The sequence below is a fragment of the Rhodoferax sp. TS-BS-61-7 genome (assembly GCF_002943465.1).
GTDB lineage: Bacteria > Pseudomonadota > Gammaproteobacteria > Burkholderiales > Burkholderiaceae_C > Allorhodoferax.
In genome coordinates this window covers 55891-110895 of record NZ_PTQY01000001.1, presented here as the reverse complement: position 1 = coordinate 110895, position 55005 = coordinate 55891, and the positions used below count along the sequence as shown (strand labels likewise).

Genomic DNA, 55005 nt, shown 5'->3' with positions numbered 1-55005 from the left:
TGCTCATGGCATTCTCCCGGCGCGAACGCAAGTCGGGCTGGCACAGGCCAGCCGCTACAATCGCGTGATCATATCGTTCCTGACTCTTCATGCCCAACAACCTGCTGCGCAGCACCCGTTTTCCCTTGGTCGTTTTGGCCCTGGCTGCCTTGGCTGGCTGCAGCACGCTGAGCAGCACAGGAGATACGGTCGCCAAGGCAGCACAAAGCGTGCGGCCCTACAAAATCGACATCGTGCAGGGCAATGTGGTGACACGAGAGCAACTCGCGGTGCTGCGCCCCGGCATGCCGCGTGCCATGGTGCAGGACGTGTTGGGCTCGTCCCTGTTGGCCAGTGTGTTCCATGCCAACCGCTGGGACTATGTGTTCACCCTCAAGCGTCAGGGCGCAGAACCCCAGTCGCGCCGTGTGACGGTGTTTTTTACGAACGACGCGCTGGAGCGTGTCGAGGCGGACGATCTCCCCAGCGAGTCGGAGTTTGTGGCCACGCTCAAGTCCTCTCCTGTCAAGGGCCCGCTGCCTGCCCTGAGCGCGCCGGAAGACAAGTTACAGAAATTCCCCGCACCCGCCAGCACTGCGACGGGCTCCGCGGCCCCTGCCTCCAACGCTCCGGTGGCCTATCCGCCACTGGAGCCTGCGGCGCAATAACGTTTTTCTCTACAGGACAGGGACATGACCCACACCATCGCCATTGCTGGCGCTTCCGGCCGCATGGGCCAGATGTTGATTGAGGCCGTGCGTGCGGCCGACGACTGCCGCCTGGGCGGCGCGTTGGACATGGCCGGTAGCCCCGCCCTGGGCCAGGACGCTGGTGCGTTCTCGGGCCAGGCAGCCGGTGTGCTGATCACCTCGGACCTGCGCCAAGGCCTGAAGGGCTGCGATGTGCTGATCGACTTCACGCGCCCCGAAGGCACGCTGGAGCATCTGCGTGTGTGCCGTGAGCTGGGAGTGTCGGCCGTCATTGGCACCACCGGGTTTAGCGATGCACAAAAGGTCGAGATTGCCGAGGCGTCCCAACACATTGCCATCATGATGGCGCCCAACATGAGCGTGGGCGTCAACGTCACCCTCAAGCTGCTGGAAATGGCTGCCAAGGCCCTGTCTACTGGCTACGACATCGAAATCGTCGAAGCCCACCACCGCCACAAGGTCGATGCCCCCTCGGGCACGGCCCTGAAGATGGGCGAAGTGATTGCCGACGCCTTGGGCCGCGACTTGAAAGAGTGCGCTGTCTACGAACGTTATGGCGTGACCGGCGAGCGCGATCCGTCCAGCATTGGTTTTGCCACCATCCGCGGGGGCGACATCGTGGGTGACCACACCGTGCTGTTTGCCGGTACCGGTGAGCGTATCGAGATCAGCCACAAGTCCTCCAGCCGTGTCACTTACGCCCAGGGCAGCTTGCGTGCCGCGCGTTTTCTGGCCGGGCGCAAGGCGGGCCTGTTCGACATGTTTGATGTGCTTAACCTGAAATGAGCGCTATCCCGCTGTTCCAGGGCGATGCGGTCAGCACCACGGTGTCCGTGGTGCTGCTGGGCATGTCGGTGTGCAGTTGGGTGGTGATTTTGTGGAAAGGCTGGTTGCTGCAGCGCGCGGTGCGCGATGTAGGCCGCAGCACCGCTGCGTTTTGGCAGGCGCCCGACTTGGCACAAGCCCAAGTGGCCGTGCGGGCATTTGACCGCGAACTTTTGGTCAGCCCGTTGGTGGAGGCGACCCAGCAAACGTTGCCCGGCACCCTGGGCGCCAGCGGCGACCGCTCCCAGCAACTGACCCGTGTGTTGCGCGACGCTCTGCATGGGGTGTTGCGCCAGTTGCAGGCCGGTCAGGTGCTGTTGGCCACGGTCGGGTCCACCGCGCCCTTTGTGGGTTTGCTGGGGACGGTCTGGGGCATTTACCACGCCCTCATGGGCATTGCGGGTTCTGGCCAGGTCAGCATCGACAAGATATCCGGCCCCGTGGGCGAGGCCTTGATCATGACCGCAGCAGGCCTGGCGGTCGCCATCCCTGCCGTGTTGGGCTACAACATCCTCGGCCGCCTGATTAGCCGTATCGAGGCGGACCTGGAAGGCTTTGCCCGCGACCTGCGCGAGCTTCTGTTGACGCAGCAAATATGAGTTTCGGCCGTCTGGAGCGCACGCCCAGTGCACAGCCGATGAGCGACATCAACATGACGCCGCTCATCGACGTCATGCTGGTGCTGCTGGTGATCTTCATCATTACCGCACCACTCATGGTCAGTGCCGTGAAGGTGGATCTGCCCCAAACCGAAGGCGCCCAAGCTGCCGATGCCCCCCAGTCTGTAGCGCTCGCGCTGGACAAGTCTGGCCAGGTCTACCTGGCGGACCAGCCGATTGCTTTGCCGGCCCTGGCGCAAGAACTCAAGCAGGCGGCCACCCGCAACCCGCTCACCGAGGTGCAGTTGCGCGCCGATGCCACCGTGCCCTATGGCCGGGTGGTCGAGGTCATGGGTCTGGCGCATACCGCGGGCCTGAGCCGCATTGGTTTTGTGGCCAACCCCGAGCCACCTGCTGCTGCCCCGTAGCCCCCGAATCGCCTGCGCTGGCGCAGCGCCTAAAATCCTTTCACGCCTTTTCCATTGGCAGCCCGGCGCTGCCCCATCCCCATGCAAGACAAGTACCAGCACCTCGACGTAGAAAAATCGGCCCAGGACCATTGGTCCCAGCCCTTATGGAACGGCCAGAACGCCTACCGCGTGACCGAGGACGAGGGCAAAAAGAAGTTCTACGCCTGCTCCATGCTGCCCTACCCCAGCGGCAAGCTGCACATGGGCCATGTGCGCAACTACACCATCAACGACATGCTCACGCGCTACCTGCGCATGAACGGCTACAACGTGCTCATGCCCATGGGCTGGGACGCGTTTGGACTGCCGGCCGAGAACGCCGCGCTGAAGAACAAGGTGCCACCGGCCCAGTGGACTTTTGAGAACATCGCCTACATGAAGGGCCAGATGCAGGCCATGGGCTTGGCCATCGACTGGAGCCGTGAGGTCGCCACCTGCGACCCGGACTATTACAAGTGGAACCAGTGGCTGTTCCTCAAGATGCTGGAAAAAGGCATTGCTTATCGCAAGACCCAGGTGGTGAACTGGGACCCGGTGGACCAGACCGTGCTGGCCAACGAGCAGGTGATTGACGGCAAGGGCTGGCGCACCGGCGCCGTGGTGGAGAAGCGCGAGATCCCCGGCTACTACCTCAAGATCACTGACTACGCACAAGAGCTGCTGGACCATGTGCAGATGGGCAACGAGAAAGCCACGCTGAACGGCTGGCCCGACCGCGTGCGCTTGATGCAGGAAAACTGGATTGGCAAGAGCGAAGGTGTGCGCTTTGCGTTTCCGCACGACATTAAGGACACGACTGGCGCGCTGATTGGCGACGGCCGCATGTATGTGTTCACCACGCGCGCCGACACCATCATGGGCGTGACCTTCTGCGCCGTGGCGCCCGAGCACCCGTTGGCCGCGCACGCGGCGGTGGGCAACGCCGAGCTGGCCGCTTTCATTGAAGAGTGCAAGCACGGTGGCACCACCGAGGCCGAGCTGGCCACGCAGGAGAAAAAAGGCCAGCCTACGGGCCTGTTTGTCACGCATCCACTGACCGGCGCGCAAGTGCCGGTGTGGGTGGGCAACTACGTGCTCATCGGCTATGGCGATGGCGCCGTGATGGGCGTGCCCGCGCACGACGAGCGCGACTTCGCGTTTGCCAATAAATATGACTTGCCCATGAAGCAAGTCGTTGAGGCTCGCGTAGTCAACACGTCGGGTCAAGGCGTTGTTGGCGATGGCTTCACTACGGAGCGTTGGCAAGAGTGGTACGGCATTAAAGGGCACGGTATTGCCGTTAACTCCGGTAAGTACGACGGCCTGGCCTACAAGGCCGCCGTGGACGCGGTGGCAGCCGACCTGGCCGCCAAAGGCCTGGGCGAGAAGAAAACCACCTGGCGCCTGCGTGACTGGGGCGTGAGCCGCCAGCGCTATTGGGGCACACCCATCCCCATCATCCATTGCGAGGAACACGGCGCGGTGCCCGTGCCAGAAAAAGACTTGCCCGTGGTGCTGCCGCAGGACTGCGTGCCCGATGGCTCGGGCAACCCGCTGCACAAGCACGAAGGCTTCCACGCCGGCGTGGTCTGCCCGGTGTGCGGCAAGGCCGCGCGGCGCGAGACAGACACCATGGATACCTTTGTGGATTCGTCCTGGTACTTCATGCGCTACTGCGATCCCAAGAACGCAGAGGCCATGGTGGCCGGCGGCACCGACTACTGGATGCGGGACCAACAGCTGGCTACCGGTGGCAGCGGCATGGACCAGTACATCGGTGGCATCGAGCACGCCATCCTGCACTTGCTGTACGCCCGCTTCTGGACCAAGGTGATGCGCGACCTGGGGCTGGTGAAGGTGGACGAACCCTTCACCAAGCTGCTGACACAGGGCATGGTGCTGAACCACATCTACAGCCGCCGCACCGCCAAGGGTGGCAAGGACTACTTCTGGCCGCATGACGTGGAGCATGTACTGGACGAAGCCGGCAAGGTGGTGGGCGCCAAGCTCAAGAACGAAGCCGACAGCGGCGATGGCCGGTTGCCCGTGGGCACTGCCATCGATTACGAGGGCGTGGGCACCATGTCCAAGTCCAAGAACAACGGTGTGGACCCGCAGGCGCTGATCGCCAAATACGGCGCCGACACGGCCCGCATCTACACCATGTTCACCGCACCGCCCGAGGCCACGCTGGAGTGGAACGACGCCGCAGTGGAAGGCAGCTACCGCTTCTTGCGCCGCGTCTGGAACTTTGGCTACAAGTTATCTGCTATGGATTCCGTAGCTGCTCGCGCAAGTGTGGCGGGGGCTAGCAGCTTAAAAGACGTTGAATTTGGCAAAGAGGCCAAAGCCCTGCGCCTGGAGATGCACACCGTGCTCAAGCAGGTGGACTTTGACTACCAGCGCATGCAGTACAACACCGTGGTCTCCGGCACCATGAAGATGATCAATGCGCTGGAGGGCTTCAAGGCCCTGGACAGCGCGGGCGCCCAGGTGGCGCTGATCGAAGGCTTCAGCATTTTGCTGCGCGTGCTGTACCCGGCCACACCGCACCTGGCGCACGCGCTCTGGTCTGAGCTGGGCTATGCCGGCACGCTGGGCGACCTGCTGGATGCGCCCTGGCCCTTGGTCGATGCCTCTGCCCTGGTGCAGGACGAGATCGAGCTGGTGCTGCAGGTCAACGGCAAGCTGCGCGGCGCGGTGCGTGTGCCTGCTGGCGCCAGCAAGGAGGCCATCGAAGCCGCCGCCCTGGCCAGCGAGGCCTTCCTGAGCCACGCGGCTGGTGCCACGGCCAAGAAGGTCATCGTGGTGCCCGGCCGCTTGGTCAATGTGGTGGTGTAAGGCTGTGATGCAACGCCGCCACCTGTTTGCCCTGCCCGCAGCGGCCCTGCTGGCCAGTTGCGGCTTCAAGCTGCGTGGCCAGCAGACCTTTGCGTTCGAAACCGTTGCTGTCACGCCCGAGCGTGGTGGTGCGGTCGCGTCCGAGTTGGCCCGCTATCTGGGCAGCGCCGTGCGTCCGCTGGTGCCGCCTGCGGGCGGCCAGCCGCCCCAGGTGATCGTGGACATTCTGCAGGAGCTGCGCGAGAAAACCGTGGTGGGCGTCAATACCTCGGGCCAGGTGCGCGAGTTCCAGCTGCGTATCCGCGTCAAGTTCCGCATGCGTACATCGCAGGGGCGCGACCTGATTGACGAGACCGAAATCATCCAGCAGCGCGACATCAGCTTCAACGAATCCGCCGTGCTGGCCAAGGAGGCCGAAGAGGCGCTGCTGTACCGCGACATGCAGTCCGACATCGTGCAGCAGCTGCTGCGCCGCATTGCTGCGGTCAAAACCCTGGACTGAGCATGGCACTGGACCGCGTGGACCAAACCCTGCTGGAGCTGCTGCAGCGCGACGGGCGCATGAGCGCGCAGGCCCTGTCCGAAGAAGTAAACCTCTCGGCCCGGGCCACGCTGAACCGCATCCGCAGGCTCGAAGACGACGGCCTGATCGCCGGCTACCGCGCGCTGCTGGCGCGTAAGGCGCTGGGCGAGCATGTGTCGGTGTTTGCCGAGATCGCGCTCAAGGACCAGCGCCAGGCCACAGTGCAGCGCTTCGAGGCGGCCATGGTGGCCTGCCCCGAGGTGATTGCCTGCCACCTGGTCAGCGGCCGTTACGACTACCTGGTGCGCCTGGCCTGCCGCGACCTGGCGCACTACCGCGACCTCACCAACACCTGGATCGACGACGTGGGCCTGGGCATCGACAAGGTGGTGACCAGCACCGAGCTGCAGACGGTCAAGGAATTTGCGGGCTTTCCGCTCATGGTGCGCGACGACAGCTAGGTCGTCTTTGGCGATTCCGAAACGGAAGTAACTTGCTGTCAATTCAGCACTTTTGCGTGCTTTACCTCTAACGCTTCGGCGCTTACAGCGCCCACCTCCAGCCTAAACTTCTTGGTATGCCGGGCGGTCCTTCAGGGCCTGCGGATTCCGCACCTCTCCCGGCCACCTGAGGAGAGACCCCATGACCCGCTATATCGACGTCCACGACATGCAAGAGCTGGTGCGCCAGCACGGCCTGGCCCCCATGATGTCCGAGATGGCCCAGACCATCCGTGAAGACTTTCTGCGCTGGGAAGACTTTGACAAATCCCCCCGCACCGCCAACCACAGCACCAACGGCGTGATCGAGTTGATGCCCGTGTCCGACAACGCGCTCTATGCCTTCAAGTACGTCAACGGCCACCCCAAAAACCCGCTGCAAGGCCTGTCCACCGTCATGGCCTTTGGTGTGCTGGCCGATGTGGCCACCGGCTACCCCGAGCTGCTGAGTGAGCTGACCATCACCACCGCATTGCGCACTGCGGCCACCTCCGCCATGGCGGCCAAGGTGCTGGCCCGGCCTGAGAGCAAGACTATGGCCTTGATCGGCAATGGTTCGCAAAGCGAATTCCAGGCGATTGCCTTTATGACCCAGCTGGGCATTACCACGCTGCGTGTGTTTGACGTGGACACCAAGGCCACCGACAAGCTGGTCGCCAACCTGCGCCCCTACACCGAGGCGGGCAACCTCACCATCGTCCGCTGCTCCTCCACGCGCGAAGCCGTGCGCGGCGCTGACATCGTGACCACGGTGACGGCCGACAAAACCAACGCCACCATCCTGACCGCCGATATGGTCGAGCCCGGCATGCACCTGAACGCCGTGGGGGGAGACTGCCCCGGCAAGACCGAGCTGCAGGCCGAAATCCTGAACCACGCCAAAGTGTTTGTGGAGTTCGAGCCGCAAACCCGCATCGAGGGCGAGCTGCAGCAAATGCCGGCCGATTTTGTGACGCACCCGCTCTGGCAGGTGCTGGCTAGCACGGATGTGGGCCGCGACAACGCCGCCCAGGTCACGCTGTTTGACTCAGTCGGTTTTGCGCTGGAAGACCTGTCGGCCCTGCGTTATGTGCATGCCTTGTCACAAAAGCTGGGCGTGGGTAGCACGGTGCAACTGGTGCCCGATCTGCCAGACCCCAAAGACCTGTTTGCCTGCGCCACCGCAGCTCGCCCTGTGTTGCGCAAAGCCGCATGAACACCTCTGTTCTGCACCTGATCGGCGCCGCCGTGGGCGAGGGCGCTAGCGATGGCGGTTGCAAGTGGGGCGCCGCGGCGCTGCGCGAGCATGGCATCGCCAATGCGCTGGCCGCTACGGGCCGCACTGCCATCTGGGGCGACACCGTGACTGCCCAGCCCATGCTGGCCACGAGTCGGCTGAACGCCATCGAAGGTTTTTCCGAACGTTTGGCCGGCACGGTGGCCCAAGTGCTGCGCCAGAACCAGCAGCCGCTGGTGCTGGGTGGTGACCATTCCTGCGCCGTGGGTACCTGGAGCGCGGTGGCTGACCACCTGCGCCCGCAAGGCGCGCTGGGGTTGGTGTGGATCGACGCGCATCTGGATGCCCACACCCCCGAGACATCGGACAGCCAGGCCCCGCACGGCATGCCCGTGGCGGCCCTGCTGGGCCATGGTTCGGAGGGCATGACAGATCTCTTCGGCTGGCGCCACAAGCTGCGGCCCGAGCATCTGGTCATCATTGGCGCACGCAGCTACGAGCCAGCTGAGAGGGCCTTGCTCGACAGCCTGGGTGTGCGTGTGATGTACATGCCCGAAGTACTGGAGCGCGGTTTTGCGGCTTGCTTTGATGAGGCCCGCGCCCGTGTGCAGGCCGGCACTGTAGGCTGGGGCATTAGTTTTGACTTGGACGGCCTGGACCCGCGCGATGCGCCGGGCACGGGCACGCCGGTAGAGCAGGGTATTCGCTTGGCCGACGCCCTGCAGGTGCTGACTGGTTGCAGCCAGGACTCGCGGTTTATGGCGCTGGAACTAACCGAATACAACCCGCTGCGTGACTTTGGTGGCCAAACCGCCCAGGCGGCGACGGACTTGGTGTGTGCGGTGTTGGCGCCTGAAGCCACAGCACTGGGGCTGGCGGCCTGAGCGCAGCCTGGGGCTTTAGTTTCAGCGCCGGGCCGTCCCAAGCTGAAACGCACCCCCTTGGGGGGGCAGCGACCCGCGTAGCGGCGGAGCGTGGGGGCCTTAAACTTGCCCCCTATGCAACTCGCGGCGAATCAACTCAGCAACCACCTGCAGCGCGGGCTCAAGAGCCTGTACACCTTGCACGGGGATGAGCCGCTGCTGCAGCAAGAGGCGCTGGACGCGATCCGCGCCCATGCCCGCGCCAAAGGCTATACCGAGCGCACCTCGCACACCGTGGCAGGTGCCCACTTTGACTGGAGCGAGGTGTTGGCGGCTGGCGGCTCGCTGAGCCTGTTTGCTGACAAGCAGATCGTCGAAATCCGCATCCCCAGCGGCAAGCCCGGCAAGGACGGCAGCGTGGCGCTGCAACAGCTTGCCGAAGGCGCACAGGGCAACGATTCCACGCTCACCATCGTTTTGCTGCCGCGTCTGGACAAGATGACCAAGTCCACCGCCTGGTTTGCGGCTTTGGATGCCAACGGCATCACGCTGGAAGTCAGCCCGGTGGAACGCGGTGCCTTGCCACAGTGGATCGCCCAGCGTTTGGGCGCGCAGGGCCAGCGCGTGGAAGCTGGCGAAGAAGGCCAGCGCACGCTGCAGTTTTTTGCCGACCGCGTGGAGGGCAACCTGCTGGCCGCGCACCAGGAAATTCAAAAACTCGGACTGCTGTTCCCCGTCGATGCAGCATCAGGAGACACGGGCGGCGTGCTGACGTTGGAGCAGGTCGAAAGCGCCGTGCTGAATGTGGCCCGCTACGACGTGTTCAAACTCAGTGAAGCGGTCTTGGCCGGTCAGGCAGTGCGCGTGCAGCGCATGCTGGACGGCCTGCAGGCCGAGGGCGAGGCCGAGGTGCTGGTGCATTACACGCTGGCCGAAGACATCCGCGCCCTCAAGCGCGTGAAAGACGCCATGGCCCAAGGCCGCCCCCTGCCCATGGCCCTGCGCGAGAACCGTATCTGGGGTGTGAAAGAGCGCTTGTTCGAGCGCGTGTTACCCAAACTCTCCGAATCCAAACTGGCCGAGCTGCTGCAATCCGCCCACGTGGTGGACGGCATCGTCAAAGGCCTCAAACAACCCGATTGGCCCACCACCGGCTGGCAGGCGCTGCACCGGCTGGCGTTGCAGTTGTGTGGCTTGTGCGGGGCTGCCCCCAAAGCCGCCGCCCCGGCCTACGCCAGGCGCTAAGGCGGCCCTGGGATGTGGGTACCGGCCCTGCACGTTGGTCGCCCCCTGCGCAATCTGCGAAAATCCCCCCATGAACGCGACCAACACCACCGAATACACCCTGGCCCTCGGTTCTCAGGCCAAAGTGGCATCCGCCCTTATGGCGCGTGCACCAGCAGCTACTAAAAACGTAGCGCTTCGGGCCTTGGCAAGGCTGCTGCGCGAAAACACGGCGGCCTTGCAGGTGGACAATGCCAAGGACATTGAGCGTGCCATCGCCAACGGCCTGGCCGCGCCCATGGTGGACCGGCTGAAATTGACGCCAAAGGTGCTGGAAACCTGTGCCGAAGGCTGCGAGCAGCTGGCGGCCATGGCGGACGTGATTGGCGAGATCATCGGCATGAAGCAGCAGCCCAGCGGCATCCGCGTGGGCCAGATGCGGGTGCCGATTGGCGTGTTTGGCATGATTTTCGAGAGCCGGCCGAATGTAACGATCGAGGCGGCCAGCCTGTCTATCAAGAGCGGCAATGCCTGCATCTTGCGTGGTGGCTCGGAGGCAATTGACTCCAACAAGGCGCTGGCTCGGTTGGTACAGCAAGCTTTAACCGAGAGTGGCCTGCCTGCCGACGCGGTGCAGCTGGTGCAGACCACCGACCGCGAAGTGGTGGGGCAGCTCATTGCCATGCCGCAGTTTGTGGATGTGATCATTCCGCGCGGCGGCAAGGGGCTGATCGAGCGCATCAGCCGCGATGCCAAGGTGCCCGTCATCAAACACCTGGACGGCAACTGCCACACCTATGTGGACGACCCCTGTGACATCGCCATGGCCGTCAAGGTGGCGGACAACGCCAAGACCAACAAGTACAGCCCCTGTAACGCGACCGAAGGCCTGCTGGTGGCGCGGGGCGTGGCGGCCGCGTTTTTGCCGCGCATCGGCGCGGTCTATGCGGCCAAGGGCGTGGAGATGCGCTGCGACCCCGAAGCATTGGCCATTTTGACGTCAAATCTGCCTCTAGCCCCCGTGGATATTGCGCAAATAGCTCCTAATTCAGGAGCAAAGCTGGTGCCTGCTACCGAGCAGGACTGGTACGAGGAGTACCTCGCACCCATCGTCAGCGTGAAAGTGGTGGCCGGTGTGGACGAGGCCATTGCCCACATCAACCAGTACAGCAGCCACCACACCGACGCCATCCTGACCACCAACCATGTGCACGCCCAGCGCTTTTTGCGCGAGGTGGATTCGGCCAGTGTGATGGTGAATGCCAGCACGCGCTTCGCCGATGGGTTTGAGTACGGGCTGGGCGCCGAAATCGGCATCAGCACCGACAAGTTCCACGCCCGCGGGCCGGTGGGCATTGAGGGGCTGACGTCCTTGAAGTACGTGGTGCTGGGCGAGGGCGAAGTGCGCGGCTGAGCTGAATACTTGGGCTGCTGTTTTTCTGGCGGTTTGCGGCAAAGGACTTGAAATTTCGGGGAACTTCTCCACCTGAAGGAGCCCCCTAGAATGGGCAGTCCTCTTTGAAAGCGTCGCATGGTTCCGCATCTTGTTACCGCCCTGACGGGCCCCATCAATGAACTCGAACAACGGGTTCTGGACTCCATGCCCGCCATCGAGCGCTGGTTCCGCCTGGAGTGGATGGAGCACACACCGCCCTTCTACACCGCGGTCGATGTGCGCAATGCGGGTTTCAAGCTGGCGCCGGTGGACACCAACTTTTACCCCGGCGGCTGGAACAACCTGACGCCCGCCATGCTGCCGCTGGCGGTGCAGGCTGCGCAGGCCGCGATTGAGAAGATCTGCCCCGAGGCGCGCAACCTGCTCATCGTGCCCGAGAACAACGCGCGCAGCACCTTCCACCTGAGCAACCTGGCCCAGCTGCGCCGCATCTTCCACATGGCCGGCCTCAATGTGCGCATTGGCTCCATCAGTCCCGAGATCAAAAAAAGCACCACCCTGGAGCTGCCCGGTGGTGAGTCCATCACCATTGAGCCCATCATCCGTACCAAGGGTCGCCTGGGCTTGAAGGACTTTGACCCCTGCACCATCCTGCTCAATAACGACCTGCGCGCCGGTGTGCCCGGCATTCTGGAAGAGGTGCACGAGCAGTACCTGCTGCCCCCGTTGCACGCCAGCTGGACCACGCGGCGCAAGAGCACCCACTTCAAGGCCTACGAAGAAGTGGCCAAGCGGTTTGGCAAGCTCATCGGCGTGGACCCCTGGCTGATTAACCCGATGTTTGACAAATATGGCGTGGTGGACCTGGTCACACCGGCCGGTATTGACGCCCTGGTGCAGCGTGTGGACGCTATGCTCACCAAGGTGAAGAAGAAGTACAAGGAATACGGCATCAAGGAACGACCCTTTGTCGTCGTCAAGGCCGACAACCGCACCAGCGGCAACGCCATCCTCTCCGTGCGCGACACCAAGGACCTGGAAGCCAAGCTGCGCAAAATGGGCGCCGGCCTGGAGGCCGCACCCGCGCCGCTGGAGCTGATTCTGCAAGAGGGTGTGTTGACCAACGAACGCGTCAACGACGCCGTGGCCGAGCCCGTGGTGTACCTGATGGACCGGTATGTGGTGGGCGGTTTTTATCGCATGCACGCCGAGCGCGGCCAGGACGAAAACCTCAGCGCCCCTGGTTCTGCCTATGTGCCACTGGCGTTTGCCGAGAGTACGCACTTACCTCAGCCCGGCGTGCGCCCCGGGGCTAGCGCGCCCAACCGCTTCTACATGTATGGCGTCATCGGCCGCTTGGCCATGCTGGCCGGTAGTTATGAGCTGGAGGCCACTGACCCCGACGCTGAGCGCTACGACTGAGGTACGTCAACCCAGTATTGCCGCCAAGTTGCTGCGCTGCAACACGGTTTCAAATTCCACGCAAATTGCTGATTTGTGGCTTGCGGCCTGAGGCGTCAGGAGCAAAATAGCGGTCCCTTCAGGAATGGAACCCGGCGGCTTCTGCGCGCCGGGTGATCTCGTGTCAGCATCAAAATCGTCTCTTGCGGCGCTCACCCTGGGCGCCATCGGCGTTGTATACGGCGACATTGGCACCAGCGTGCTGTACGCCATGAAAGAAGTGTTTGGCTCCGGCCACGTGCCTTTCACCCCGGACAACGTCTACGGCATCCTTTCCATCTTCTTCTGGACCCTGACGGTCATTGTCTCCATCAAATACGTGGTGCTGGTGCTGCGGGCCGACAACCACGGCGAAGGCGGCCTGGTGGCCATGCTGGCGCTGGCGTCGCAGTCGGTCAAACACCGGCCCGAGCTGCGCCGCGTCTTGCTCATCATCGGCATCTTCGGCACCTGCCTGTTTTATGGCGACGGCGTCATCACCCCGGCCATTTCGGTACTCTCGGCAGTCGAAGGCCTGGAGGTCATCTCCCCGGCTTTCAAGCGGTATGTGATCCCCATCACCCTGGTCATCCTGTTCGGTTTGTTTGCAGTGCAGAAACGTGGCACCACCGGTATCGGCAAGTTTTTTGGGCCCATCACCGTGGTCTGGTTTGCTGTCTTGGCGGTGCTGGGCGTGAGCCACATCGTGGACCACCCCGAGATTTTGTGGGCCATCAGCCCGCACTATGCGCTGGGCTTTATGTGGAACAACCCGGGCACCACCTTCATCATCCTGGGGGCGGTGGTGCTGTGTGTCACCGGTGCAGAGGCCTTGTACGCCGACCTGGGGCACTTCGGCAAAAAGCCGGTGCGCCTGGCCTGGTTTTCGGTGGTCATGCCCGCGCTGGTGATCAACTACTTTGGCCAAGGCGCCCTGTTGCTCGCCAACCCTGCCGCCGTCAAAAACCCCTTCTTCATGATGGCGCCCGATTGGGCCCTGCTGCCCCTGGTGGGCCTGGCCACCATGGCCACGGTGATTGCTTCGCAAGCCCTGATCTCGGGCGCTTTTTCGGTCACCAAACAGGTGATTCAGCTGGGGTATTTGCCGCGCCTGCAGATTGAGCACACCAGTGTCAAAGACACCGGCCAGATCTACATGCCGTTTGTGAACTGGGGCCTGTTTGTGGCGATCGTGTTGGCGGTGGTGATGTTCAAGTCGTCCAGCAATCTGGCGGCTGCTTACGGCATTGCGGTGTGTACCGACATGTTGATTACCACCATCCTGACCTTCTACGTCATCCGCCATGGCTGGAAGTACCCACTGTGGCTGTGTATTGCCGCCACCGGCTTTTTCTTCATCGTCGACTTTGCGTTCTGGGCCTCCAACCTGCTCAAGCTATTTGACGGCGGCTGGTTCCCACTGGCCATTGGTGGCGCGGTGTTCACGCTCATGATGACCTGGAAGGACGGCCGACGCCTGCTCAATGACAAGCTGCGTGCCGACGCGCTGGACCTGCCCAGTTTTCTGGAAGCCGTGTTTGTGAGCCCACCCGCACGCGTGGAGGGCACGGCGGTGTTCCTCACCTCCGAGATGGGCACCGTGCCCAATGCGCTGTTGCACAACCTCAAACACAACAAAGTACTGCACACCAGCAACCTGTTTGTCACCGTGAAGAACCACGAGGTGCCCTGGATCGGGCTGGACAAACGTCTGCAGATCGACTCCCTGGGTCACGACTGCTGGCAGGTGGTGATCCACTACGGTTTCAAAAACGACCCCGATGTGCCCAAGGCGCTGGAACAGATCAAGGGCCGCGGCTGTGACCTGGAGCCTATGAGTACCAGCTACTTCCTCTCGCGTGACACCGTGGTGCCTACGCTGGGCGAAGGCATGGCACCCTGGCGCGAAAAGCTGTTTGCCCAGATGCACCACAATGCCAGTGCTGCGGCAGATTTTTTGAATCTACCGAACAACTCGGTGGTGGAGCTGGGCTCCAAAATCGAAATCTAATCAAGCCCCCACGCTCCGCCGCTGCGCGGGTCGGGGGCTAATTTGGCTATCGCCGCTGGCCGCCAAGCGGTCCAGAGGCCTTGGGGCGGCCCGGCGGCAAATTGCCCTCGTTCCCTTGTAGTGCCACAGTCGTCGCTGACAATGTTGCCATGCATTTTTTCAAAGACCTGAGTCTCTCGGCCTTCACGGCCGGTTTTGTAGCCGTGCTGGTGGGCTTCACCAGTTCGGTGGCCATCGTCTTCCAGGCTGCGCTCGCGCTGGGCGCCACGCCGGCCATGGTGGCCTCGTGGATGTGGGCGCTGGGCATTGGCATGGGCTTGTGTTCGCTCATTCCCTCGCTGTGGCTTAAAAAACCGGTCATGGTGGCCTGGAGCACGCCCGGCGCTGCGGTGCTGGCCACGGCCGCCACGGCCGGCGGTTTTGGCATGGCCGAAGGCGTGGGCGCGTTCATTCTGTGTGCGGTACTCATTACCGTGGCAGGTGCCACCGGCTGGTTCGAGCGCGTCATGAACCGCATTCCGCTGGCGCTGGCCTCGGCCCTGCTGGCGGGAGTGTTGGCACGGTTTGGCCTGTCGGGTTTTGCCGCGGCGCAGACGGCGCTGCCGCTGGTGGTGCTGATGCTGCTGACCTACCTGCTGGGCAAGCGCCTGGTGCCCCGTTACGCGGTGCCGCTGACGTTGTTGGTTGCTATTGTTTTTGTAGCTGCTCGCGCAGAATTCACGGGCGCTAACATCCAATTGGGCTTGACGATGCCGGTCTGGGTCACGCCTACCTTTTCACTGGCCGCGTTCATCAGCATGTCGCTGCCACTGTTCGTCGTCACCATGGCCTCGCAAAACCTGCCCGGTGTGGCTGCCATCCAGGCCGCGGGTTATGCCGACCGCCGCGCAGAGGGCGGTGACGCCGGTATTCCCATCTCCAAGGTCATCACCCTCACGGGCCTGGTCACGCTGCTGCTGGCGCCGTTTGGCGCGTTTGCGCTCAACCTCAGCGCCATCACCGCCGCCATTTGTATGGGGCCCGAGGCACACAGCAACCCCGCGCGGCGCTACACCGCGGCGGCGGCCTGCGGCGCTATTTATGTGGTGATTGGCCTGTTTGGCGCCGCCATCACCGGTGTGCTCACCGCCTTCCCCAAGGAGCTGGTGGCCGCTATCGCAGGGCTGGCCTTGTTGGGCACCATTGGCGGCGCCCTGTCGGCGGCGCTCAAAGACGACACCCACCGTGAAGCCGCGCTCATCACTTTCTTGGTCACGCTCAGTGGCGTCGTAATAGCCGGAGTCGGTTCGGCGTTTTGGGGCGTGGTGGCAGGCGGGATTGCGCTTTTGGTGCAACACTACGGCCGCACCCAGCCTGCAGGCACTTGAACTGCGGCCCCTGACCGAGAAAGAACCCCATGGACATTTTGTTTGTTGCCGACCCACTGGAATCCTTCAAGATTTACAAGGACACCACCTTTGCCATGATGCGCGAGGCCCAGAAACGCGGCCACCGCATCATTGCCTGCGAGCCCCGCCACCTGGTGTGGCAACGTGGCGGCGTGGTACAGGCGGCGGTGCGTCGCATCACGCTCACCGGTCAATCCGATGCTTGGTTCACCGAAGCCGAGCCGACCACTGTGGCGCTGAAGGACTTTGACGCCATCGTCATGCGCAAGGACCCGCCGTTTGACAGTGAGTTTTTCTACGCCACCCACCTGCTGGAGCAGGCCGAGCGCGAGGGCGCCCAGGTCTTCAACAAACCCCGCGCCCTGCGCGACCACCCCGAGAAGCTGGCGATTCTGGAGTTTCCCCAGTTCATCGGCCCCACGCTGGTCACGCGGGATGCCGATGCCGTGCGCGCCTTCCACGCCGAACACCGCGACATCATCCTGAAACCGCTGGACGGCATGGGCGGCATGGGCATCTTCCGTGTGAAGGACGACGGCCTGAACCTGGGCGGCATCATCGAGACGCTGAACAAGGACGGCGCCCAGACCCTGATGGTGCAGAAGTTTTTGCCGGCCATCAGCGAAGGCGACAAACGTGTGCTGGTGATTGGTGGCAAACCCGTGCCCTACTGCCTGGCGCGCATTCCGCAGGGTGGCGAGGTGCGGGGCAACCTGGCGGCCGGTGGCAAGGGCGTGGCCCGGCCGCTGAGCGACAGCGACCGCGCGATTGCCGAGGCACTGGGCCCCGTCTTGGCCGCGCGTGGCCTGCTGCTGGTGGGGCTGGACGTGATTGGTGACTCGCTCACCGAGATCAACGTTACCAGCCCGACTTGCTTTCAGGAAATCACCGACCAGACCGGGTTTGATGTGGCCGCCATGTTTGTGGACGCGCTCGAAACCGCCCAGTCCGCAGGGCGCTAATAGGCCGCTTGCGGTTGGCATGGGGGTGCGCGGCATAGTTCACACATTGCCGCTTTATTGCGGCAGATCAGCCTGAATAGTGTGTTGTGCCGCCGCCAGCGGCGCACAATCGCGCTGCGTGGTCCGCTGCCACGGTTGGTGCAGCGGCACGAAACAACGGAGAGACCATCCCATGACAACACGCATGCAATGTGCAGCCCTGCTGGCCGCCAGCCTTTTTGCCGGTGCGGCCCACGCCCAGGTGCTCGGCACCATCACCGCATCCAACACCACCGTCAAGGTCGGCGAGTCCGTCACCATCACGGCCAACATCGATGTGCTCAATGCCAACTACTGCGGCTTTGTGGTCGGCTTTGGTGACGGCACCTTCAAAGACGCCGTGAGTGATGTGAGCACCCCCGTACCTCTGGTGGTGACCCGCAGCTACGACAAACCCGGCACCTACCACGTGACCCTGGGCGGCAAAAATGTGCAGAACCACCCCAACTGCGGTGGCCCCGAGCGCGCCGTGGACATCACCGTGACCGGTGCGGCCGTGGCGGCCAAGCCCGCGGCGCTGAAGGCGTCCGAGGTGTGTGCCAAAGGCTGGAAGCTGTCCGGCAAGCTCAACCCCAAAACCGGTACCTTCACCTGCGCGGCCAAAGCTGGCACCGCCCTGCCTGCCGACAAGCCGGTCTGCAGCGGCGACCTGAGCTACTTTGAGAACGTGAAAAAAGGCCAGTACGGCTGCAAGCCGTAAAGGCTGGCGGGCCGAGTGCCCGCTGCAACGCTAAACCGCAGCTGGGGCTGCCAGGGCTGCGGCTTTGGCAGCCTCTTCTGTTTCGCGCAGGGCAGCGGCCGCAGCGGCTGCGGCGATCAGTGTGGCCTTGCACACGGTGCGGGTTAGCGGCTGGCCGTCCACAAAGGCGTGCAACTCGCCGGATTCCATGGCCACCCAGGCCTCGTTGGTGGTGAGCGGTTCGGTCACCACAATCACCAGCCGGTCTTCCGGGCCGTTGAGTTCTGACAGGTCCACCGTCACGTCTTCGTCCTTGAGCTGCACATGGCTGAAGGGGTGCTGGCGCACCACGTAGCAAAGTTTGGTGCTGGCGTGGGCCCACAGGGCCTGGCCGTTGCTCAGTAAAAAGTTGAAGGTGCCGTGGCGGGCAATTTTGGGTACCAGCTCGGCCAGGGTGTGGGTGAGTTCTTCGACCGACGGTACCGAAGCGTGGGATTTGTTGAGCTCTTGCAGCAGCCAGCAAAAGGCGAGCTCGCTGTCGGTCGTGCCCACGGGTTTGAAGCTGCCATGCAGCGGCGGGTTGAATTCTTTCAGGTCGCCGTTGTGGGCAAACACCCAGTAGCGGCCCCAGAGTTCGCGCGTGAAGGGATGGCAGTTTTCCAGCGTGACCGCGCCCACCGTGGCTTTGCGCACATGGGCCACCACGTTGTGGCTCTTGATGGGGTAGGACTTGAGCATCTTCGCAATCGGCGAGGTGGATGCACTTTCCTTGTCCACAAAGTGCCGTGCCGCCTTGCCGGGCAGGTCGCCTTCGCTCTCGAAGAAGGCGATGCCCCAGCCGTCCGCATGGTGGTCGGTGCAGCCGCCGCGCTGCGAAAAACCGGTGAAACTCAGCGTCAAGCTGGCCGGCAAATGGCTGTTCATTCCAAGCAATTGGCACATGGAAACAGTTTACTCCGGGGTGGTGGCAAGGGGAGCTGGGCGTTATGCGAAATCGGCCAACGCTTATGCGCGCGGCTCACTCCAGAACTTGCCGCCCGTGGCCCAGTTGTCGCGTTTCACGTCGGTGATGATGATGTCCACTGCTTCGGGCGAGCAGCCCAAGGTTTCGACGGTCACGCGGGTCACTTCGTCCACGAGCTTTTTCTTCTGCTCCTGGGTGCGGCCTTCCAGCAATTCAACATGGTAGGTGGGCATGGGGTTCCTTGGGGTGGGGAGGATATAGAAGGCGCAGATTAGACTGCGGGGGTTTCCATTTTCCTCTGACTTCCCCTTGCAATTTTTGTTCCCGTCTTCTTTGCATGGCCGTGCCCGCGGGGTGTTGGCGCTGGTGTTTGGCCTGCACGCCCTGCTGGGCGCGGCGCTGGGCCTGTCGGTGGACGAGGCGCACTACCTGTTGTACGCCGCGCACCCGGCACTGAGCTATTTTGACCACCCGCCGCTGGTGGGCTGGGTGCAGTGGCCACTGGTGGCACTGAGTGCGCCCACCGGCGTGTTGCGCCTCATCCCCGGCTTGCTGTGGCTGGCCACGGTGTGGGGTGCATACCGCCTGAGCCTGCGCCTGCTGGCTAGCCATGCGCTGGCCCAGCCGGCTGCGCTGGGCGCCGTGCTGGCATTGGCGCTGGCGCCGCTGCTGCACATCCTGGGCATTGGTCTGTTACCCGATACCTTGCTGATGGCGCTGACCGTGGCGCTGCTGTGGCAAACCACCACGCTGATGGACCCCGAGGCGCTGGACCGCCCGGCGGCCTGGCTGCTCATGGGCGCTTTGCTGGGGCTGGCCGGGCTGGCCAAATACACGGCCGTGTTCACCGCGCTGGCGCTGGGCCTGGTCTTGCTGTGGGTGCATGGCCTGCGCCTGCTGCGCAAGCCCTGGCTGTGGGCCGCGCTGGCGCTGGCCGTAGTGCTGGTGTTGCCGGTGCTGGTGTGGAATGCACAGCACCAGTGGGCCTCGTTTGTCTATCAACTGGCCCATGGCAAAGGCAGCCAGTGGCAGGTGCTGCATGTGCTGCGGTTTGGGCTGCTGCAGCTGTTGGCTTTTGGCCCGCTGTTGCTGGCCGCGGCCTGGGCGCGCGGCGCGCGGCGCGCGGCCTGGTTGTGGGGCGTGTTTGCCCTGCCCTTTGCCATCTTTGCCTACATGGCGGGCGGTGGCTCCAGCCTGCCGCACTGGACGGCCCCGGCCTGGGTGGCACTGGCACCGCTGGCCGGTTTGGGCCTGGCGCGCGCCTGGCAATCCAGCCATCGGGCCGCGCGCTGGCTGGTGCTGGGCCTGGGGGGGTTGCAGGCGCTGGCCTGTGCTGGCCTGTTGGGCCTGATGCTCAGCGCCGGCTGGCCGGTGTTGCCTGGCAGTGATGCCGCGGTGGCCAAGCAGCCCAACCCCTTTGCCGACCTGCATGGCTGGGAGGCCGCAGGCGCCCGTGCCCAGACCCTGGCCGCGCAACACGGCCTGGGCAGTGTGGCCGTACAAAACTGGACCCTGGCCAGCCGCCTGGGCTGGTACGCGCGGCCGCTGCCCGTGTATGTGCTGGAAGACCGCGAAACCCAGTTCCGCTTCTGGGCTGGCGACCTGCCGGTGGGTGGCAACACCTTGCTGGTGGACTGGTCCCACCTGGCCTATGAGGTGCCGCTGGGCGCCCAAGGTTTTGCCAGCTGCACGCTGCTGGACACCCAGCAGGCCACGCACTGGGGCCGGCCACTGGCCCGCTTCCGCTTTTACGACTGCCGAGGCTGGTCCGGCCAGCCGCAGCCCCGGCTTACACTCGCGCCCACCTCTTGATACGCCCCATGTTGACCCCACCCACCACGCCCCATGCCCTAGCCAGCCCGGTCGCCGCCCGCACCTGGTGGTGGCCGCTGGTGATCTTTGTGCTGGGCACTCCCTTGTGGCTGCAACTGTGGGAGCCGAGCCTCTTCATCACCATCAACCAGTGGTGCGCGCCGCTGGCTGCGGAGTTTTGGACCGGCCTGTCGCTGCTGGGCAATGGCTGGGGCCTGTTGGCGGTGACCGCGCCCTTGCTGGTGCTGGCGCCCCGCCTGATGGTGGCGTGGCTGTGCGCGGCGCCCTTTGCGGTGTTGTTTGCCCGCACCGGCAAGTTTTTCATTGAAAGCCCGCGCCCCGCTGCGGTGGTGGACAACACGCAGATGCGGGTGGTGGGCGAGCTGCTGCACAACGTGTCCATGCCATCGGGCCACACGCTGACGGCGTTTGCGGTGGCGTCTGGCATTTACTTTGCACTCACTGTGGCCCAGCGCCGCCGCCATTGGTGGCTGCTGGTGCTGGCGGCTGGTGCCGGCGTGTCGCGCATTGCCGTGGGCGCGCATTGGCCGGGCGATGTGGCGGTGGGTGCCAGCCTGGGCCTGCTCTCGGGTTTGCTGGGGCACCAGCTGTGGATGCGTTTGCCCGAAAGACAGTTTGCGCCCTCGGCCTGGTGGCTGCGCATGGCCGCGGCGCTGGTGGCCTTGTCGGTTTACCACCTGCTCACCGAGGAGCTGGATTTTGCGGAAAACCACGTCGCGCAGCAGGTGCTGGCGGTGGTGGCCATGGGGAGCCTGCTGGCGTACGCCTGGCGTGTGCTGCGCGGCAAATTTAATGCGAAATAGGGCTGTAGCCTTCGTGGAATATGCGCAAGCAGCTATTAAATTGATAGCTAATTGACGCGCCACAAGTCAATCTGGTTTGCGGGGGCATTGTGATTTCTGCCATGATCCGCGCACCTTTAGGGGAGTAGCAAACCCGGCGCGCAGGTGCCGGGATTGCATGTTTCGTCAGTACGTCGCGGGTGGTGCGTTGCCATTGCCCCGGCCGGAACATGCAGAGGCGCCACCAGTGCGCTCTCCCGCAAGACCTACAGGAAATGTTTCAACCATTTCGAGGTCTTGTTTATGCAAACTATTGCACCCCTGTGGCTATGGGCCACCTTCGTCGGCATCGTTCTGGTGTCACTCTTCGTGGACTTTGTCGTCCTCAAAAAACAGGGCGCCCACGACATCGGCGTCAAAGAAGCGCTCAATTGGTCACTCATTTGGGTCGCCTTGAGCTTCTTGTTCAACGGCCTGTTTTGGTGGGCCGTCAAAGACAGCACGGGCTCCACCGAGCTGGCCAACACCAAGTCACTCGAATTTTTGACGGGTTACCTCATCGAGAAGTCGCTGGCGGTGGACAACATCTTTGTGTTCCTGATGATCTTCACCTACTTTGCGGTGCCCACGCACTACCAGAAGCGGGTGCTGATGATCGGCATCATCGGTGCCATCGTGCTGCGCACCCTCATGATTCTGGTGGGCGGCTGGTTGCTGGCCGAGTTCCACTGGATCCTGTACGTGTTCGGTGCCTTCCTGATCCTCACCGGCGTGAAGATGTGGTGGGCGGCCGGCCAGGAGCCCAGCCTGGACGACAACCCCGCGCTCAAACTTTTGCGCAAGCTCTTGCCCGTGAGCAAGCACTACGACGGTGAAAACTTCTGGACTGTGGAAAACGGCAAGAAGATCGCCACGCCTTTGTTCATGGTGATCTGCCTGGTGGCGCTGACCGACGTGATTTTTGCGGTGGACTCCATCCCCGCGATCTTTGCCATCACCAGCGACCCCTTCATCGTGCTGACCAGCAACGTGTTTGCCATCCTGGGTCTGCGTGCCATGTACTTCCTGCTGGCGGCAGTGGCCAACAAGTTCCACCTGCTGAACTACGGCCTGGCGGTGATTCTGGTGTTCATTGGGTCCAAGATGTGCCTGATCGATATCTACAAAATCCCGGTGGGCGTGTCTCTGGGTGTAGTGGTGGGCATTCTGGCCATCACCATGTGGCTGAGTGTGCGCTCCAGCAGCACACGCAGCAGCGTTTGACCGTGGGCCAGCAGCAAGCCCGGCGCCTGCGGGCTGCGGCCGAGGCGCTGGAGGACCAGCCCATGCGCCTGCAGCAGCTGTTCCGGCTGCACGGCCGGGCGGGGCCGGGGGCCCTGTTGGTGGTGCTGGCGGTGCCGTGTCTGCTGCCCCTGCCGGGCGCAGGCACCCTGATGTCCCTGGGCCTGGCCGCGCTGGCCTGGATGATCTGGTGCTACTTTCCGCGGCTGGTCATGCCCCGCAGGGTGGGGCGGCTGCAGTTGTCGGCGCCCATGGCACGCCGGGCCCTGCACACCCTGGCCTGGCTTTACGAGCAGGCCGCGCGGGTGATGCGTGCCCGCTTGCGCTGGTGGGTGCAGCCCGGCCACCGCGTGTGGCTGGCGCCTTTGGTGGCGGCCATGGCCTGGGCCATTTTTCTCCCCATTCCGTTTGGCAACGTGGTGCCTGCGGTGGCCTTGCTCCTCATCGGTTTGGGGCTGGTGTTTGAAGATGGCTTGGCCGTGCTGGCAGGTGCCACACTGGGTGTCGCGTGGGCCCTGGCCCTGGCGGCCCTGGTGGTGAGTGGCGCCCAGTGGTTGCCGGGCGTGTGGAGCGGCTGGCTGGCTTAGCCGTGGTGGTGTGAGTCGCAGCGCCAGGGTGCGCTCCCGTTCCGGATACACCACAGGCAGAGGCCATGCGCTTGCGGCGATGGATCTAATTAGTAATAATTCGCATTTAGATTATTCCACTGCCTCCTGCCTGCCTGCTGTCCGAGCCCGGATGGTTGTGCCTGGCCCACGCCTCCATGTCCGTCGCCCCTCCCATGCAGACCGTCAGCACCCTCTACCTGGAGCACCACCCCTGGTTGCTGGGTTGGCTGCGCCGCAAGTTGGGCTGCCCGCACAACGCGGCCGACCTCAGCCACGACACCTTTGTGCGCGTGCTGGGGCAGCCACAAGCGCTGGCCCAGGTGCGCGAGCCGCGCGCCTGGCTCACCACCATTGCACGCGGCCTGGCGGTAGACCAGGCACGCCGCCAGACCCTGGAACGCGCCTACCTCGAAGCCTTGGCGGGCCTGCCCGAGAGCCACACTCCCAGCACCGAGGACCAGGCCATGCTGATCAACTGCTTGGCTCGCATTGACGCCATGCTGGACGGCCTGCACCCCAAGGCGCGCACCGTGCTGCTGCTGTCGCGGCTTGATGGACTGGGCTACGTGGCCATTGCCCAGCAGATGGGCGTGAGCCTGAGCACGGTAGAGAAACACATGGCCACCGCGCTGCGCCACTGCATGGCCATGCGGGCCGAGCTGCCATGGGCCTGAGCGCTCTGGACCAGGCGGTGCAATGGGCCGTGTGCCTGCAGTCTGGCACTGCGGGGGAGGCCGAACGCCAGGCCTGTGCCGCCTGGCGCCACGCCAGCCCGCAGCACGAACAAGCCTGGACGCAGGTGCAAGGGGTCGAACAGGCGTTTGGCGCCATCCCCACGGGCAGCGCCCGCATGGCCCGCCAGACGCTGGATGCCGCGCAGGCCAGCGGCAAAATCGCGTCGCGCCGGCGTGCCCTCAGCTTGCTGGGTGTGGGGGCACTGAGTGCGGCATCGGCCGCATTGGTGGCGCGGCTGGCCCCATGGCGCGAGGAGGCCAGTTATGCCAGCCGCCCCGGTGAACGGCGCAAGGTGCTGCTGGCCGACGGAACCCACCTGCAGCTCAACGCAGGCACGGCGGTGGATGTGGTGTTTACGCCGCTGCAGCGCCTCTTGGTGCTGCGCGAAGGCGAGATTTTTATCGACACCGGTGCCGACGCCGATGCCCTAGGCGGCAAGCGCCCGTTCTGGGTGCAGGCACAGCAAGTGCGCATGCAGGCCATTGGCACCGCGTTTGCCGTGCGGCACACGTTGCCCACCCGTGGTGCGCCGCTCGCCAGCACCCAGTTGCATGTGCGCGAGGGCACCGTGGCCATCTACCTGGACGGCAAGGCGCCGCTGCGGGTGCAGGCTGGCGAAACCTACCGCCTGGACGGGCAGGGCACGACCCCCATTACCCGTGTGCTGCAGCCCGACGCCGACCCCACCGCCTGGATGGACGGCGTGCTGGTGGCCAAACAAATGCGGCTGGACGCGCTTGCCGCGGCACTGTCGCGTTACCACGGGGCCCCAGTGCACTGCGCAGCCGATGTGGCGGGCCTGCGCGTGTCAGGCGTGTTCCAGCTCGACGGCCCCCAGGCCGTGCCCCGTGCGCTGGACGCGCTGGCGAGCACGCTGCCGGTGCGCATTGGCAGTAGCCCCCAAGGGCCGCTGACGATCCTGCGCCGTTAAAAAAATTGCGCTCAGGGTTACGGGTTTTGCGGGGCCTGTTCGGCATAGAGGGGACAGCAACCTTTTTAACCGAACGTCTTGTGAACCCCACTGCCATGCCTACCCGTCATCCCCTTGCCTCACTCATCCACGCCTTGCTCATCCACGGCGCGTTGGTTGGCGCTGCAGCCGCCGCCACACCTGGCGTGCCCGAGGCACCCGCCCCCGGTGATGCCAGCCGGGCTGCCCAGCCTGTGCGCAAGCCCTACAACCTGCCCGCCGCCAGCCTGGAGGACGCGCTCAACGCCTTCTCGCGCCAGGCCGGTGTCACGCTCTCCTTCAACCCTGCGTTGGTCAGTGGCAAACGTGCACCGGCGCTGGCCGGCCAGTACAGCGTGGCCGAGGGTTTTGCGGCGCTGCTGCTTGGCAGCGGCATCAGCGCCGTGGCGCAGGCGCCAGGAACCTATGGCTTGCGGGGCGCGAACAGCGAGCCCGCTGCCGGTGGGGTGAAAAGCCTGGCCGAAGTCACGGTGGCCGGCACGCGGGACCCCAATTCGCTGTACAAACCTTTCGCCGGCGGGCAGGTTGCCAAAGGTGCACGCCTGGGTGCACTGGGCAATACCGAGCTGCTGGACGCCCCCTTTGCCATCAGCGGCTACACCGAGCAGGCGGTGCGCGACGTGCAGGCCCGGCGCCTGATTGACGTGCTGGCGGTCGACCCGGCCGTGCGGTCCACCAACTCGGAAAGTAACGCGGTCGATGTGCTGTTTTTGCGCGGCCAGTACCTGCTGAGTGCCGACGTGTCTTTCAACGAAACCTTTGCGGTGGTCGATACACGGCGCATTGCGATGGAGCAGTTCGAGCGCGTGGAAGTGCTGAAGGGCCCCAGTGCGCTGCTCAATGGCATCAGTCCGAATAGCACCACCAATGGCGGCGCCATCAACCTGGTGCCCAAGCGCGGGACCGATGTTCCCCTGACCCGGCTGACCCTCGCCGGCTCTTCCCACGGCCAGGCCGGCGGGCATGTGGATGTGGGCCGCCGGTTTGGCGAGGAGCACGAGTGGGGGCTGCGCATCAACGCGGCCAAGCGAGAAGGCGCGACCGGCGTGGTGGCAGAAAAAGTGGGCACCGAGCATCTGTCGGTGGCACTGGACTACGCCGGCGACAAGCTGCGTGCCAGTGTGGACGTGGCCCAAAACCGCCGCCAGTTCGATGGGTTTCCGCAGTTTCACCGGTTCAACGCCGGCTTCGAACTCCCCGCGCCGCCGCCCACCACACAGGCCATCAGCCAGGCATGGGACAGCAGCGACACCGAAAGCGTGTCCCTCGTGACCCGGCTGGAGTACGACCTCACGCCCGACTCCACGGTGTTTGGTGTGCTGGGGGGCGTGAACTACAAAGAATCCAACCTCAATGCGGGCAGCACCCGCCTGATCGCGGCCAATGGCAACTTCACCGCCCAGCCCAGCGTCTTCGCCACGGGTTCCAACATGCGTTCCGGGGAGCTGGGCTGGCGGGTGCGGTTCAACACCGGCCAGGTCAAACACCAGATGGTGCTGGGGTATTCACGCTTCACCGGCGATGGGCAAAGCCTGACCCGCACGATTGGCAGTGCCTTCACCAGCAACCTGTACAACCCGGTGTTTGTGGCAGCGCCCACACCGCCCACCGGGTTGCCGTTTCTGCGTTTTCAGGACACGACCTCGGACAGCGTGAGTGTGGTGGACTCCATGCACCTGCTGGACGACCGCCTGCACCTGGTGGCCGGGCTGCGCTACCAGAAGCTGGACATTGGCGAGTACGCCTCGGGGGTGGAAGTGCGCCGGTTCATGCAGTCGGCCATGGCCCCCTCGGTGGGCGCCAGTTACAAGCTGATGCCCACCACGTCGGTGTACGCCAACTATGCCGAAGGCCTCTCGCAAGGGCCGGTGGCGGGCGGCACTACGGCCAACAAGGGCGAGGTCTTCCCGCCGTTCAAGGGCAAACAAGTCGAGGCCGGCCTGAAATACGACGCGGGTGCGTTTGGTGCCAGTGCAGCGCTGTTCCAGATTCTGCAGCCGGTGTCCTTTGTCAACAGTGCCAACTACCTGGTGATGGATGGCGAGCAGGTCAACCGTGGCGTGGAGTTGTCGGTGTTTGGCGAGGTGGCCAAAGGCATGCGCCTGAATGCGGGGCTGGCCCTGTTTGACGCGCTGCAATCCAAAACCCTGAACGCTGCCAACGATGGCAAAAAAGCCATCGGCATTCCGGACTACAGCCTGGTGCTGGGCGGTGAGTGGGATGTGCGCGCCTGGCCGGGCCTGACCCTGACGGGGCGTTACACCAAGGTGGACAAGCAGTACGCCAGTGCGGACAACACGCAGAGCATCCCCGCTTTTGACACCTATGACCTGGGCTTGCGCTACAGCACCCGCGTGGCGGGCAAGTCGACGGTGTTCCGCGTTTCCATCGAGAACGTGACCGATTCGTCCCACTGGCTTGCGGTGCGCACGGGCTTCCTGACCCGCAGCACGCCCCGCACGGCCTTGTTCTCGGTCAGCACGGAGTTCTAAGGGCTTGTCGATGCGCCCCTTCTGGACCTTTTTGCACCGCTGGGTAGGGCTGGGCACCGCCGTGTTCTTGTTCCTCACGGGGGTGACCGGTGCGGTCATCTCGTGGGACCACGAGCTGGACGCCTGGCTCAACCCGCACTTGACCGCTGCCCAGCCTAACCCCGAGGGGCTGCCAGGTACCTCCACGCTGGAGCTGGCGCGCCAGATCGAGCAGCGCCACCCCACGGTGACCGTGCGTTTTATACCGCTGCACGTGGAGCCGGGCCGCAGCGTGGCCTTCGGCGTGGCGCCCAGGGTCAACCCCGCCACCCAAAAATTGCACGAACCCGGCTTTAACCAGGTCTTTGTCGATCCGGTGAGTGGCCAAGAACTGGGCCAGCGCCAGTGGGGGGCCGTCTGGCCCATCAGCAGAGAAACCTTTGTCTCCTTTCTCTACAAGTTCCACCACACGCTGCACCTGCCCGAGATGTGGGGCATAGACCGCTGGGGCACCTGGCTGCTTGGGGGGGTGGCGATTCTGTGGACGCTGGACTGTTTTGTAGGCGCCTACCTGACGCTGCCGGTGCGCAGAAAGGCCAAGCCCCAGCCGGGCGATGGTCTGGCCGGTGACGCAGTGGGCGCTTTGAAAACGGGCAAAGGCTGGTGGCAACTATGGGCGCCCGCATGGAAGATTCGCAGCCGCGCCGGTGCCTACAAACTCAACTTTGATATGCACCGGGCCGTGAGTTTGTGGACCTGGGGGCTGCTGTTCATTGTGGCCTTCACGGCGTTCTCGCTCAACCTGAATCGCGAGATCTTCCGCCCGCTCCTCACCACCTTTTCGCAGGTGTCTCCCAACCCCTTCACGCAGCGCAAACCTGCGCCCAAACACCAGCCCATCCTTCCCGTGCTGGACTATGCGCAGGCCCTGGCGCAGGCCACGGCCGATGCCCAGGCCAAAGGCTGGCCCGAGCCCCCGGGCAGTGTGTTTTACAGCCAGAGCCTGGGCATCTATGGCATTGACTTTTTTCAGCCTGACACCACGCCGGGCTCCATCAACAAGCGCCTGTACTACGACGGCAAAGACGGCCGTTTTGTCGGGGAGCGCCTGTTGTGGACGGGCTCGGTCGCCGACATCTTTCTGCAGGCGCAGTTTCCGCTGCACAGCGGGCGCATTCTGGGCTTGCCGGGGCGCATCCTGATTTCGCTGTTGGGCGTGGTGGTGGCCATGCTCAGCGTCACCGGGGTCTACATTTGGTGGAAAAAACGCCGGGCCCGACAGGTAGTGGCCACCCGCGTAGCCGTCCCGCCAGCCAATTTATGCATCAAATAGGCCCCTAGGCCACGTAGATACTGCGCAAGTAGCTCTTGATTTGATAGCGCGCTAAGGTGCCGAATGCCCCGCCAGCCGCAGCGCCAGCGCGCTCAGGGCCTGGTAGGCCTCGCCGGCCAGCGGGTCCCAGTCGTGCACCACCTGCGCCTGCCGGGCGATGGCCGGCCGGTCACCGCGCTGGGCGGGGCCGGTTTGTGCGCCGGCCGGGCCCAGGCGGGTGATGTTGTCCACCGCGTTGCGCAGCAGGCTGGCGCGCAGCTGGGGCAGCAGGTGTGCGGGCACGCCCGTGGCCTGCCAGGCGTCTTCGGCCACGGCTTGTAGCACCGGCAAAAAGTTGGTGGCAAACACGGCCGCTGCGTGGTACAGCACCTTGTCTTTGCTGGCCACGGCAAAACACTGGGCGCCAATGGCGGCAAAGGCGGGCTCCAGCACGGCGCGGGCCGCGGCATCGCCCTCCAGCGCGCAGGCAGTGCCGGCAAATTGCGCGATGGCGGCCTGCGGCGTGGCAAAACTCAGGATGCAATGCGCACTGGCCGTGCGCCAGCCCAGCGCCGCCAGGGGCGCCAGCGAGGCTGCACTTTGCGCGCCGCTGCAATGAAAGACGATGGGACTGGGCTGCTGTGCCTCGCGCGGCCAGGTTGCTACGGCATCGGCCAGCGCCTGAGCGGCGGTGGCAATCTGCGCGTCGGGCACGGCCAGCATCCAGACCTCGGCCGGGCGCATGGCCGCCAGCGCATCCACCGGGGTGCCCGCACCAATGCTGGCGCAGGCCTGCTGCGCGCTGGCCAGTGTGCGGGTGCGCACGTCCTGGATCTGGAAGGTGGCCTGGCGCTGCCACAGCGTAGCCAGGGTCTGGCCGACGCGGCCGCTGCCAAGAAGGTTGAGGGTGGTCACGGGAAGAAGAGGCGGGTGGAGGGATCGCAAAAAGGACTTGGCGCCGCTACCATGGCGCCATGAAAAAAATACTGGTTACAGGCGGCACGGGTGCCGTTGGCAAATACATTGTGGACGATCTGGTGCAGCACGGCTACCAGGTGGGTGTGCTGGACCTGGCGGCGCCTGCGCGCAGCGACGTGGTGCACCACGCGGTGGATGTGCTGCAGCTGGACGCGGTGCTGCAGGCCATGGCCGGCTACGACGCCGTCATGCACGTGGCCGGCATCCCGCACCCGCTCAACGACCCGGCCAAGCGCGTGTTCGATGTCAACGTGAACGGCACATTCAATGTGCTGGAAGCGGCGGCGCAGCATGGCATAAGCAAGGTGGTGTTCACCTCCAGCGAATCGACCATGGGCTTTGCGTTTGCTACGCATCGGCTGGCGCCGTTGTACATCCCCGTGGACGAAGCCCATGCCGCCCGCCCGCAAGACCCGTACGGCCTGAGCAAGGTGGTGAGCGAGCAGATCTGCAAGACCTACACCGAGCGTTACGGCATGCGCACCGTGTGCCTGCGCATGCCCTGGGTCTGGCTGCCTGACGATGCGCAGCGCCCCTTCTACCGAACGCTGGTGGCCGAGTACGCCAACTGGCACAAAAACCTCTGGACCTTTGTGGACGCGCGTGATGTGGCCACGGCGCACCGCCTAGCGCTGGAGGTGGAGTTGGAGCACAAACACGAGGCCTTCTTCATCACCGGCCCGCACAACTGGACGGGGCAGGACGGTCGCAAGTTGTTGGCCGAGTTTTGGCCCGAGGTGACAGAGTTTGCGCCCGGTTTTGCGGGCACCGACCCGCTCATCTCACACGCCAAAGCCGCGCGCCTCTTGGGCTACGCGCCGCAGTTTGGCGTCAAGGACGTGTTGGCGTAGGCGGCGCCGCAGGGGGCTGGTGCAACTGGTGCCGTGTGAACGGCTGGACCTGCCCCGACAGCCACAAGGCGATGCGCACCTCCAGGGCGTGCGTGGGCAAGTAGGTGGCGGTAGAGGTGTTGAGTGCCAGCACCAGCAGCAGCGGCGCCCAGCGGGTGCTCCAATGCACCACCGTTGCCGTGCGCAGGCGCTGCACCACGGGCCAGCTTACCGCCAGGCCCAGCAGCCAGGCGGCCAGCACTTCGCTCACGCTGTGGGCGCCCACCATCACGCGCGACACGCCCACCAGCAAGGCCAAGCCTGCGCCCAGTGCAGGCCCCCAGCGGTGCGCGCTGCCACCGGGCAGGCCGCGCAAGAGCAGCGGCAAAATGGCGCTGGCCAACAGGCCGTGGCCACTGACACCCGTAAAGTCCAGCGCGGCTATACCGATGCCCCAGCCGTAAAACAGGCACTTGCTCACCACCGTCACCAGCACCGCCCCGGCCATGGCCAGCACATAGTGGCGCGCCGCTGTTTGCGCACCGCTGCGCCACAGGCCCCACACCAGCAGCCCAAAGGCGGGCAGCAGCAGGCTGGACGATCCCAGGTGCGTGATCAGCCACCACACCGGCGCCACCGCAGGCGCGTTGTTCACATCCCCGCTCATACGACCAGCGGGTCTTCCTGCATGGCTTCGCACTGGTCTTGCAGCATCTGCACCTGGCCCTTCCAGTAGTCGCTGCTGCCAAACCATGGAAAGTTAGCGGGGAAGGTCGGGTCACTCCAGCGCCGGGCCAGCCAGGCGCTGTAGTGGATCAGGCGCAGCGTGCGCAGCGGCTCGATCAGGGCCAGCTCGGCACGGTCAAATTCGCGGAACTGCTCGTAGCCGTCCACCAGCATGCCGAGCTGGCGGGTTTGTTGCTGGCGGTCGCCGCTCAGCAGCATCCACAGGTCTTGCACGGCGGGGCCGGTGCGCGCGTCGTCCAGGTCCACAAAGTGCGGGCCGGGGCCGGCAGCGGCGGCCACATCGGTGGGCGTCCACAGAATGTTGCCGGGGTGGCAGTCGCCATGCAGGCGCAACTGGAGTATACCGCTGGAATTGGACTTATTTTGGCCTGTAGCGCCCGCCATATCTGCGCGAGCAGCTATTAAATCTATAGCGCTTTGGCAGGCGGTGGTCCAGGCACTTTGCACGTCCAGCGGCACCATGTTGTTGGCCAGCAGCCACTGCATGGGCTCAATCGCAAAGGTCTGCACATCCAGCGCCGGGCGGTGCACAAACGGGCGCTTGGCGCCCACGGCGTGGATGCGGGCCAGAAAGCGGCCTATCCACTCCAGCACCTCGCCGTCGTCCAGCTCGGGCGGGCGGCCGCCACGGCGTGGGCTTACCGAAAACGCAAAGCCGCCAAAGTGGTGAAGCGTGGCACCCTCCAACACCAGTGGCCCCACGGCCGGAATTTCATCAGCCATCAGCTCGGCGGCAAAGTCGTGTTCTTCCTGGATCTGCGCATCCGTCCAGCGTGCGGGCCGGTAGAACTTGGCCACCACCGGCGCGCCGTCTTCGAGCTGCACCTGGTAGACGCGGTTTTCGTACGACGACAGGGCGGTCAGGCGGCCATCGCCGCGCAGGCCCACGCTGTCCAGTGCGTCCAGCACCAGGTCGGGGGTCAGGGATTCAAAGGGGTGAAGGGCTGTGCCCGCAGTGCTGTGCATGGCCCGATTGTCCTCTGCGGGCTTGCCCCTGCTGGGCGGGTGGCTTCCCCGGTTTAGCCCAGCGGCCCCAAGTCGTCTCCGTAGAGCGGCGCAGTGGGGGCCGCCGCGCTGTCGGCATCCGAGTCCGAATAGCCCGCTGGGGGGAGGTGGGCATAGGGCGAGCCGCTGCCCAGCTGTGCAAACGGCAGGCTTTGCTTGACCAGAATGATGGTGCAGGGCGCGTCCATGGCCACCTTGATCGGCACGGTGGCGACAAAACGCTGGGTCATCAGGCCATGCGTGGCGGCACCCATCACGATGACACTGACGTGGTTGCCGCGTGCGTAGTCCAGCAGGGCCTGGGCCACGTCACCGCTCTCCAGCACATGGCAAGAGGTTTGGTGGCCCGGGTGGTCCAGCGGCTGGGCCCACTGGCGTAGCGTGGTGAGGTAGCGGCGGTGCACATTGGTCTCGCTTTTGTCTTCGTCCGAGGCACTGGTCTGGCTGCTGCTGATCACGGTGACGCAGGCCAGGCGGGCACCGGGGCGGGTGCCCAGTGCGCGGGCCACGGCCTCGCGCAGCGAGTACAGCGTGGCGTCCGTCACGTCTTTGTGCGGCACGGCCACCATGACGATGGGCACCTCTTGCAGCTGCCGCGCGGGCAGGGGGCTGGGCTGGTAGTGCATGCCCGCGGCCTTGAACCAGCGCTTGAAATGGGTGCGAAACGGCGTGCCCACGGTGTTGGTGCCACGTGCCGTGACATGCACCTGGGTGGGGTGGCTCAGGTCAAAGGCCAGGTGGGCGGCAGAGGGGTAACGCTTGGCGGCTTCGGGTTCCAGGCAGCGCAGCACCACCTCTTGCAGCCAGGCCGGAATGTCCGCACGTAGCTTGCGTGGCGGGGTTGGGTCCACCCACAGGCGCTGGCGCAGGCCGGCTGCGGTTTGTGGGGTGCCAAACGGCAGCGCACCGGTGCACAGCTGGTAGAGCATCACACCAATCGCAAACACGTCGCTGCGCGGGTCGCCGCGCACGCCCACCACCTGCTCGGGGGCAATCCATGCGGGCGAGCCCACCGCCTTGCGCAACTGCTCGGCCAGCAGGTCGGGGTAGTGCGCGTGGCACGACAGGCCAAAGTCCAGCAGCACCGCGCTGCCATCATCACGCAGCAGCACGTTGGCGGGTTTCAGGTCCAGGTGCACGGTGTTTTGCTGGTGCAGCGCGTGCGCCGCGCGGGCCATGGCAACGCCCAGACTGACAATGGTGTCCACCGCCACGGGCTGCGGGCCGTCCAGCCAGTGCTGCAGTGTGTGGCCGTTCACGTACTCCATCACCAGGTAGGGCGTGTGTTGCAGGTCGCCCGCGGCCACAAAACGCGGCGTGGTGCTGCCGTGCAGGGCCTGCATGATTTGGCATTCCACCTCAAAACTGACGATGTTTTCGGCCCCGTCGCCCGCCGTCATGCGCGGGATTTTCATGGCCATGGCAAAGCCCGGGCCAGGCCGACCATCGGCATACACCACACGGTAGATGTGGGCCATGCCGCCGGAGTGGATGCACTCCTCGATGGTGAATCCATCCAGCGTGGCGCCGGGCTCTAGCAGTTTCATCGTCCTTGCTCCAGCCGGTGGGCAAAGAACTCGGGCAGGCCGGCGCGGCGGATGGCAGCGGCGGCGCTGTAGTGGTCGTAGGGCACGCGGTGGAAGGTGAGCTGCGCGCGCTCGGTGTCCAGCACCGCGTACATGGCCTGGGGGTTGCCGTCGCGCGGCTGGCCCACCGAGCCCACGGTGGCCAGCCACTGCCGGTGTTTGGGCACCGGCACGGCCACGCCGGGCTGCGGGGTGAACAGCATCAACCCGTCGGTGGCGCCGCGGTAGTACAGAGTTTGCAGGTGCACATGGCCGCCAAACACGTAGCGCACACCAGGCCATTCGCTGGCGGCATTCAGGCTGGCCGCGGCGGCGCGCTGGTCGTAGACATAACGCCAGAGTTCGGGGCCATCGGCGCTGGCATGCACCAGCAGCACCGTGTCCAGGTGGTGGGTGAAGGGCAGGGTGTCAATCCACAGGCGCTGCGCGGGGCTGAGCTGCTGGTGTGTCCAGGTGGCAGTGCTGTCGCCCACGGTTTTGACGGTGGCCGGCGGGCGCACGGCCATGTCGTCGTGGTTGCCCTTGAGGACGATGGCGCCTTCTTCGGTGAGCAACGTGACCCGCTCTATCACCTCGGCCGGGTTGGCCCCATAACCCACCAGATCGCCCAGAAAAGCAAAGCGTTGCACCTGCTGTGCGCGTGCGTGGGCCAAGCAGGCGTCCAGCGCCTGGATATTGCCGTGAATGTCCGACAGCAAGGCCAGTCTCATCAAGTCTCCGTGTTCAGGGGGGCAAACCCGCCATCATGCGTGCGGTGCCTGACGGCAAGTTTGCAGGAGTTGCTGCGCCGGGTCTTGATATGCGTCAAATACGGCCCTGCCGCTGTGGCCTTAGAGCGACAGGGTATGGCCACCGCGCGGATCGCCCTCGCCCGCCAAAATGGCCGCGTAGGCCGCCTGCATCGCCTCTGGCCCCGTGTGGTGCTGCACCTGCAGCCAGGGTGCGGGCAGCTGCACCCGCGCCACAAAGCCCTGCCAGGACTGCACCAGGCGCCGGTTCAGCTCGGCGCCACCCCATTCGCTGCTGCGCTTCTTGATCTGCGCGGGTGCAAAAAACAGCGTGGGGCGCGGGCCCGGCAGATCCTTGCCACCGCCCAGCTCGGAGACATGTGTGCCGCCAATGGAACTGCTGTAGACCAGCGCCGTGCAATGCGTGTGCAGCGCCTTGCGAAACGCCGCGTTGCCCGCAAAGTCCACATAGATGGAGGGGGTGCCCGGCGCAATCTGGTCCAGCTGCGCGTAGGTCAGCACCCGGTGGTACACGCCCAGGCTTTGGCAGAACGCCACATTGCGCTCCGAGGTGATCCCCACCACCTCGATGCCCGCACGCTGCGCGAGCTGGAAGGCGGTGCCGTAAGCGGTTTTGCTGGAGGCACTGGAGAGCAGGATGCAGGGTGTGCCAATGTCGCCCGCGCCAAACCAGGCGTTGTCATCCAGAAAGTCGTCGATCAGCCAGGAGGTGATGAACAGCGGCCGCAGCAGGGCCTGCAGGTCTTCGGTGTCGGCGGTATAGAACGGGTCGGTGGCGCAGCGGGTGTACTGGTTGTAGACCGCGTGCAGGGTGGCGCGGTGGGGTGCCACATCGGCCCAGCCATGGGCGTGCACCTTGCCGGGCATCAGGTCTACCGCGCTGGCCATGGGAAAGTAGCCATACACACGCTCCCCCACCGGCACCTCGGGGTGACGGCTTTGCAGCACCGTGGCAAAACCCCAGACTGGAATGCGGCCCCACTGGTCGCTGTCCTCTACCCCCTGCACCGGAAAAAACTGCCAGTACTGCATGGCATCGCCAAAGGCGGCGTAGGTGATGTTGTTGGAGGTGAGGGCAAAGCGGTCGATGTGCACGCGCACTTGGCCGTCGGCCAGCGCAGGCAGGGAGTGGGTGTGCAGCAGGGTCTGGCCGAGCTGAGTTTTGCGGATGAGGAGGTTGGTGGTGTCCATGCGCGGCACCATAAGACAAAAGGCCGGCCCCGCCAAGCGGGACCGGCCTCCGAGGTGACAGGGCGCAGGGCCCTGCCAGCGCTGCCGATTTAGACCACGGTGATGGTCACGTCGATGTTGCCGCGGGTGGCGTTGGAGTAGGGGCACACCTGGTGGGCTTTGTCGACCAGCGCTTGCGCTGCGGCTTTGTCCATGCCGGGGATGGACACTTCCAACTGCACTTCAATGCCAAAACCAGCGGGGATCTGGCCAATGCCCACGGTGGCGTTGATGCTGGTGTCCGCAGGCAGGGCAATCTTTTGCGTGCCGGCCACAAACTTCATCGCACCGATGAAACAAGCGCTGTAGCCAGAGGCAAACAGCTGCTCAGGGTTTACGCCGTTGCCGGGGCCGCCCATTTCTTTGGGCACGGCCAGCTTGAGGTCCAGCAGACCATCGGAAGTGCGGGTGGTGCCGTCGCGGCCACCGGTGGAAGTGGCATGGGCTTGGTAAATCACTTTTTCGATCTTGGTGGTCATGGTGCTTCTTTCAAAAAGTGCTGCGGTGTGTTGCAGCGGGGTGGGTAATTCAGTGGTGTTGCTCAGGCTGTGGTCAGGCGCTGGCGCAGGGCTTGCACCTGCTGGGTCAGGTGCATCAGTTCGTCCAGCGGGCAGTCGGCGGCGGCCAGCACACAGGCCGGAATGCGCGCAGCCTGCAGCTTGAGGGCACGGCCTTTAGCAGTCAAAAACACTTCTACACGGCGCTCATCGGCGGCGCTGCGTTGGCGGCTCAGCAGCTCGGCCTGCTCCATGCGTTTGAGCAGCGGGGTGAGGGTGCCGGAATCGAGGTAAAGGCGCTCGCCCAGGGCTGAGACGCTCAGGCCGTCTTGCTCCCACAGCACCATCATCACCAGGTACTGCGGGTAGGTCAGCTGCAGCTCTTCCAGCAGGGGCTTGTAGAGCTTGGTCATGGCCAGCGAGGTGGAATACAGCGCAAAACACAACTGGTTGTCCAGGCGCAGGGCAGCGTCGTTGGCAGAGGTGGTGCGCGGGTTCGTCATGGGCTGAATTGTAGCTAGCAATTAAATTGTGTGCAATATAAATTCGCAAAATCTTTTTTGAGGGCGACACGAGGGTAAACCTCGGCTTGGCAGCCCTGTGGCCTATGGGGTAACGTTAACGTCACCCTGAATGAGGAGACCGCACGTGTTCGACTACATCATCATTGGCGCTGGCTCGGCTGGCTGTGTGCTGGCCGCCCGCCTGAGCGAGGACCCCGCCGTAACCGTGGCCCTGCTGGAAGCCGGCCCGGCCGACACCAGTGTGCTGATCCACTGTCCTGCGGGGCTGGCCGTGCTGGCCAAAAATGGCGATGCCAACTGGAAGTTCGACACCACCGCCCAGCCCGGCCTGAACGGGCGGCGCGGCTACCAGCCACGCGGCAAGGTGCTGGGCGGCTCCAGCTCGGTCAACGCCATGATCTACATCCGTGGCCAGCGTGAGGACTACGACAGCTGGGCCGCAGAGGGCAACCCCGGTTGGAGCTACGACGAGGTTTTGCCTTACTTCAAAAAGGCCGAAGACAACGCACGTGGCGCCGATGCCTTCCACGGCCAGGGCGGCCCCCTGCATGTGCAGGACCTGACCACGCCCAACCGCCTGGGCCCGGTGTTTGTGCAGGCCGGCCAGCAGGCGGGTTACCCACTCAACCCCGACTTCAACGGCGCCAGCCAAGAGGGTGTGGGCGTCTACCAGGTGACGCACAAAAACGGCGAGCGTTTCAGCGCCGCCAAGGGTTACCTCACGCCAAACCGCGGGCGGCCCAATCTGCAGGTGTTTACCGGCGCGCACACCACGCGCATCCTGCTGGAGCACAAGCGCGCCGTGGGCGTGCAGTTTCTGCACGAGGGCGAGATGAAAGAGCTGCGCTGCAGCCGCGAGGTGCTGCTAAGTGCGGGCGCGCTGCAGTCGCCGCAGATCCTCATGCTGTCGGGCATTGGCCCGCACCAGCATCTGGTGGAAAAAGGCATTGCCACGCTGCACGATCTGCCGGGTGTGGGCCAAAACCTGCACGACCATGTGGATGTGGTGCAGGTGGTGAACGCGCCGTACCTGACCGAAACCTTTGGTATTTCGTTCAAGGGCTTGGCCAATGCCGTGCGCGGCATCTTCGAGTGGCGCAAGCAGCGCACCGGCATATTGACCACCAACTTTGCCGAGGCCGGTGGCTTCATCAAAAGCCAGCCCGGTGAGCGCACCCCCGATTTGCAGTTCCACTTCGCCATTGCCAAGCTGGTGAACCACGGCCGCAGCACGGTGCTGGGCCATGGTTATTCGTGCCACGTGTGTTTGCTGCGCCCCTACAGCCGCGGCAGCGTGCGCCTGGCCAGCAAAGACCCGATGGAGGCGCCGCTGATAGACCCAAACTTTCTGGGCGAGCGGGATGACGTGGAACGCCTGGTGCGCGGCTTCAAACTCATGCGCACTGTGCTGCAGCAGCCGGCGCTGGCAGCGCTGGCTGGCAAAGAAGGCCCGCGCTCAGCGGCTGCGCGCAACGACTTCGAGATCGAACAGTTCATCCGCGACAACGCCGACACCGTCTACCACCCGGTAGGCACCTGCCGCATGGGCAAGGGGCCAATGGATGTGGTGGACCACGAGTTGCGCGTGCGCGGTATCCAAGGCCTGCGCGTGGTGGATGCCTCCATCATGCCCCGCGTGGTCAGCGGCAATACCAACGCACCGACCATCATGATTGCGGAGAAGGCGGCGGATTTGATTAAGGGGGCGCAGAAAGCGATGGACTGAGTGCTATTTACTTAGTAGCTGCTTGCGCAATATCCGCGTGTGCTAGGTGCCAATATGGCTTAGATTCTCTTGTGAATGGCAAATGCGGGTGCCGCGTGAGAGCGCTGCGGGGTAAGTAGCTGTTTTGTACATACTTCGAACAGACTTTTGGCACAGAGGCCAACGCGGCTGACCGGGAAGGGGCACCAGACTTTGTGGGCTAAGAGCTACGCTGCGCAAACCTCGCCAGAAGGTTTTTGCCCTCCTTAGTAAGAAGTTTGAGGCATTCCACTAGCTCATCCTCCAAATGGAAGAGGTCCATCGCGTTCTTCGATAGAAGCCCCACATCTGGATTGCCACTGATCGTCACAAGCAACGCCTCGTGCGCTACGAAGTTTCTCTTTGATTTCAACTTATTCAGGCGAGTCTTCAGGCTTTCGTTGTCATTGAGTTTTCCGAAGAGATTTAGCTGTCGCTCAAGCGGGTAACTCTCAACGTCTGAAACGGAAAAATCAAAGTGGATACGACTTCCGACAAGATGTTGGATTAGTTCGTAAGATTTTCCGATGTAGATCTTTAACGCTAGCTCCAGCAGTTGAAAATTTGAGAGGATGCTTACAACGCGCTCTTTGTAGAACTTTGTTTCTTGGTGCATCAGCGCTCCCTAAATGTCGAATCAAAGATTGAGTCTACGAGCACCCTGCAAATCGGACGTCGCCTCACTTCGCAAACCGCTTGCGCGTCAACGCCAGTGCAATCCAGAACGACCCCACCGCGTACACCGCCAGCACCGCCAAATGCCGCAAGGCATCAGCCGGCCATTGGTCCATGAACAGCGGCCGCACCAGCGCCACTGCGTTGGACAGCGGTAGCCAGTCCGCCACCACGCGCACTACCGTGGGCAGCTGCTCCAGCGGAAAGAACACGCCGCTCAGGAACATCATGGGCGTAAGGAAGAGTGTGAAGTAGTAGGTGAAGAAGTCGTAACCCTTGGCCAGCGCGTTGAAGATCAGCGCGATGCAGCTGAAGGTGATGCCCACGCCAAACAAGATGGGCCAGGCGACGAACAGTTTGGGGCTGTGGCTGATGCCCAGCGCCAACATCACGCCCAGGATGGCGGTGACAGTGAACAGGGCCTTGAACGCGGCCCAGAGCATTTCGGCCAGCACCACGTTGTCCAGGCTGATTGGGGCGTTCATGATGCCGTCCCAGGTCTTTTGCACGTGCATGCGGCTGAACGCGGAGTACAGCGCTTCAAACGACGCGGCCTGCATGGCGCTCATGCAGATGGAGCCGCTGGCCAAAAACAGGATGTAGGGCACGGCCACGGTACCGGTGGGGCCAGCCACATTGACTTCGCCCACCAAGGCGCCCATGCCGTAGCCAAAGGCGACCAGCCACATCAGCGGTTCGGCAATATTGCCCACCAGGCTGGGGATGGCCAGCTTGCGCCAGACCAGCAGGTTGCGCAAAAACACGGGCCAGAAGCGCAAGGACACCTCTGGCGCGCGCCAGATGCTTTGGGGTTTGGGCGGGGTGTAGGGGGATGCGGTAGTCATATCAGGCGTCCTCGCGGATCTGACGTCCGGTCAGTTTCAAAAACAAATCTTCCAGGTTGGCCGGGCGGTGCAGGGTGCGCAGCTGCGGGTGGGCGGCCAGGCCCTGCAACAGGGCGCCGGCATCTTGTGTGTAGAAGAACACGGTCTCGCCGCTCACTTCCACGCGGGCCGCTAGGCTGCGCAATGGGCCGTCCACCAGCGCCAGCGCGCCCACGCCAAACACCTCCACCACATCGGGCTCCAGGTGCTGGGCGATCAGGGCGCGCGGTGTGCCTTCGGCAATCTTTTTGCCGTGGTCCAGCACCAGCAGGCGGTTGCACAAGCGTTCGGCCTCGTCCATGAAGTGGGTGGTCAGCAAAATGGACTTGCCTTGCTGCAGCAGCACCTGCAGGCGCTCCCACATCAGGTGGCGGGCTTGCGGGTCCAGGCCGGTGGTGGGTTCGTCCAGCAGCAGAAGCTTGGGGTCGTTCACCAGCGCGCGCGCCAGGCTCAGGCGCCGGCGCATGCCGCCGGACAGTTCGCCGGGTTTGGCATTGGCCTTGTGGGTCAGCGCCGCAAACTCCAGCAGCTGCGGAATACGCGCGCGGATGGCCGCGTCCTTCATGCCAAAGTAGCGGCCATAGACCAGCAGGTTCTCGGCGCAGCTGAAGTCCGGGTCCAGCGTGTCGAACTGGGTGACCACGCCCAGCGCGGCCTTGATGGCCAGTGCGTCGCGCGGCATTTCCAGGCCCAGCGCGTGGATGCTGCCGCCATCGGGCACGGTGTGACCCAGGCACATGCGGATGGTGGTGGTTTTGCCTGCACCATTGGGCCCAATCACGCCCAGGCACTCGCCCGGAGCAATCTCAAAGGACAGGTCTTTGACCACTTCGGCGTCGCCATAACGCTTGTGCAAGTGCTGCACTTCAAACAGTTTTGCATTCATGCGGCCATTGTGCCGCAGGGCCTCTTAGTCGGCTTGCAGCAGGCGGCCGCGACCTTGCGCCTTGGCCTGGTACAGCGCGGCGTCAGCACGCACCATGAAGTCGGTGAGCTTGCGGTCGCCCGCTTGTAGCAGGGCCAGGCCTGCGCTGTAGCCCACGCGCAAGGTGGGCTGCTGGATGCCTTCCTCCAGCAAGGCCAGGCGCAGGCGTTGCTCTACGTGCAGGGCGGCGCGTTTGTCGGTTTGCGGCAGCAGCAGGGCAAATTCTTCGCCACCAATGCGGGCGGCCAGGTCGCTGCTGCGCCGGTTGGACTGCAGCACCTTGCCCACCAGGCGCAGCACCTGGTCGCCTACTTCGTGGCCCTGCGTGTCGTTCACGCGTTTGAAGTGGTCCAGGTCCAGCAGGATCAGGGCCAGCGGCGTGTTGTGGCGCCGGGCCTGGTCAAACAGGGCGGGCGCCCGGTCGTCCCAGCCATGGCGGTTGAGCAGGCCGGTGATGTTGTCGGTAAAGGCCTGTTCGCGCAGCTGGCCTTCGGCCTCTTCGCGCCAGGCCACCAACACCGCCACGGTGGTGAGCACCAGGGCCATGTTGGCGGTGAGCTGGGCCAGCACATTGACGATGTGTGGCGCGTCGAAGGTGGGGTACAGCTCGGGGTAAAACGCGCCCAGCACGCCACGCGCCAGCGACGCGCAGGCGACTGCGGCGTAACACAGGCAGACCAGGGCGCGCCAGCGCAGCCCGCCCGGCTGGCGCGGCCCAAGTGCGGCTTGTGCCACGATGGTCAGCTGTAGCGCAAACATCAGGTTGGCATAACCCACCCGCAGGCTGTAGTGCTCAAAACTCAGGGCGTAGCCCAGCGGCATCAGCACCATCAGGGCGATGAGCGCCCGTTGGTTGGGGCGCGGCCCCAGCCAGGCCTGCAGGGCCAGAAACATCAGGTAGTTGGCCACCGAGGCCAGCACCATCGCGGCGGTGGACAAGACCGGGTCCAGCCAGTGGCCAAACACAAAGCCAGAGCTGATGATGGCCACCCAGCCCAGGGTTTGGCTTAGCAGGCTGAACTGCGCCAGGCGCGCCGCACGGCTGATGCCTTTGCCCATGATCAGGAGCAGGGCGACGGAGACGGTGCTCAGGTTAAGCGCCGTGAGGACCAGGATGGTCAGGACGTTGAGTTTCTCCATTCGGTTACTGGAAAGCCACCTCGGCAAAGCTGCGTAGCTTGCGGCTGTGCAGCTTGTTCAGGCTTTGGGCGCGCAGCAGCTCCAGCGCGCGAATGCCGATGCGCAGGTGTTGGTCGACCCGCTCGCGGTAGAAGTGGTTGGCCATGCCGGGCAGCTTGATTTCGCCGTGCAAGGGCTTGTCACTCACACACAGCAAGGTGCCGTAGGGCACGCGAAAGCGAAAGCCATTGGCCGCAATGGTGGCGCTTTCCATGTCCAGCGCCACGGCGCGGCTCTGGCTGAAACGGCGCTGGGGCTGGTTGTCGGGCAGCAGCTCCCAGTTGCGGTTGTCGGTGCTGGCCACGGTGCCGGTGCGCATGATGCTTTTGAGTGCGATGCCCTGCACCTGGGTGACCTCGGCCACGGCCTGCTCCAGCGCCATTTGCACTTCGGCCAGGGCAGGGATTGGCACCCATAGCGGCAGCTCTTCGTCCAACACGTGGTCCTCGCGCACATAGCCGTGGGCCAGTACGTAGTCGCCCAGTTGCTGGCTGTTGCGCAGGCCAGCGCAGTGGCCCACCATGATCCATGCGTGGGGGCGCAGCACGGCAATGTGGTCGGTGATGTTTTTGGCGTTGGCCGGGCCCACGCCGATGTTGACCATGGTGATGCCCGCGTTGTCGGCGCGCACCAGGTGGTAGCCCGGCATTTGTGGCAGGCGCGGTGGGGCGGTGCCCAGTGCGTCGATGGACTCGGCCGCCAGGCCTACGCGGCGGGTGATCACGTTGCCGGGTTCTACAAACGCGCAGTACTCACTGTTGGGGTCGGCCATGGCCGCATGGCCCATGCGCACGAATTCGTCGATGTAGAACTGGTAGTTGGTGAACAGCACAAAGTTCTGAAAATGCTCGGGCCCGGTGCCTGTGTAGTGGCGCAGGCGGTGCAAGGAGTAGTCCACGCGTGGCGCGGTGAACAGGGCCAGCGGCAGGGCTTCACCGGCCTTGGGCACATAGGTGCCATTGGCAATGCCGTCGTCCATGGCGGCCAGGTCGGGCAGGTCGAACAGGTCGCGCATCAGGGTGCGGCGCTGGGCGCTCATATTGCCTTCCACATGGTCGTGTTCGGCAAACGAAAAATGCACCGGGATGGGCTGGCTGCTGGTGCCAATCTCCAGTTCCACACCGTGGTTTTGCAACAGCAGGCGGAACTGCTCCAGGTAGTAGCCGCTGTAGAGGTCGGGGCGGGTGAGGGTGGTCTCAAACCGGCCAGGGCCGGCCACAAAACCGTAGCTCAGCAGGGACACGTCGGCTGTGGGGGCGCGGGACACGGTGTCGGTGTGGATACGCACCAGCGGGTAGCAGGCCCGGACATGGCCAGCGCTGTCGTCACCCGCCACAAAACGCTGCATGCCCTGGCGCAGATGCTGGATGCTGCTGTCGTAAATGCGTTGTACCTGGGCCAGTGCGGCGGCCGGGTCGGTAAAGCGGGCGGGGGCGATGAAGGGGGGCAGGCTGGACATGGGGGTATTGTGCCGCGTGATTGTTGCGCCGGTATGCGGTAGAGTGCAGGCAAGACCACCACGAGGCCCATGGTGCCAGACCCGAAAGACTCCCGTTTTCACGAAACCGGTTTCCCCTCCCTGCAGTGGGAAGAGGAGGACTTGCCCACGCGCCCTATGCCTTTCCATGAGCGGCCGCTGCAGGCCCGCATTGACCATGAGATGGCCATCATTGCCGAGCACCACATTCGCATCGCCCTGGCCATCGAAAAATTTTGGGGCCACCGCGACTGCGTGGAGTACCTGCAGACCCTGGTGCTCAGTGGTGGCTACAGCGACACCACACGCAACCGTGTGGGCTTCAAGCCCGAAGTGTTGTCTGCCCTGATTAACCTTGCGTCATTGCACCGGGTGGAGTGAGCGGGCGGCGCAGGCAGCGCAGATGCAGGTCTTTCCCTGGTCGGCCGCGGGCACGCTGGCCAACAGTTCTGCGCTGAAGCTGGCTTGGGTGCACCAGCAAGGCGGTTGCTTTTGGCCGGTGCTGCGCTCCATTTCCATGGCGCATTGGTTGCCTTGGCCGCACAGCGGGCACACTTCAGGGGTGGTGGAGCGTGGCATGGACATGGTGTCCACAGTGTAGCCAGCGCCTGCTGTTTGGCAAAGGAAAGCAAAACCCATGGGCGTGGAAATCGAACGTAAATTTTTGGTCAAGGGCCAGCCTTGGCGCGAGACACCCGGCGTGCCCTATCGCCAGGGCTACTTGAACCGGGACAAGGCCCGCACAGTGCGCGTGCGTATTGCGGGCGAGGCCGCATTTCTCACCATCAAAGGGGTGAGTGTGGGCGCGACACGTGCCGAGTTTGAGTACCCCATTCCCCTGGCTGACGCAGAAGCCCTGTTGGCGCAGTGTGATGGCCCTTTGGTCGAAAAAACCCGCTATCTGTTGGACCACGCGGGCACGCGCTGGGAGCTGGATGTGTTTGCCGGCGATAACGCCGGGCTGGTCGTGGCCGAGGTGGAGCTGGAGTCCGAAGACCAAGCCTTTGTGCGGCCCGACTGGCTGGGTGACGAGGTGACGCAGGATGCGCGTTACTTCAACTCCAACCTGGCCGCGCACCCCTACTGTCGCTGGGCCACGCCGTAGCGCGCTTGCAGCGATGCGGCCAGCGCCGCCATGGGGGCTTGCCACCCAGCGTCTGGGGCACTGGCGGTTTGCCGGTGTACCGCAAAACCGGGAAACCAGGGCGAGGGGGAGCCTTCCTCTTGCCAGCGAAATTCTGTGGGCGCAGGCACCAGCACGTCCCCGCCGATACCTAGCCCTGCGCACAGATGCACATTGGTGTTGCTCACGCCTACCAGCCCGTCCAGACAAGAGAGCAGGCCCAGCAGCTCGTTCAGGTCCTGGTCGCAGGTGCTCGCGTTCAGTACGCGGTCGGCACCTAAACGTGCTTGCACTTGCGCCCACTCATTGGGCTGCAGCCCCCGCTGCAAGACCACCACCTCCACGTCCAGTGCTGCCAGTACATCCAGCAGGCTGTCCAGCGGGGCGGACTTTTGCAGCCAGCGCTGGGTGGCAAAACCCTGGGGCTGGGCTTGCGTCGTGCCTGCGCGCCAGGCCAGGCCCAGCTTGCGGCGCGGGCTGGCCAACAGCGGGTACTGCTGTTGCAGGCGTGCGCGCACGGCGGCGCTGGCTTGTAGTGGCACGGCCACGGGGCAGGTTGGGGCGTGTGGTCCGCCCAGGGCCAAGGGCAGGTCACCGACCAGTAGCCGGATGGAGGCTGGTGTGTCGGGGGTCTGCACGAGCGATGCAAGCGCGGGCTGGCTGAGCAGGGGCGCCAGCTTGGTGTTGCACAGCTGGTAGTGCACCTGCGCGCCACGCGCCTGCAAGGCGGGCAGGTAGCGCATAAAAAACAGTTCATCGCCAATGCCTTGCTCCCCCTGTACCCGCACGGTGTGGCCGTGCAAGTCGGCGGGCAGCTCTGGGGTGTTTGGCACCCAGTGCGCGGGTGCGCCTTCGTGGGCATGGCGGTTGAAGCGCCAAGCGTAGTGTTGCCAGCCCTGTGCGAGCTTGCCTTGGCGCAGGCAAAGCAAGGCCAGGTTGTGGTGCGCGTCTATATGGTTGGGTTGCAGCGCCAGGGTGGCAAGCAATGCGGATTCGGCCGCAGCCGTCTGCCCGCACTGGGCCAGGCTGCTGCCCAGGTTGTAGTGCAGGCGCACCGACTGGGGGTGGCGCTGGGCGGCGGCTTGCAAAAAGGTCACGGCCTGTTCGGGCAGGCCCGCCTGTTCGTAGAACACGCCCAGGTTGTAGGCCGCTTCCTCATGGCCGGGGTCCAGCATGAAGGCCTTGATGAGCTGCATCTCCGCGGCGGTGGTTTGCCCGGTGAGCTGCAGGGCGCGGCCCAGGGTCAGCGCATGTTCAATGGCCAGGGTCTGGTCGTTGCCCGGGTCCAGGTCCTGCAGCAGGGCCACACAGTCGGCATAACGGCCCAGGTGGAACAGCGATTCGCCAGCCAAAAAACGCCAGTACACCTGCTGGGGCTGCGCTTCCAGCGCCTGGGCATAAGCGTCCAGCGCCTGTGCAAATTCCCCGTGGGCCAGAAACTGGTCACCGGCCAGTGCGTGGTCCAGGCCCGGCGTGGCCTCAGCCATGGCGTTGTTGTGAGTAGTCGGCCAGCAGGCGTTCGCGGTGCCATTCGGCAGCCATGGGGTCATCGGCGTATTCGTGGAAGCAGGGGGTGCCCAGCGTCCAGTGCAGCAGTTTGGCGTCGGGGTTGGGGCCTAGCTCCTGTGGCAGCCAGTTCCATTCGCGCGGTAGCGCGCCTATGAGTTCGTCAGCCAGCCAGGTAAAGCGGTGCAGCTGGGCGCCGCTGCCGTTCTCTACAAACGCGGGCGTCACCACGCGGTTGGCCGGGTGGCCGCAGTTCCATAGCACCACGCTGGACCAGTTTTTGCGCGGGTAGTCCTGGTTTTTGGAGCCCAGGTACTTGCCCTGGGCCTTGGTTTTGTAGTCGTGTTGCACACACATCACGGCTTTGCTCTCGTCGGGCAGGGTGTGCAGCGCCAGCGGGGTGATGGCCACGGGCTGCCGTGCGTGCCGCACGATGCTGTTGGCACATACGTGGTAAGCCACGGCTTCGCGCGGGTCATAACCAATGAAGATCCGGATCATGCGCCATGCTAGGGCGGGGCTGTGGCACTGAAGCGCCGAAAAGCAGGGATTTACCGGACAAAAAAGGGTTGAAGGCCTAATTGGCCTCCAACCCTTATGGATATTGCGCAAACAGCTCCTAATTTAGGAGCGTAGTGCGGGGTGTCGGGGCTTACGCTGCCTTCACCTTCAACCGCCAAGCGTGCAACAGTGGCTCGGTGTAGCCGCTAGGCTGCGCCAAGCCCTTAAATACCAGCTCAGTCGCTGCCTGGTAGGCCGCGCCCTGGAAGTTGCCCACCATGGGGGTGTAGAGCTTGTCACCGGCGTTTTGTTTGTCCACCTTGGCGGCCATACGGGCAAAGGTTTCTTCCACCTGCTCCTTGGTCACCACACCGTGGTGCAGCCAGTTGGCCATGTGCTGGCTGCTGATGCGCAGCGTGGCGCGGTCTTCCATGAGGCCGATGTCGTTGATGTCGGGCACCTTGGAGCAGCCCACGCCCTGGTCCACCCAGCGCACCACGTAGCCCAGAATGCCTTGGGCGTTGTTGTCCAGCTCGGCTTGTTTCTCGGCGTCCGTCCAGTTGGGCGTGGTGGTCACGGGGATGTGCAGCAGGCCGGCCAGCAGGGCGTCGTGCTCCTGCTTGGCATCGCGCTTGGCGTGGGTGGCTTCGATGTCTTTTTGCACATCGCTCACCAGCAGCTGGTGGTAGTGCAGGGCGTGCAGCGTGGCACCGGTGGGGCTGGGTACCCAGGCGGTGTTGGCGCCGGCCTTGGGGTGGGCAATTTTCTGCTCCATCATGGCGCGCATTAAATCGGGCATGGCCCACATGCCCTTGCCGATTTGCGCCTTGCCGCGCAGGCCGCAGCTCAAGCCCACCAGCACGTTGTTTTTCTCATAGGCGTGGATCCAGGCGCTGGCCTTCATGTCGCCCTTGCGGACCATGGGGCCGGCGTGCATGCTGGTGTGCATCTCGTCGCCCGTGCGGTCCAGGAAACCGGTGTTGATGAAGGCCACACGGCTTTGCGCGGCGGCAATGCAGGCCTTCAGGTTCACGCTGGTGCGGCGCTCTTCGTCCATGATGCCCAGCTTGACCGTGCTGTCCGCCAAGCCCAGCATTTTCTCCACGCGGGTGAACAGCTCGGCGGCAAACGCCACTTCGGCGGGGCCATGCATCTTGGGTTTGACGATGTAGACCGAGCCCTTGCGCGAGTTGCGGATGGCGTCCTTCTTGGTCTTCTTCAGGTCGTGCAGGGCGATGGTGGTGGTGACCACGGCGTCCATGATGCCTTCGGGGATTTCTTTGGTGGTGCCATCGGCCGCGGTGTAGGTGATGGCCGGGTTGGTCATCAGGTGGCCCACGTTGCGCACGAACATCAGGCTGCGGCCGTGCAGCTTCACGTCCTTCTTGCCATCGGGCGCGGTGTACACGCGGTCGGCGTTCAAGCCACGGGTCAGCGTCTTGCCGCCCTTCTCAAACTGCTCCACCAGCGTGCCTTGCAGAATGCCCAGCCAGTTGCCATAGGCCAGCACCTTGTCTTCGGCGTCCACCACGGCCACGGAGTCTTCCAGATCCAGGATGGTGGAGAGGGCCGCTTCCAGCACCAGGTCGCTCACGCCAGCCGCGTCGCTCTTGCCGATGGGCGTAGCGCGGTTGATGATGATGTCCAAGTGCAGGCCGTTGTGCTGCAGCAGCACGGACGAAGGCGCCTTGGCGTCGCCCTGGAAGCCGATGAACTGCGCCTTGTCGGCCAGTTTGCTGGTGCTGCCGTCCTTCAAGGTCACCACCAGATCCCCGCCCTTGATGCGGTAGCCCGTGGAGCCCACGTGCGAGCCCTTCTTCAGCGGTGCGGTGCGGTCCAGCACATGGCGTGCGTATTCAATGACCTTCTTGCCGCGCTTGGGGTTGTAGCCCTTGGGGCCGACTTTTTCACAGCCCTTGTCTTCGCTGATCACGTCCGTGCCATACAGCGCGTCGTATAGGCTGCCCCAGCGTGCGTTCGCAGCGTTGAGGGCGTAGCGCGCGTTGAGCACCGGCACTACCAACTGTGGGCCGGCTTGGGTGGCCAGCTCGGCGTCCACGTTTTTGGTGCTGATCTTCACCTTCTTGGGTGTGGGCACTAGGTAGCCAATTTTTTCCAGAAACGCTTTGTACGCAGGCATGTCGGTGATGGGGCCGGGGTGGGCCTTGTGCCAGCTGTCCAACTCGGTTTGCAGGCGGTCGCGCTCGGCCAGCAGGGCGATGTTTTTGGGCGCCAGGTCGGCCACGATGGCGTCAAAACCTTTCCAGAACACCTCGGGCGCAATGCCGGTGCCGGGCAACACCTTGGACTCGATGAACTGGTGCAGACTGGTGGCCACTTGCAGGCGGTGCGCGGTGGTGCGGGGGGTAGACGAAGCGTTGGACATGGACGATGCCTTTCGAGAAAAAGAGAAATGGGTTGCCAGCGCCATAGGCCTGAGACTAGTGGGCTACTGTATTCCATCCTTTGTGGGCCACTATATGGAAGAATATCAATCTATTTGTGACAAAAACAAAGGTAGTTCATGCCCATACGCCACCTGGTGCTGCTGAAATTCAAAGCCACTGTGACCGCACCCGAGATCCAGGCGATTGAAGCCGAATTTGCCGGTTTGCGCAGCAAGATCAGTGCCGTGCAAAGCCTGGAATGGGGCACCAACAACAGCCCCGAAGGCCTGGCCAAGGGCTTTACCCATTGCTTCAACCTGACCTTTGCCGACGACGCGGGCCGCGCGGCCTATTTGCCACACCCGGATCACCTGGCGTTTGTGGAGATTCTGAAACCCACGCTGGACGATGTGCTGGTGCTGGACTACGCGGTGTAAGCCAGACGCGCAAACACTAGTCCATTCGGGCCAACGCCAACACCGGTTCCGACACCGCTCTGTCACAGAGCGTTCATAGCATGGGGCGCCCCCCATCGGCAGCGCGTTTGCGTGGGGGATAGCGTTTTTGACCTCCACCGGGTATTCACATGCAATTCAAATCTACCGTCTCGGCCATCCTCTTGGCACTGGCCTCCATGGCGGCCTCTGCCCAGTCTTTTAACCTGGCCAACTACACCGTCCAGAACACCTTTGGACTGGATCTCAGTGTGGGTGGCGTGTCTGGCCTGGAAGGTTCGGCCATTACCTATGCGCAGGACCGTGGCACCCTGTTTTTTGTGGGTGACGAAGGCAAGGGTGTCATTGAAATCACCCGCACGGGGAGCGCGCTGGGCTCCATGGCTTTTTCTGGCTGGGGCGCCAAAAGCACCAAGGATGGCAACGACGCGGAAGGCCTGGCGTACTTGGGCGGCGGCGTGTTGGCCGTGGCAGAAGAGCGGTTTCAAAACATCTACCGATTCAGCTACGCAGCGGGCACCAGCGTTGACCTGGGGAGCGCGCCTTACGCCTCCGTGGGGGCGACCATCGGCAACGTGGGCATTGAAGGCCTGAGTTATGACGCACGCAACGGCAACTTTGTGACTGCCAAACAAGACAATCCCGCCACCTTGAGCATCTTCAACAGCCTGTCGTTCTCCACGGTGGCGGCCCCTGATGCGGTGGCCAATGTCTCCTTCTCTGGAGCCAGCAGCGTGTTTGGGTTGTCGCAGTTGTCGGATGTGCAGACCTTGTCCATCTTGGGCAACAACAACCTGCTGGTGCTCAGCACGGGTATGGGCGCTGCAGACTCCCGCGAGCTGATCGAAATCACGCGTGATGGCGCGGTGGTCAGCCGCCTGGACCTCACCCACATCGCGCCGCGCAACGCCATCGAGGGGGTGACCATTGATGAGCGCGGCAATATTTACCTTCTGGCAGAGCAAGACCAGCTCGGCGATGCCGTGGCGGGCAGCAAGTCACAGCTCATTGTGCTGACCGCACCCGTGCCAGAACCTGAAACCTACGCCTTGCTGTTGGCCGGTTTGGGTTTGGTGGGCGTTGTGGCGCGCCGCCGCAAGCATGCTGCCTAAGCCTTCGCATACCCGCGATTCCCCTTTTTTCACACCATCAGATTCAAGGCCCCATCCATGAAACATCTCAAACACATCGCGCTGACTGCCCTCCTGACCATGGGGAGCTTGGTATCTGCGCAGGCACAAGTTCGTATTACCGAGTGGATGTACAACCCCGCGAATAGCGTTGGCGAGTTTGTCGAGTTCACCAACATGGGCAGTACCGCAGTCGATTTCGGCACCCTGAGCTTCAGCTTTGATGACAGCTCCCGCCTGGCCGGCTCCACCAGCCTGGCCGCATTCGGCATGGTGCAAGCGGGGGAGTCGGTGTTGTTCACGGAAGCTGCGGCGGCTGTGTTTCGCACCAACTGGGCGCTCTCCAGCACGGTCAAGGTCATTGGCGGAAATACCAACAACTTGGGCCGGTCAGACGAAATCAATCTGTACAGCGGCACCAGCTTGCTGGATCGTTTGACCTATAACGACCAGGGCACGGGCAGTGTGAAGGGACCACGCACCGCCGGTACCAGTGGCCACCCAGGCAGTTTTGCCGCCATTGGCGCCAACGATGCCACCTTGTGGGTACTCTCGACCGTTGGCGACGTGGAGCGGTCTTACCGCTCTCTGGGGGCCAGTGCAGACATCGGCAGCCCGGGGTACACCTCCTTTGCAGCCGCGGTGCCAGAACCCGAAACCTACGCGATGCTGTTGGCCGGCCTGGGCTTGATGGGGGCCGTGGCGCGGCGCAAGCGCGCCAAGACCACGACATGATCCGGCGCACCGCTTAGCGGTTGGAGGGCTCTCATCCTTGCTGGAGGAGGGCCAAACCAGGGCGCGAAGCCCTGTCAATAATTGACGTAAAGTTTGCGGGCTGCGCAGCGCATCGTTGGTGCGGGTGCAGCCCCCGAATTTTCCTCGCCTTCCGTTGCCCGGAAGCGCGTTGATTGATTGACAGTACCGCATGACATCCGACCCAAGCCCTTCCAAAAACCTGCCGCTCGCCGGCATCCGCGTTGTTGAGTTCACCCACATGGTGATGGGCCCCACCTGCGGCATGACGCTGGGCGACCTGGGCGCCGAGGTCATCAAGGTGGAGCCGCTGGCCGGCGACAGCACGCGCAAGCTGCTGGGCAGCGGCGCAGGCTTTTACCCGCTGTTCAACCGCAACAAAAAAAGCATTGCGGTGGACCTGAAAAGTCCCAAGGGCCGCGAGATTGTGCTCAAGCTCATCGCCACGGCCGACATCGTGAGCGAAAACTTCAAGACCGAGACCATGCAGAAGCTGGGGCTGGATTACGCGTCTTTGAGCAAGCTGGACGAGCGCCTCATTTACGTGAGCCACAAGGGCTTTTTGCCCGGCCCCTACGACCACCGCACCGCGCTGGACGAGGTGGTGCAGATGATGGGCGGCCTGGCCTACATGACCGGGCGGCCCGGCGACCCGCTACGGGCGGGCTCCAGCGTCAACGACATCATGGGTGGCATGTTCGGCGCGATTGGTGCCATGGCCGCGCTGATGCAGCGCCAGCAAACCGGCAAGGGCCAGGAAGTGCAGAGCGCGCTGTTCGAGAACAACATCTTTCTCGTCGCCCAGCACATGATGCAGTTCGCCGTGACCGGCAAGGCCGCGGCTCCCATGCCCGAGCGCATCTCGCCCTGGGGCATTTACGACGTGTTCAGTGTCAAAAACAACGAACAGATCTTTTTGGCCGTGGTGGGTGACGGGCAGTGGAAGACCTTTTGCGAGGCTTTCGGCTACGCCGACCTGTTTGCCGACCCGCGCGTCACCACCAACAACGACCGCGTGCTGGCCCGCAGCTGGCTCATCCCCGAGCTGCGCCAGCGCCTGGCCCAATTCAACCGCGCGGAGCTGTCCGAGCGCTTTGAAAAAGTGGGCCTGCCGTTTGCGCCCATCACCGATCCGCAGCATTTGTTTGACGACCCACACCTGCAGCAAACCGGCGGCCTGGCACCCATGGAGCTGCCCGACGGCCGGCAGACCCAGGTGCCGCTGCTGCCCATCACCCTGGATGGCGCGCGCCTGGGCCTGCGGCTGGACCCGCCCAAGCTGGGCGAACACACCGACGCGCTGCTGCAAAGCCTGGGCTACTCCGGGGCGGATGTGGCAGCGCTGCATGCGGAAGGCGTGGTGCTATGAAAATGATAGCTGTTTGCGCAATATCTACGGGTGCTAGAGGCCAATTTATGCATGAAGTGGCGGGCTAGCCATGGACAAACTCAAACAGCTCGAATCCTTTGTGTCGGTGGCCACCCGCGGCAGCCTGACCGCGGCCGCCAACGCCGAAGGTGTGGCCCCGGCCATCATGGGCCGCCGCCTGGACGGGCTGGAAGAACGTCTGGGCGTGAAGCTCTTGATCCGCACCACGCGGCGCATCACGCTCACGCATGAGGGCAGTGCGTTTCTGGAAGACTGCCAGCGCATCATTGCCGACGTGGCCAATGCCGAAGCCAGTGTCAGCGCCGGTGGTATCAAGGCCAGCGGCCACCTGCGCATCACCGCGCCGGCCGGTTTTGGCCGCCGCCATGTGGCACCGCTGGTGCCCAAGTTCCGCGCGCTGCACCCCGAGGTGACTGTGTCGCTGAATCTCAGTGACCGCGTGGTGGACATTGCGGGCGAGGGCTTTGACTGCGCGGTGCGTGTGGGCGACATGCCCGACTCATCCCTGGTGAGCGTGCGCATGGCCGACAACCGCCGCCTGTGCGTGGCCACGCCGGCCTACCTGAAGCGCCACGGCACACCGCAAACGCCGGCCGACTTGGCCAAGTTTCACTGCCTCACGCTGTCCAGCGATGCCTCGCAAACCCGGGGCTGGGCCTTCAAGCTGCCCGCAGGCACCAAGGGCGCTGCAGGTAAGGAGGGCGAGGTGGCCTACCTCAAACCCGCCGGCCCGCTGGACTGCAGCGACGGCCAGGTGTTGCACGACTGGTGCCTGGCTGGTTTGGGTATTGCCTGGCGCAGCACCTGGGAGGTGGAAGCCGAAATTGCCGCCGGCCAACTGGTGGCGGTGCTGGAGGACTACGCCGCCCCACCCAACGGCATCTACGCCGTGTTTCCCCAGCGCAAACACCTGCCGCTGCGCGTGCGGCTCTGGATCGACTTCATCAAGGAACGGTATGGGGCGCCGGGGTTCTGGCAAATTCCCACGCCCTGACATCCGAAGGAACTAGTCATCCAAAGGAACTATTGTGGGGCGGCGGACGGAGATATAAATTTCACCCCAACCTCCGGTGCATTCCGGTTCTTTGGGGAGTTTTCATGAAAATTAAACGTGTATTGACCGCAGCAGCCTTGGCCGTAGCCGCCATGGGCGCCAGCGCGACGACGACGGTGGGCGGCATCAGTTTTGCCGACAACGCATTTGCCGACGCCCTGTATTACTCATTTGGCAGCTACACCACATCGGGTGGCAGCGTGGCCCAGGTACTGACTGATACCGATCCTGGAACGTATGCCTTTTCCTTCACGCCTGGTGCCAGTGTGTTGCTCGGCTTCACGGACAACAACGTGTTCAATGGCTCGGGCGCAGATTTGGCTATTTTTGAATTGGGTGTCGCTGATACCGTGAAAGTGAGTTTTGGCACCCAAACGCTGTCGTTTCAGACCGTGGCTACGGGCTACTCGGCCGGTGGTTATGCACTGAATGTCGCATATGTGGACTTCTCGGCATTTGGTATCGCGAACGGTGCCAATTTGCAGTATCAGTCCATCGGACTCGACTCAGCTCAAGGTGGAACCGTTCCCTCCTTGTCCCTTGTCGGAGCGTTACATGTGACTGCTGTACCCGAACCAGAAACCTTTGCCATGCTGCTGGCTGGTTTGGGTGCCATTGGCGCCATGGTTCGCCGCCGCAAGCGCGTCTGACGCCAACGCCTTGCCCTTACAAAACCTGCTGCGATCCAGCAGGTTTTTTTGCGCCCGCAAGGTTGTTCTCACACCTGCTCCAGCGAGATCTCCACCCGGTTGCGCCCATTGCGTTTGGCCAGGTACATGGCGGCGTCGGCGCGGCGCAGCACGCTGGCTTGGCTTTCTTTGGAGCCCAGCACGGCAGCACCAAAGCTGGCGGTGAGAGAGATGCTGGTGTCTTGCACCTGCAGCGGGGTCTCCTCCAGGGCCAGGCGCATGCGGTTGGCGGCTTCGCGGGCGCCGGTGATGTGGGTGCCTGGCATCAGCACCATGAACTCTTCGCCGCCAAAGCGGCCCAGCGCATCCACGGTGCGCAGCCGGCTTTGCACCACCTCCACCACATGGCACAGCGCGCGGTCGCCGGTTTCGTGGCCGTGGCGGTCG

At 64.0% G+C, this 55005-nt stretch carries 55 protein-coding genes (2 of these 55 cut by a window edge); 34 read left to right on the top strand and 21 right to left on the bottom strand.

The genetic code is table 11. From position 1 onward, the window contains the following. Window positions 1-7, bottom strand: partial view of a ferric iron uptake transcriptional regulator gene (gene fur / locus C5F53_RS00565; protein WP_105259401.1) — the beginning only. The gene continues 431 nt to the left of window position 1, outside the view; the window shows 7 of its 438 coding nt (coding positions 1-7); the start codon lies at window positions 5-7; its stop codon lies off the left edge, out of view. A gap of 82 nt (window positions 8-89) precedes the next feature. On the opposite strand from fur, the gene C5F53_RS00560 reads away from it, so the two are divergent. From C5F53_RS00560 to C5F53_RS00485, 16 genes are all read left to right on the top strand, one after another. Further along, window positions 90-647, top strand: a complete 558-nt coding sequence (locus C5F53_RS00560; RefSeq protein ID WP_105259400.1) for an outer membrane protein assembly factor BamE — start codon at window positions 90-92, stop codon at window positions 645-647. A 24-nt stretch (window positions 648-671) separates the two neighbouring features. Continuing rightward, complete coding sequence (dapB, locus tag C5F53_RS00555; RefSeq protein ID WP_105259399.1) at window positions 672-1475, top strand: 4-hydroxy-tetrahydrodipicolinate reductase; 804 nt, start codon at window positions 672-674, stop codon at window positions 1473-1475. Beyond that, window positions 1472-2113, top strand: a complete 642-nt coding sequence (locus C5F53_RS00550) for a MotA/TolQ/ExbB proton channel family protein (protein ID WP_105259398.1) — start codon at window positions 1472-1474, stop codon at window positions 2111-2113. The genes dapB and C5F53_RS00550 overlap by 4 nt, the downstream gene beginning before the upstream one ends. Further along, the gene (locus tag C5F53_RS00545) at window positions 2110-2541 is read left to right on the top strand and encodes a biopolymer transporter ExbD (protein ID WP_105259397.1); all 432 of its coding nucleotides are present in this window, start codon (window positions 2110-2112) and stop codon (window positions 2539-2541) included. The genes C5F53_RS00550 and C5F53_RS00545 overlap by 4 nt, the downstream gene beginning before the upstream one ends. An 81-nt stretch (window positions 2542-2622) precedes the next feature. Further along, on the top strand, window positions 2623-5403 hold the full coding sequence (gene leuS, locus C5F53_RS00540) for a leucine--tRNA ligase (protein WP_105259396.1): 2781 nt from the start codon (window positions 2623-2625) through the stop codon (window positions 5401-5403). A 7-nt stretch (window positions 5404-5410) separates the two neighbouring features. Beyond that, on the top strand, window positions 5411-5905 hold the full coding sequence (lptE, locus tag C5F53_RS00535; protein WP_105259395.1) for an LPS assembly lipoprotein LptE: 495 nt from the start codon (window positions 5411-5413) through the stop codon (window positions 5903-5905). A 2-nt stretch (window positions 5906-5907) separates the two neighbouring features. Further along, window positions 5908-6387, top strand: coding sequence for an Lrp/AsnC family transcriptional regulator (locus C5F53_RS00530; protein ID WP_105259394.1), 480 nt, complete (start codon window positions 5908-5910; stop codon window positions 6385-6387). Between the two features lie 181 nt (window positions 6388-6568). Then, window positions 6569-7621 (top strand): ornithine cyclodeaminase, encoded by a 1053-nt coding sequence (locus tag C5F53_RS00525; protein WP_105259393.1) that lies wholly within the window; start codon window positions 6569-6571, stop codon window positions 7619-7621. Further along, on the top strand, window positions 7618-8526 hold the full coding sequence (locus tag C5F53_RS00520) for an arginase (protein WP_105259392.1): 909 nt from the start codon (window positions 7618-7620) through the stop codon (window positions 8524-8526). Before C5F53_RS00525 ends, C5F53_RS00520 begins: the two co-directional genes overlap by 4 nt. A 114-nt stretch (window positions 8527-8640) precedes the next feature. Continuing rightward, window positions 8641-9750: a DNA polymerase III subunit delta gene (gene holA, locus C5F53_RS00515; RefSeq protein WP_105259391.1), complete on the top strand. Its 1110-nt coding sequence runs from the start codon at window positions 8641-8643 to the stop codon at window positions 9748-9750. 70 nt (window positions 9751-9820) lie between these two features. After that, window positions 9821-11143, top strand: coding sequence for a glutamate-5-semialdehyde dehydrogenase (locus C5F53_RS00510; protein ID WP_105259390.1), 1323 nt, complete (start codon window positions 9821-9823; stop codon window positions 11141-11143). 117 nt (window positions 11144-11260) lie between these two features. Further along, window positions 11261-12547 (top strand): glutamate--cysteine ligase, encoded by a 1287-nt coding sequence (gshA, locus tag C5F53_RS00505; protein ID WP_105259389.1) that lies wholly within the window; start codon window positions 11261-11263, stop codon window positions 12545-12547. A 160-nt stretch (window positions 12548-12707) separates the two neighbouring features. After that, window positions 12708-14576 carry a potassium transporter Kup gene (locus tag C5F53_RS00500; protein WP_105260335.1) on the top strand — a complete coding sequence of 623 codons (1869 nt, stop codon included), beginning with the start codon at window positions 12708-12710 and terminating at the stop codon, window positions 14574-14576. Window positions 14577-14725: 149 nt separating this feature from the next. Then, on the top strand, window positions 14726-15943 hold the full coding sequence (locus C5F53_RS00495) for a benzoate/H(+) symporter BenE family transporter (RefSeq protein WP_105259388.1): 1218 nt from the start codon (window positions 14726-14728) through the stop codon (window positions 15941-15943). A 29-nt stretch (window positions 15944-15972) separates the two neighbouring features. Further along, the gene (gene gshB, locus C5F53_RS00490) at window positions 15973-16926 is read left to right on the top strand and encodes a glutathione synthase (RefSeq protein WP_105259387.1); all 954 of its coding nucleotides are present in this window, start codon (window positions 15973-15975) and stop codon (window positions 16924-16926) included. Window positions 16927-17098: 172 nt separating this feature from the next. Further along, window positions 17099-17665, top strand: a complete 567-nt coding sequence (locus C5F53_RS00485; protein ID WP_146097257.1) for a hypothetical protein — start codon at window positions 17099-17101, stop codon at window positions 17663-17665. A 30-nt stretch (window positions 17666-17695) separates the two neighbouring features. Here C5F53_RS00485 and C5F53_RS00480 read toward each other — a convergent pair whose 3' ends face one another. Both C5F53_RS00480 and C5F53_RS00475 read right to left on the bottom strand, forming a co-directional pair. Beyond that, the gene (locus C5F53_RS00480; protein ID WP_105259385.1) at window positions 17696-18586 is read right to left on the bottom strand and encodes a class II glutamine amidotransferase; all 891 of its coding nucleotides are present in this window, start codon (window positions 18584-18586) and stop codon (window positions 17696-17698) included. 63 nt (window positions 18587-18649) lie between these two features. After that, window positions 18650-18841, bottom strand: a complete 192-nt coding sequence (locus tag C5F53_RS00475) for a 4-oxalocrotonate tautomerase (RefSeq protein WP_105259384.1) — start codon at window positions 18839-18841, stop codon at window positions 18650-18652. A gap of 76 nt (window positions 18842-18917) precedes the next feature. On the opposite strand from C5F53_RS00475, the gene C5F53_RS00470 reads away from it, so the two are divergent. From C5F53_RS00470 to C5F53_RS00435, 8 genes are all read left to right on the top strand, one after another. Beyond that, window positions 18918-20420: a glycosyltransferase family 39 protein gene (locus tag C5F53_RS00470; RefSeq protein WP_161499857.1), complete on the top strand. Its 1503-nt coding sequence runs from the start codon at window positions 18918-18920 to the stop codon at window positions 20418-20420. Window positions 20421-20428: 8 nt separating this feature from the next. Continuing rightward, on the top strand, window positions 20429-21244 hold the full coding sequence (locus C5F53_RS00465; RefSeq protein ID WP_105259382.1) for a phosphatase PAP2 family protein: 816 nt from the start codon (window positions 20429-20431) through the stop codon (window positions 21242-21244). A gap of 282 nt (window positions 21245-21526) precedes the next feature. Continuing rightward, window positions 21527-22486, top strand: a complete 960-nt coding sequence (locus C5F53_RS00460) for a TerC family protein (protein WP_105259381.1) — start codon at window positions 21527-21529, stop codon at window positions 22484-22486. Continuing rightward, entirely contained in the window at window positions 22444-23091 is a 648-nt protein-coding gene (locus C5F53_RS00455; protein WP_146097256.1) for an exopolysaccharide biosynthesis protein, read from the top strand. Before C5F53_RS00460 ends, C5F53_RS00455 begins: the two co-directional genes overlap by 43 nt. A 176-nt stretch (window positions 23092-23267) precedes the next feature. Beyond that, entirely contained in the window at window positions 23268-23786 is a 519-nt protein-coding gene (locus C5F53_RS00450; RefSeq protein ID WP_105259379.1) for a sigma-70 family RNA polymerase sigma factor, read from the top strand. Beyond that, complete coding sequence (locus C5F53_RS00445; protein WP_105259378.1) at window positions 23777-24778, top strand: DUF4880 domain-containing protein; 1002 nt, start codon at window positions 23777-23779, stop codon at window positions 24776-24778. The genes C5F53_RS00450 and C5F53_RS00445 overlap by 10 nt, the downstream gene beginning before the upstream one ends. Window positions 24779-24873: 95 nt before the next feature. Beyond that, window positions 24874-27309, top strand: a complete 2436-nt coding sequence (locus C5F53_RS00440; protein WP_146097255.1) for a TonB-dependent receptor — start codon at window positions 24874-24876, stop codon at window positions 27307-27309. A 10-nt stretch (window positions 27310-27319) separates the two neighbouring features. Beyond that, window positions 27320-28621, top strand: a complete 1302-nt coding sequence (locus tag C5F53_RS00435; protein WP_105259376.1) for a PepSY domain-containing protein — start codon at window positions 27320-27322, stop codon at window positions 28619-28621. Between the two features lie 51 nt (window positions 28622-28672). Here the strand turns inward: C5F53_RS00435 and C5F53_RS00430 are convergent, their stop codons facing one another. After that, entirely contained in the window at window positions 28673-29515 is an 843-nt protein-coding gene (locus C5F53_RS00430; protein ID WP_105259375.1) for a Rossmann-like and DUF2520 domain-containing protein, read from the bottom strand. A gap of 59 nt (window positions 29516-29574) precedes the next feature. Between C5F53_RS00430 and C5F53_RS00425 the strand changes: the two genes are divergently transcribed. Then, complete coding sequence (locus C5F53_RS00425; RefSeq protein WP_105259374.1) at window positions 29575-30429, top strand: NAD(P)-dependent oxidoreductase; 855 nt, start codon at window positions 29575-29577, stop codon at window positions 30427-30429. Here C5F53_RS00425 and C5F53_RS20650 read toward each other — a convergent pair. From C5F53_RS20650 to C5F53_RS00390, 7 genes are all read right to left on the bottom strand, one after another. Beyond that, on the bottom strand, window positions 30410-31075 hold the full coding sequence (locus C5F53_RS20650) for a phosphatase PAP2 family protein (RefSeq protein ID WP_161499856.1): 666 nt from the start codon (window positions 31073-31075) through the stop codon (window positions 30410-30412). The genes C5F53_RS00425 and C5F53_RS20650 overlap by 20 nt on opposite strands. Beyond that, the gene (locus C5F53_RS00415; RefSeq protein ID WP_105259372.1) at window positions 31072-32121 is read right to left on the bottom strand and encodes a serine/threonine protein kinase; all 1050 of its coding nucleotides are present in this window, start codon (window positions 32119-32121) and stop codon (window positions 31072-31074) included. The genes C5F53_RS20650 and C5F53_RS00415 overlap by 4 nt, the downstream gene beginning before the upstream one ends. A 53-nt stretch (window positions 32122-32174) precedes the next feature. Continuing rightward, window positions 32175-33707: a bifunctional serine/threonine-protein kinase/universal stress protein gene (locus C5F53_RS00410; RefSeq protein ID WP_105259371.1), complete on the bottom strand. Its 1533-nt coding sequence runs from the start codon at window positions 33705-33707 to the stop codon at window positions 32175-32177. After that, window positions 33704-34456, bottom strand: a complete 753-nt coding sequence (locus tag C5F53_RS00405; protein WP_105259370.1) for a metallophosphoesterase — start codon at window positions 34454-34456, stop codon at window positions 33704-33706. The genes C5F53_RS00410 and C5F53_RS00405 overlap by 4 nt, the downstream gene beginning before the upstream one ends. A gap of 120 nt (window positions 34457-34576) precedes the next feature. Next, the gene (locus C5F53_RS00400) at window positions 34577-35686 is read right to left on the bottom strand and encodes a DUF2855 family protein (RefSeq protein WP_105260334.1); all 1110 of its coding nucleotides are present in this window, start codon (window positions 35684-35686) and stop codon (window positions 34577-34579) included. 89 nt (window positions 35687-35775) lie between these two features. Beyond that, window positions 35776-36204, bottom strand: a complete 429-nt coding sequence (locus C5F53_RS00395) for an organic hydroperoxide resistance protein (RefSeq protein WP_105259369.1) — start codon at window positions 36202-36204, stop codon at window positions 35776-35778. Window positions 36205-36266: 62 nt separating this feature from the next. Continuing rightward, window positions 36267-36725, bottom strand: coding sequence for a MarR family winged helix-turn-helix transcriptional regulator (locus tag C5F53_RS00390; RefSeq protein ID WP_105259368.1), 459 nt, complete (start codon window positions 36723-36725; stop codon window positions 36267-36269). A 145-nt stretch (window positions 36726-36870) separates the two neighbouring features. Here C5F53_RS00390 and C5F53_RS00385 point away from each other — a divergent pair, with 145 nt between their 5' ends. After that, window positions 36871-38472: a GMC family oxidoreductase gene (locus C5F53_RS00385; RefSeq protein WP_201740763.1), complete on the top strand. Its 1602-nt coding sequence runs from the start codon at window positions 36871-36873 to the stop codon at window positions 38470-38472. Between the two features lie 199 nt (window positions 38473-38671). Here C5F53_RS00385 and C5F53_RS00380 read toward each other — a convergent pair whose 3' ends face one another. The 5 genes from C5F53_RS00380 to C5F53_RS00360 form a co-directional block, all read right to left on the bottom strand. Then, complete coding sequence (locus tag C5F53_RS00380; protein WP_105259366.1) at window positions 38672-39106, bottom strand: hypothetical protein; 435 nt, start codon at window positions 39104-39106, stop codon at window positions 38672-38674. Between the two features lie 64 nt (window positions 39107-39170). Further along, window positions 39171-40010 (bottom strand): ABC transporter permease, encoded by an 840-nt coding sequence (locus C5F53_RS00375; protein ID WP_105259365.1) that lies wholly within the window; start codon window positions 40008-40010, stop codon window positions 39171-39173. A gap of 1 nt (window position 40011) precedes the next feature. Next, the gene (locus tag C5F53_RS00370; protein ID WP_105259364.1) at window positions 40012-40935 is read right to left on the bottom strand and encodes an ATP-binding cassette domain-containing protein; all 924 of its coding nucleotides are present in this window, start codon (window positions 40933-40935) and stop codon (window positions 40012-40014) included. A gap of 24 nt (window positions 40936-40959) precedes the next feature. Next, complete coding sequence (locus tag C5F53_RS00365; RefSeq protein ID WP_105259363.1) at window positions 40960-42114, bottom strand: GGDEF domain-containing protein; 1155 nt, start codon at window positions 42112-42114, stop codon at window positions 40960-40962. A 4-nt stretch (window positions 42115-42118) separates the two neighbouring features. Next, a complete protein-coding gene (locus C5F53_RS00360; RefSeq protein ID WP_105259362.1) occupies window positions 42119-43612 on the bottom strand; it encodes an AMP nucleosidase in 1494 nt (497 codons plus the stop codon). A 72-nt stretch (window positions 43613-43684) separates the two neighbouring features. Here C5F53_RS00360 and C5F53_RS00355 point away from each other — a divergent pair, with 72 nt between their 5' ends. Continuing rightward, window positions 43685-44011: a hypothetical protein gene (locus C5F53_RS00355; RefSeq protein ID WP_146097254.1), complete on the top strand. Its 327-nt coding sequence runs from the start codon at window positions 43685-43687 to the stop codon at window positions 44009-44011. Here the strand turns inward: C5F53_RS00355 and C5F53_RS00350 are convergent. Beyond that, a complete protein-coding gene (locus tag C5F53_RS00350; RefSeq protein WP_236635156.1) occupies window positions 43991-44209 on the bottom strand; it encodes a cysteine-rich CWC family protein in 219 nt (72 codons plus the stop codon). The two genes, C5F53_RS00355 and C5F53_RS00350, sit on opposite strands and share 21 nt — an antisense overlap. A 58-nt stretch (window positions 44210-44267) precedes the next feature. Between C5F53_RS00350 and C5F53_RS00345 the strand changes: the two genes are divergently transcribed. Next, complete coding sequence (locus C5F53_RS00345) at window positions 44268-44735, top strand: CYTH domain-containing protein (protein WP_105259360.1); 468 nt, start codon at window positions 44268-44270, stop codon at window positions 44733-44735. Here C5F53_RS00345 and C5F53_RS00340 read toward each other — a convergent pair. The 3 genes from C5F53_RS00340 to C5F53_RS00330 form a co-directional block, all read right to left on the bottom strand. Beyond that, complete coding sequence (locus C5F53_RS00340) at window positions 44711-46240, bottom strand: tetratricopeptide repeat protein (RefSeq protein ID WP_161499855.1); 1530 nt, start codon at window positions 46238-46240, stop codon at window positions 44711-44713. The two genes, C5F53_RS00345 and C5F53_RS00340, sit on opposite strands and share 25 nt — an antisense overlap. Continuing rightward, on the bottom strand, window positions 46233-46760 hold the full coding sequence (locus tag C5F53_RS00335) for a glycosyltransferase (protein ID WP_105259358.1): 528 nt from the start codon (window positions 46758-46760) through the stop codon (window positions 46233-46235). The genes C5F53_RS00340 and C5F53_RS00335 overlap by 8 nt, the downstream gene beginning before the upstream one ends. Window positions 46761-46911: 151 nt before the next feature. Continuing rightward, window positions 46912-49146, bottom strand: a complete 2235-nt coding sequence (locus C5F53_RS00330; protein ID WP_105259357.1) for a malate synthase G — start codon at window positions 49144-49146, stop codon at window positions 46912-46914. 138 nt (window positions 49147-49284) lie between these two features. On the opposite strand from C5F53_RS00330, the gene C5F53_RS00325 reads away from it, so the two are divergent. From C5F53_RS00325 to C5F53_RS00300, 6 genes are all read left to right on the top strand, one after another. Continuing rightward, a complete protein-coding gene (locus C5F53_RS00325; RefSeq protein ID WP_105259356.1) occupies window positions 49285-49584 on the top strand; it encodes a Dabb family protein in 300 nt (99 codons plus the stop codon). A gap of 149 nt (window positions 49585-49733) precedes the next feature. Next, window positions 49734-50714, top strand: a complete 981-nt coding sequence (locus C5F53_RS00320; protein ID WP_105259355.1) for an SdiA-regulated domain-containing protein — start codon at window positions 49734-49736, stop codon at window positions 50712-50714. Between the two features lie 57 nt (window positions 50715-50771). Further along, on the top strand, window positions 50772-51467 hold the full coding sequence (locus tag C5F53_RS00315) for a lamin tail domain-containing protein (RefSeq protein ID WP_201740762.1): 696 nt from the start codon (window positions 50772-50774) through the stop codon (window positions 51465-51467). Window positions 51468-51657: 190 nt separating this feature from the next. Further along, window positions 51658-52854 (top strand): CaiB/BaiF CoA-transferase family protein, encoded by a 1197-nt coding sequence (locus tag C5F53_RS00310; protein ID WP_105259354.1) that lies wholly within the window; start codon window positions 51658-51660, stop codon window positions 52852-52854. Between the two features lie 70 nt (window positions 52855-52924). Then, on the top strand, window positions 52925-53869 hold the full coding sequence (locus C5F53_RS00305; RefSeq protein ID WP_105259353.1) for a LysR family transcriptional regulator: 945 nt from the start codon (window positions 52925-52927) through the stop codon (window positions 53867-53869). A gap of 104 nt (window positions 53870-53973) precedes the next feature. Then, window positions 53974-54579 (top strand): PEP-CTERM sorting domain-containing protein, encoded by a 606-nt coding sequence (locus C5F53_RS00300; protein WP_105259352.1) that lies wholly within the window; start codon window positions 53974-53976, stop codon window positions 54577-54579. Window positions 54580-54647: 68 nt separating this feature from the next. On the opposite strand, the gene C5F53_RS00295 is transcribed toward C5F53_RS00300, so the two are convergent. Beyond that, window positions 54648-55005, bottom strand: the final stretch of a protein-coding gene (locus C5F53_RS00295; protein WP_105259351.1) for a GGDEF domain-containing protein. 866 nt of this gene lie beyond the right edge of the window; the window shows 358 of its 1224 coding nt (coding positions 867-1224); its start codon lies beyond the right edge, outside the window — the gene reads right to left on this strand; it ends in the stop codon at window positions 54648-54650.

Excerpts from the sequence above, each read along its gene's own strand:
- C5F53_RS00525 (WP_105259393.1), top strand. The coding sequence starts at position 6,569 with ATGACCCGCTATATCGACGTCCACGACATGCAAGAGCTGGTGCGCCAG.
- holA (WP_105259391.1), top strand. The coding sequence starts at position 8,641 with ATGCAACTCGCGGCGAATCAACTCAGCAACCACCTGCAGCGCGGGCTC.
- C5F53_RS00330 (WP_105259357.1), bottom strand. The coding sequence starts at position 49,146 with ATGTCCAACGCTTCGTCTACCCCCCGCACCACCGCGCACCGCCTGCAA.
- leuS (WP_105259396.1), top strand. The coding sequence starts at position 2,623 with ATGCAAGACAAGTACCAGCACCTCGACGTAGAAAAATCGGCCCAGGAC.
- C5F53_RS00380 (WP_105259366.1), bottom strand. The coding sequence starts at position 39,106 with ATGCACCAAGAAACAAAGTTCTACAAAGAGCGCGTTGTAAGCATCCTC.
- C5F53_RS00360 (WP_105259362.1), bottom strand. The coding sequence starts at position 43,612 with ATGTCCAGCCTGCCCCCCTTCATCGCCCCCGCCCGCTTTACCGACCCG.
- C5F53_RS00545 (WP_105259397.1), top strand. The coding sequence starts at position 2,110 with ATGAGTTTCGGCCGTCTGGAGCGCACGCCCAGTGCACAGCCGATGAGC.
- C5F53_RS00530 (WP_105259394.1), top strand. The coding sequence starts at position 5,908 with ATGGCACTGGACCGCGTGGACCAAACCCTGCTGGAGCTGCTGCAGCGC.
- C5F53_RS00300 (WP_105259352.1), top strand. The coding sequence starts at position 53,974 with ATGAAAATTAAACGTGTATTGACCGCAGCAGCCTTGGCCGTAGCCGCC.
- C5F53_RS00480 (WP_105259385.1), bottom strand. The coding sequence starts at position 18,586 with ATGTGCCAATTGCTTGGAATGAACAGCCATTTGCCGGCCAGCTTGACG.
- C5F53_RS00305 (WP_105259353.1), top strand. The coding sequence starts at position 52,925 with ATGGACAAACTCAAACAGCTCGAATCCTTTGTGTCGGTGGCCACCCGC.
- C5F53_RS00365 (WP_105259363.1), bottom strand. The coding sequence starts at position 42,114 with ATGGAGAAACTCAACGTCCTGACCATCCTGGTCCTCACGGCGCTTAAC.
- C5F53_RS00325 (WP_105259356.1), top strand. The coding sequence starts at position 49,285 with ATGCCCATACGCCACCTGGTGCTGCTGAAATTCAAAGCCACTGTGACC.
- C5F53_RS00440 (WP_146097255.1), top strand. The coding sequence starts at position 24,874 with ATGCCTACCCGTCATCCCCTTGCCTCACTCATCCACGCCTTGCTCATC.
- C5F53_RS00375 (WP_105259365.1), bottom strand. The coding sequence starts at position 40,010 with ATGACTACCGCATCCCCCTACACCCCGCCCAAACCCCAAAGCATCTGG.
- C5F53_RS00345 (WP_105259360.1), top strand. The coding sequence starts at position 44,268 with ATGGGCGTGGAAATCGAACGTAAATTTTTGGTCAAGGGCCAGCCTTGG.
- C5F53_RS00510 (WP_105259390.1), top strand. The coding sequence starts at position 9,821 with ATGAACGCGACCAACACCACCGAATACACCCTGGCCCTCGGTTCTCAG.
- C5F53_RS00335 (WP_105259358.1), bottom strand. The coding sequence starts at position 46,760 with ATGATCCGGATCTTCATTGGTTATGACCCGCGCGAAGCCGTGGCTTAC.
- C5F53_RS00310 (WP_105259354.1), top strand. The coding sequence starts at position 51,658 with ATGACATCCGACCCAAGCCCTTCCAAAAACCTGCCGCTCGCCGGCATC.
- C5F53_RS00550 (WP_105259398.1), top strand. The coding sequence starts at position 1,472 with ATGAGCGCTATCCCGCTGTTCCAGGGCGATGCGGTCAGCACCACGGTG.
- C5F53_RS00520 (WP_105259392.1), top strand. The coding sequence starts at position 7,618 with ATGAACACCTCTGTTCTGCACCTGATCGGCGCCGCCGTGGGCGAGGGC.
- C5F53_RS00315 (WP_201740762.1), top strand. The coding sequence starts at position 50,772 with ATGAAACATCTCAAACACATCGCGCTGACTGCCCTCCTGACCATGGGG.
- C5F53_RS20650 (WP_161499856.1), bottom strand. The coding sequence starts at position 31,075 with ATGAGCGGGGATGTGAACAACGCGCCTGCGGTGGCGCCGGTGTGGTGG.
- lptE (WP_105259395.1), top strand. The coding sequence starts at position 5,411 with ATGCAACGCCGCCACCTGTTTGCCCTGCCCGCAGCGGCCCTGCTGGCC.
- C5F53_RS00425 (WP_105259374.1), top strand. The coding sequence starts at position 29,575 with ATGAAAAAAATACTGGTTACAGGCGGCACGGGTGCCGTTGGCAAATAC.
- C5F53_RS00435 (WP_105259376.1), top strand. The coding sequence starts at position 27,320 with ATGCGCCCCTTCTGGACCTTTTTGCACCGCTGGGTAGGGCTGGGCACC.
- C5F53_RS00465 (WP_105259382.1), top strand. The coding sequence starts at position 20,429 with ATGTTGACCCCACCCACCACGCCCCATGCCCTAGCCAGCCCGGTCGCC.
- C5F53_RS00445 (WP_105259378.1), top strand. The coding sequence starts at position 23,777 with ATGGGCCTGAGCGCTCTGGACCAGGCGGTGCAATGGGCCGTGTGCCTG.
- C5F53_RS00560 (WP_105259400.1), top strand. The coding sequence starts at position 90 with ATGCCCAACAACCTGCTGCGCAGCACCCGTTTTCCCTTGGTCGTTTTG.
- gshB (WP_105259387.1), top strand. The coding sequence starts at position 15,973 with ATGGACATTTTGTTTGTTGCCGACCCACTGGAATCCTTCAAGATTTAC.
- C5F53_RS00410 (WP_105259371.1), bottom strand. The coding sequence starts at position 33,707 with ATGAAACTGCTAGAGCCCGGCGCCACGCTGGATGGATTCACCATCGAG.
- gshA (WP_105259389.1), top strand. The coding sequence starts at position 11,261 with ATGGTTCCGCATCTTGTTACCGCCCTGACGGGCCCCATCAATGAACTC.
- dapB (WP_105259399.1), top strand. The coding sequence starts at position 672 with ATGACCCACACCATCGCCATTGCTGGCGCTTCCGGCCGCATGGGCCAG.
- C5F53_RS00340 (WP_161499855.1), bottom strand. The coding sequence starts at position 46,240 with ATGGCTGAGGCCACGCCGGGCCTGGACCACGCACTGGCCGGTGACCAG.
- C5F53_RS00350 (WP_236635156.1), bottom strand. The coding sequence starts at position 44,209 with ATGCCACGCTCCACCACCCCTGAAGTGTGCCCGCTGTGCGGCCAAGGC.
- C5F53_RS00370 (WP_105259364.1), bottom strand. The coding sequence starts at position 40,935 with ATGAATGCAAAACTGTTTGAAGTGCAGCACTTGCACAAGCGTTATGGC.
- C5F53_RS00400 (WP_105260334.1), bottom strand. The coding sequence starts at position 35,686 with ATGGACACCACCAACCTCCTCATCCGCAAAACTCAGCTCGGCCAGACC.
- C5F53_RS00495 (WP_105259388.1), top strand. The coding sequence starts at position 14,726 with ATGCATTTTTTCAAAGACCTGAGTCTCTCGGCCTTCACGGCCGGTTTT.
- C5F53_RS00415 (WP_105259372.1), bottom strand. The coding sequence starts at position 32,121 with ATGCACAGCACTGCGGGCACAGCCCTTCACCCCTTTGAATCCCTGACC.
- C5F53_RS00395 (WP_105259369.1), bottom strand. The coding sequence starts at position 36,204 with ATGACCACCAAGATCGAAAAAGTGATTTACCAAGCCCATGCCACTTCC.
- C5F53_RS00475 (WP_105259384.1), bottom strand. The coding sequence starts at position 18,841 with ATGCCCACCTACCATGTTGAATTGCTGGAAGGCCGCACCCAGGAGCAG.
- C5F53_RS00485 (WP_146097257.1), top strand. The coding sequence starts at position 17,099 with ATGACAACACGCATGCAATGTGCAGCCCTGCTGGCCGCCAGCCTTTTT.
- C5F53_RS00450 (WP_105259379.1), top strand. The coding sequence starts at position 23,268 with ATGTCCGTCGCCCCTCCCATGCAGACCGTCAGCACCCTCTACCTGGAG.
- C5F53_RS00390 (WP_105259368.1), bottom strand. The coding sequence starts at position 36,725 with ATGACGAACCCGCGCACCACCTCTGCCAACGACGCTGCCCTGCGCCTG.
- C5F53_RS00405 (WP_105259370.1), bottom strand. The coding sequence starts at position 34,456 with ATGAGACTGGCCTTGCTGTCGGACATTCACGGCAATATCCAGGCGCTG.
- C5F53_RS00320 (WP_105259355.1), top strand. The coding sequence starts at position 49,734 with ATGCAATTCAAATCTACCGTCTCGGCCATCCTCTTGGCACTGGCCTCC.
- C5F53_RS00460 (WP_105259381.1), top strand. The coding sequence starts at position 21,527 with ATGCAAACTATTGCACCCCTGTGGCTATGGGCCACCTTCGTCGGCATC.